The sequence below is a fragment of the Flavobacterium succinicans genome (assembly GCF_001662485.1).
In the GTDB taxonomy this organism is placed as follows: domain Bacteria; phylum Bacteroidota; class Bacteroidia; order Flavobacteriales; family Flavobacteriaceae; genus Flavobacterium; species Flavobacterium succinicans_A.
In genome coordinates this window covers 173,014-230,684 of sequence record NZ_JMTM01000070.1, presented here as the reverse complement: position 1 = coordinate 230,684, position 57,671 = coordinate 173,014, and the positions used below count along the sequence as shown (strand labels likewise).

Below are 57,671 nucleotides of genomic sequence, written 5' to 3'. Positions count from 1 at the left end.
GATAAATTCACAAATAAATTTACTTTATCACAAGATAAATTAGGGCTAGAACAATCTCTTTCGTAGTTGAATGGTCTAACATCAAAACTCATTGGATTACTAAGGTTTTGAACCGTAGTAGGGCTTTGACTAACCGTCACGGCGCAACCCGAGTCGTTGTTAGCTAAATCTCTAACAGAAATATTTACCTGCTCAGCACCTGGCATATTGGAAAAAGTATAGCTTCTATTACTGGAGGTAAATGACTGCGTACCTGTAGAGCTAGTCACCGAATACAAGAAAGGACCAAGCCCGGTACCGTTCGCAACATTAATAGTCAACGTACCATTAGGCGTATATCCAGGCGCATTATTTCTACAAGTAGGAGCGGTACTACTTGTACTAACATTCATATTAACATAAGACGTTGTCAGTACTACAGGATTACTTGAGAATGGAACTGTTGTAAACGGATTTGACAATGTAACTTTATAACTACCCGCTTGTAATGCACTAAATACAACAGCACCTCCTGTCGTGGGAACAGATTGTTGAATAGGAGTTCCGCTTGGGAGTCTAATTATTTCGGCTGTCCAATCGGTACAATTAGTAGAAGTTGGCACATTAACCGTAATGGAACCATTTGAGAAACAAGTTCCATTTGTTTGTGTAACTGTAAAATTTGCTGTATTACATTGCGCTAAACCCCAAAAGGAAGATAGCAAAGCAAGTACTGTATAAAGCTTAATATATTTCATTAGTAATAGTAATTTTAGTTCGTAAGTAAAATAGCATTTGGTTATATATTCATAAAAAATCAAATTCATTAACAAATTCCTATAAGGATAAAAGAACCCCTCTCCTTTTTCCTTCAGTTCAATAAGGAATACCGGTTTTGCCAAATAAACCAAGTATTTAAACGTAATCTAATGACTACAAAATATCAAAAAAGTTTACAAAACTAATAGATTATTATTCATACGCCATTGGCGATCAAAATTTTAAGAATAAAATCGATAAACTGTGTAGTTCTTTCGATTAAATACAAGTAATCTTCTAAACAAAATGGTCAATCCAAGTTTTCAAAAACAAAAAATCAATACAACTGTATAAACAAACAAGCCAACTATTTCTTTCTTAATAGTTATAATTTTGATCTAATGTTTACCTTTTACCTATTCAAAAGCACCTCTAAAAAAATTAGTTACCTTCAATATTCTAATTCTCAAAAAAGAAACCATTTATATACACCAAAAACCATAGTTGAATTGTTTCTCTAAAATTCAGCATTAGGATTATAAAAAAAAAGAGGAAGTGCAGACACAAAAGCTTTGTAAACACTATATAAACATAGAAAGTATCATGACCAAATAGTTGAGTTTCGTAGCTGTATTTTTTTTATTTTTTTTGTCAAAAGAAAAAAAACAGGCATCATAGTACTTTAAATGATTCTATTTTTTGGAACAAATTCCAAAAAATAGAATGCACAACAAAGTTTTTGTAATTGACTTTATAAATCCATTTTGATAACTGCTGCTTTTAATACCTCCAAAAAAATGCCCTCATGAATAAATTCAGAGGGCATTTTTTTGGTTTTAGAAAAACCTATTAAAGCGCAGTAATAATAAACTGACTTCTTCGGTTCATTTGGTGTTGTTCTTCGGTGCAATTGGATTGGTTGGTTCGCAGCCGCAATCGTTGACGAGTTGCGATTCGCCGTAGCCTTTTCCGGTGAGTCTTGATGTATCGATACCTTTGGAAACTAACTAAGCGATAGTCGATCTTCGTTCGGATAAAGCTAAGTTGTATTTGGCCGTTTGTCTGCAAACGGTATGGGAACGGATGTCGATTTTCATCGTGGGGTTTTGTAGTAATACATCTAAGATTTTGGCCTAGTCCAAAGCCGCTTCTTTACGAATATTGGATTTATCCAAATCAAAATAAATCATTTTGATACCAAAACATTTGCCCAAATCATCGCCTACTGTTGCTTTGCAAATGCTAGCTGTTTTTTCATGATCTAAGGGTATAAATCTGATTTTTATTTGATTTTTTGATTTTTTAACAAAGCCTCATAAGTCATTAATAATGCCTTAGATTTTTCCTTTTGGCCAAGTTTATCCAAGGTTACTGCATATCTCAAGTAAAATTCTGGTTTAATTCTCTTTTCGATAGTAAAGAATTCAAAATAATATTTAGAGGCTTTAGCATAATCATTTTTATAAAAATAGGCATCCGCAAGTTGACTGTATAATTCTGACGAACGGATGCCTTGTTCCACCAGTCTTTCATAGGTTTCTAAGGGGATGATGGTTATACTTTTGTTAGGATCATTTTTTTGAATCTCTATAATTTTCTCCTCTTTTATTTCGTTTACCTCTTGCAATTCTTTTGCTCCTTGTGATTCTTTTGCTTCTTGTAATTCTTTTATTTCTTGTAATTCTTTTATTTCTTGAGGCGCTTTAGCTTTGAAATTCGATTCTTTGTAATTTCTTTTTTTCTTGTACGTTATTATTTCCCTGACCTCTCTGGTATTATTTTTTCCTAAATCATAGGTATAGATCATATTCTTGTTACTTACAACATAAACTACTTTGGTACTACCAAATGCAGTGCGAATCGTCTCTGTAACTTCATACGATATTGATTTAATTTCTTTGTCGGAATCCATTAACTTTTCTGGATTGTTTTGACTATAAAAAATCATTGGAAATAAGAGCGTGATTTTTAAAATCATTTTTGGTTGAAATTTCATCATCTGTTTGAAGTTTAAAAACATCTAGGTGTTACAAATTTATCATTGTTTTTGAAGATTTCATAACGCAAGAAAACTTCATGCGATCCTGAATTGTAATTGTCTAATTTGGTAGTTTCTAAATCATATCCATAACCAATGTATATACCTTCTGTGACTTGAAACCCTACCATGGCACTCATGGCGGCACTCCAACGATAGGCCAATCCGACAGTAAACTTGTCATTGATATAAAAATTCCCTGAAAAATCAACTTGTAAAGGAGCACCTTTAACTAATTTAGTTAAAAAAGCAGGCTTGAATTTTACATTATAAGACAAATCGAATACATACCCACCGATTAAGTAAAAATTCATTTTTTCTTTAAAAACTGCTACTTCGTTATCATCATAACGATTGGTTTGAATAAAATTTGGAACCGATAATCCTATATAAGCTATGTCAGAATGATAGTAAAGTCCAGCTCCTATATTTGGGGTAAAGATATTTCTTAAATTTTGAAATTGTGGATCGCCTTGATTTAAGGGATTCAATATATTAGCATCCAAATTGAATAAATTCGCGGTCACTTTCATCCCAAAAGAAAGTTTAAACTTCTCTGAAGTAGGAAAAGTATAAGATAAATCTGTTGAAATAGTATTTTCATTGGTTGGGCCAATTTTATCATTCACAAATGAAACGCCCAATCCCAAATTACTGTTACTAATAGGGGTGTTAATTGAAGCAGTATTGATGGTTGGTGCCCCCTCTAAACCTACCCACTGGGTACGATGTAGTGCAAAAATACTCATGGCGCCACGGCTACCTGCGTAGGCAGGGTTGATGTTGGCGGTATTGTACATGTACTGCGTGAATTGTGAATCTTGCTGAGCATAACTCACCAGGGCCAGTAGCATGGTAATGAAAGATACAATTTTTGTTTTCATTTGATATTGAATTTAAGCCTGATTTTTGAACGTTTAAATCATGCTTCTATAAGACAATTTATTTAGAGAGATATAAGAATCCCGCTTTTTGATTCACTATCCCTTTGATTGGTTTCTTGTATTTAATCCCATAATAATAGGTGCCGCTTGGCAAGGCATCGGCTTTGTTTATGGTAACTCGGCCTTCGAATAATCCAACAAAAACTTTGGTAGTATTATCATAACAGCTTACCTCAAAAAAAGTTTTCCCTAAACTGAATAAACTTACAAGACATCTATTTGCTTCTTAAATATTTTGAATCTATTTGCATTGCTTACACGTTTACTATATAAAATCTCTCTTGAAAATTTAATTTGATTAACTTTTACATTCTAATTGTCAAAAAAGAAACCATTTAAATACATCAAAAGCCATATCTCGAATATGCCTCTTAAAATTTATGGTATGAAGTAAAAAAGTCTCAGTGTAAACACATAAAAACTTTCCAAATGCCAATAAAACAAAGGGACTATCTTAGTCAAAACTATAAGATTCAGATTGGCAATTATTTTTATTTTTTTATCAAAAGAAAAAATTGAGGCATCATAAAAACGCAATTGATTCTATTTTTTGGAATTTATTCCAAAAAACAGAATCAATTGCGGATTAAACTCATCGTGAAGGTTTAAACTTTAATTGCGTAACGAGTTAGTAGCACTTCCCTATTCTATCACACAAAACATACTAATAGATTGCATAACAAAGCATTCGAATAGCATTTATGAATCTTTTCATACCTACAAAAAATGCCCTCATGAAAAAACTCAGAGGGCATTTTTTGGTTTAAACCTAAAATACGAATTAGAAATCTACTACAACTAAATTCTTCTTCAAAACCAAGAACTTACTCCCATTTTTAAATTCAAAATACAAAAGTAGTAGCTCATTGGTTTATATTTTTTATAGGTTTTCACTGAACGTTGTTTCCTTCTTCAAAAATAGTCCGTGAGCTCTTGCTTTCATTGAATAATTCAGTTTCGCTACGAAGTCTAATGTGGATTCTGGGTTAAAAAAAACCACCAAAGACCTTTGAATATATCAGCAAGTCTTTAGTGGCAAAACGGTACAATAAAAATAGTACTTCAATAGTTATAAATTATCTATTTCCTCTTGAACAATCTCCCAGTCCATAAGTAATTGATCTAATTCTTCTTTCTTTTTATTATATGCAATAAAAAATTTGGCGTCTTCAATATGCTTATCATAATTAGTGGCCAACATTTTATCATCATGCTGAATATCGATTTCCAATTGCTTAATTTGACTCTCGATTTTGCTCAATTTATTGTGCAATGCTTTATGCTTTTTTTGATCTTCATACGAAGATTTAGACTTTGTATTCTCTTTTGATAAGGTCTGCTTTTGAATATCTTTTTTCTCTACTTCACGCATATTTTCGAGATTTCGTTGCTCCAAGAAGTAGTTGATATCGCCTAAATATTCCTTTATTTTTTGATCTTTAAACTCATAAACAATATTAGACATGCCTTGAAGAAAATCACGATCATGCGATACCAATAACAAGGTTCCTCCAAATTTCTGTAAGGCAGCTTTCAAAACATTTTTAGATTTAATATCTAAGTGATTCGTAGGCTCATCCATCAATAGTACGTTTATGGGCTGTAAAAGCAATTTACACAATGCCAATCTATTTCTTTCCCCTCCCGAAAGTACTTTTACTTTTTTCTCTACATCATCGCCTCGAAACAAAAATGAACCTAACATGTCACGCACTTTCATTCTATTAGTATCAGCGGCAGCATCCTCCATAGTTTGCAACAAGGTAATTTCTCCATCTAAGTATTCGGCTTGATTTTGAGCAAAATAGCCTAATTGTACATTATGCCCTAACTTAATTGTTCCTTCATACTCGAATTCATTAACCAAAGCCTTTATAAAAGTGGATTTACCTTGCCCATTTTGACCTACAAAAGCAATTTTACTCCCTCGTTCAACCAAAAGACTGATGTCCTTTAGAATGGTTTTGTCTCCGTATGATTTGGTAACATTTTCAGCTTCAATAACTACTTTACCCGGTTCTTTCGAAACTGGAAAAGAAATATTCATGACCGAATTATCGTCTTCATCTACTTCAATTCGTTCTACTTTATCCAACTTTTTAATTAAAGACTGCGCCATCGATGCTTTGGATGCCTTGGCTCGAAACTTTTCAATTAACTTCTCGGTTTCTTCAATCTTTTTGGCTTGATTTTTTTGAGTGGCTAACTGCTTTTCTCGAATTTCATGTCGTAATTCAAGATATTGAGAATAAGGCTTATTGAAATCATACGCTTTCCCTAAAGAAATTTCAATGGTTCTGTTGGTTACATTATCCAAAAACATCTTATCATGCGAAACAATAACTACAACCCCAGGAAAATTTCTCAAAAAACCTTCTAACCAAATAATACTTTCAATATCCAAGTGGTTAGTGGGCTCATCTAGCAAAAGAATGTCATTAGATTGTAAAAGCAATTTGGCCAATTCAATTCGCATTCTCCAACCTCCAGAAAAAGTCTCGGTTTGGTTATCAAATACTTCACGTTTAAACCCTAAACCCAACAAAATTTTCTCTGTGTCACCTACATAATTATAACCTCCCAACAACTCAAACCGATGGGTATAATCAGATAAATCTTCAATTATTTGGCTGTATTCCTCACTTTCATAATCGGTACGAGTCACCAATTGATGATTAATTTCTTCGAGCTTTTTTTCGACAATTTTTATTTCGGTAAAAGCTTCATAAGCTTCTTCCAAAACGGTTCTTCCGGCTTCAAAATCAATATCTTGTCGCAAAAAACCCATTCTGATTTCTTTTTCTTGAGCAATACTCCCCGAATCTGGCGCAAAATCACGAGCTAAAATTTTAAGCATTGTAGATTTACCCGCTCCATTCTTGCCTACAAGCCCTACTCTATCGCCTGCTCCCAAGCGAAAAGTTACTTCTTCAAACAAATAAGAACCACCAAAAGAAACCGATAAATTGTGTATATTAAGCATAGATTGTGACTAAGGTTACATTGGTAGCAATCTAAAATTGTACCTTTGATAAAAAATTTTTGCAAATGTTAAAAAAAGGATCGAAACTAAATAGCATTTTAACAGGAAGTTGTCCGAAATGCCAAAATGAAAGCATGTACGAGGATAAAAACCCTCTTAATCTAAGTAAAGTACTAAAAATGAATGAAACTTGTAGTCATTGTGGCTTGCGATATCAAATAGAGCCATCATTTTTTTACGGCTCAATGTATGTAAGTTATGCTTTGAATGTTGCGGTGGGCGTAGCTGCTTTTATCATTTCCTATGTTTTCTTTTCAACAAGTATTAAAAATTCATTCTTTGCAATTATTGCAGCCCTACTCATTTTATTTCCTTGGGTTTTGCGTTGGTCAAGAAACATCTACATCAACTTATTTGTAAGTTATGACCCTACTACCAATAAAAAATAGGCTATTTTTTGTTTTTCTTTAAAAATCTTACCCAATTAATTTCAGGTGCCAAAGGTATTTTGTTTTCGATATGATTATATAATGCCTTTGCCATTGCAGGCCCAAGCATTACTCCTCTTGTCCCAAGTCCATTCAAAATATGAAGTTGAGGATACATATCATGTGTACCAACAAGCGGCTTACGGTCTCGTACCGTAGGTCTTACTCCTGCAAAATGTTGGGTTACTTCAAAATCACAATTAATAATTTCATGAATACGTTCCAATAATTCCATACGTCCTTCTTCTGTGGGTAAATCAGTTTTGTCTTTCCAATTATAGGTAGCACCCACTTTGAAAAAACCATCTCCTAATGGCAAAATAAAGACACTCGTATTTACAATAACATCAATTTTTAATTCGGGTGCTTTTATGATGAACAATTCTCCTTTGGTACCATCAAGAGGCAAAAAATTAAAATAGGGATTTTGATGTAACCCAAAACCTTCTGCAAAAACTAGCTGCTTTGCTTTAACACCATTATACTCGATCCCATCAGCAATTAGCGACAAAGAAGAATAGTGAAATTGGTCATTACAATACATTCCTGAATTTCTTAAAAAATCACGGTAGTGTTGTAAAAGAAGCGCAGTATCAACATAACCTGTTTGCAACACTTCACCATAACCATAAGGAGCTTCAATACCGCTGTAATTTGAAAATTTTAAAGTCGTGGATAAAAATGGAGCAAGCGCTTTTTTGTCAGAAGCCAAAAACCAATTATTCTGTTCTTCAATGGAAAAAAACTTCCTATAAATTGGTAATTTATTATCAAATGTAACAGAAAATTTAGCTTTTAATGCATCATAGAATTCGGCCATGTCTTGTAGTTGTGAGCCTGCTTCCCAAACTTCAGAAAAACGTTTAAGAATTACAGGATTGTACAACCCCCCAGCAATGTTTGAAGAATTTTGAGAATCATTATCAAAGACCATAATCTTTTTACCATTCTTCAAAGCCAATTCAGCAAAAGAAATTCCAGCTAAACCAGCACCAACAATTAAATAGTCAACCATGTCAAAAAATTTAAAAATAGAATAAAAACAAAAAACTCTTACCCAAGAGTAAGAGTTTTTTTGATATTGGAACTAATTAAATTAGTAATTCCACATATCTTGTTCAAAATTGCGAATTTTTTCTTTAATTCTTTCAGACTCCAAAAGTTGATTTTGAGAATTATCTTTCATGTATTCTTCGACAGTACGATCTCCGTAAACATTTTCTTCTTTGTAAACCACGCCATTGAATCTTCTTGAATTCAGAATCTGATCAAATGAAATAGGCATAGATGAATTTTTATCATTGAAAGCTTTAGCTTCATGTAAAACTTCTCTTGCCGCTGGGAAAAATACCCAAAACAATTCAATATAATCCTTTTCATCACTATTCATACTGTAAACGTCTGGAGTTACAGGACAAATACCAAGTAAACGATACTTTAATTCACTCTGACGTTTATCAAAATACCAAAAGCCTTTAATCTTATACTGACTAACATCCTGAGCCGTTAGATCTTGTTTTAATACAAACTCTAGCGGAATAGTTTTAGTTGGCCCTACTGTCTCATCAACATAAGTAACTTTTTTCTTTTTACCTGTTCCTGTCACAACTTTTTTCTTAACCACTCTTGATCTATAAGCATCTGGATCTTGATTAATCAACTCACGACCAGCGTCTGTAGTATCGATACGTGATAATGAAGCTTGTATATCTTTCAGTGATTTTTTTGTATTAAAATAACTATCGGCATATACTTCCGTAATTTTTCCTGATTTCAATGCTTTAGTCAAAACATCATACAAAGAACGTCTGTCTGTACCTATGTTAGCAGTATCAATTGGAAAGTATAAAGGAAAATTGATTTTTTCACTTAAATCAATAATTTCCCATGTCGTTTTACCCATCAAGATATCTCTGTCATGAACATAACCGTAAGCCAATGGTTTATCATTATCAGAAATACGCTGAGCAGCCGTTTTAAGTCCAATCTCACTAGGTTTTTTGGCATTCAAAAGATTGGATTGTGAATATCCAGCTGCACTACCTATTACAGTGACAATAGCTATTAAAAAAAATCTTACATTCATCATGGTGTCCTTATAAATATTGGAGTAGTTTTTTTATAAACGTACTATTATTGTATTTCGAAAATTACTGGTGCTGTTCTTGGTAATAAATAACTACCCGCTCCTACTAATTTAGTTTTAATTTCAGAAATCGTTACTTGATCTCCTCTACCCGCTTTTGATAAAGCAGTGATACATTGTGAATTCAAACGGTTCCCAGAAACTACAACGGTAGGCTGACCAGCAATTTTAAAATTGAAACCAACAACATCTAATCCAACCTCAAAATCAAAATCAACTAATTTTGCTCCAATCGTCGCTACTTGAAGGTTTGATTTAGGCCCTTTTACCACACCCATTTCACCTCTAATTGTACCAGCTGGACCAGGAATACCTTTAATTCTATAAACTTTCTTGTCAGAAGCTATTTTGCCATCAGCCATTTTTCCAGTAACATTGATCACTACTTCTGTACCTGTTCCCGGACTCATGTTGTATTTTCCGTTACCAACTTTTGTCAAACCTGGTGCAGAAGCCGTAACATCTTTATCAGAAATACCTGCAAATGAGATAGACATTGGATTCACTACACCGCGATACACTACATTCATTTTATCCGCAGAAATTGTAGCAGAATTAGGTCTAGGAACTACAACATATTTACCCTCAAATTTTAAAGGGATGGTTTTACCGTCTTCCAAGAATGTAAATTGACCGTTAATGTTTTGTTCTCCAACACCTCCAGCTGTAAGAGAAATAACAGCTTGACCATTCTCTAATCTACCTGGACCTTGAAAAGAAGTTGGTTTTGTATTTTCGTCATAACGACCTAAAACTACTTTCCCTTTTACATTTTCACCTTGGAAATAAGCATTCTTTTCTAAAACTACAATTGCTTGGTAGTTACTGTAGGAAGCTGCTTCAACAGCTGCTTTTCCTAAGGCAGAGTTATATACATCTGATTCAGCTTTCTTAACATCATTTTGCCAAGCAGATAATTTTGCTAATGATGCTATTGCAGGAAAACCTTTAAAATTATAGGACAAATACTTAATTTTATTACCTTCTTTATCCTTAACATCTTCTAAACTAAATTTGTTTTCTACTTCACGAACGATAGATGCATATTTCTTATCTGTACCTAAAGCAGCTTTCATATCTGCTTTGTACTTTTCAATTTTTGCAACTATTTCATTACCTTTTTTAGTGTAGCCTTCACCTATGAACCAATTGTCAATATTGTCACCTTTATCCATATCTTCATATGGTAATTTTCCGGTTTCAGCATTTACGGTATATCCTTTAAGGACATCCGTTTTTAAAGTAGCGATATAAGCATCAAATTCTTTCGAAATACTTTCTACTTTATGAGCTGTTGCCGCAGCAGCAATGAAATCACCTTTTGCCTCAGCCGCTTTTGTATCCAAAGACATCAATAGAGATTGATTGGTTTGAGTAGAAGCTGCATTTGCACTTTCAAATTTCTCATTAAAAATACCAAATGCAGAAATGATTTCTTTTCCAACATTCATTGCTAACATTGCGATGAAAACCAGATACATCAGGTTAATCATCTTCTGTCTAGGGGTTAATTTTCCTCCTGCCATTTTTTTTAAATAATTAGTTTAATAAATAATAATTTTAGCCTAAAACTAATTATCCTTTGTTGTTCATTGCAGAAAGCATACCTCCATAAACACTGTTTAATGAAGCAATATTTGCAGTCATTGAAGCCATTTGCTCTTTCAATTTACCAGCATTTTCAGCGATTTCTTTGTTAGCCTCAGCATTTCTTGAAGCACTTTCTAATTGAACTTTGTATAAACTATTTAATGATTCCATTTGAGCAGCAGCCATTGAAAGCTCTTCGCTGTATTTTTTAGTAGACGCAATAGAATCAACTGTTGGAGAAATTGCTTTAGCAGCACCTTCGAAATTTTTGATACTATTACCTAAGCTTGACATCAATTCAGAGTCGATTTTAGCTTCTTTCAACATTGCATCTAATTTTTGAGATAAAATTCCTTGAGCATCAACTTTCTCTTCTTTTTTAACTTGAGATTTAGCTTGGCCGTTAGCCAATTCAGGATAAACTAATGTCCAATCCAATTCGTCTTCTACTGGTTCAAAAGCAGATAAAGCAAATATTAATGCTTCGGTAACCAGACCAACTGATAACATCACAGTTCCAGTTAATGGTCCTATTTCAAAGTGAGTAATTTTGAATAATGCTCCAATAATAACTACTGCCGCTCCCATCCCGTAAGCGAAATTCATTGCTTTTTTACTTAAAATTGCCATAATAAATTGTTTTTAGGTTAATGTAAAATATTTAGATTTGGTTTAATTCTATTTTTTTCTTTTGTTGCCTGTTACTTGAGTTCCCATATAATCTTGAACTGTTCTGAAACCGATAAAGCTTCTAGCTGAATCTGCATATTCAAAATCACGAGTACTCACTTGTAAGAAGTAAGCAACATCTTTCCAAGAACCTCCACGAACAACTTTACGTTTGTTAGACGCATCAGAAACGTTTGGATTCATTGTTGAAACATATTCGAAACCGTTTGGATCATAGGCATCATTTGTCCACTCTGAAACATTACCTGCCATGTTATACAAATTGTATCCATTAGGCTCATAAGATTTTGCTTCAACCGTATACAAGGCATTATCTGCTGCATAATCTCCACGACTTGGTTTAAAGTTGGCCAAGAAACAACCTCTATCATTTTTAGTGTAAGGACCTCCCCATGGGTAAGTTGCGGATTCGAGACCACCTCTTGCAGAATATTCCCATTCTGCTTCAGTAGGCAAACGGAAAGAGTTTACTAAATCACGTCCCTTTTGTTTTGATTTGATATATGTGTTTTTATTTTGAGTTCTCCAAGCACAAAAAGCTTTGGCTTGCGTCCATTTAACCCCAACAACAGGATATTCACCATAAGCTTTATGCCAGAAATAATCATTATGCATTGGCTCATTGTAAGAATAGGCATAATCTTTAATCCAAACTGTAGTATCAGGATACACATTAATTTCTTCAGTTCTGATAAAATCTTTTCTAGAACCTTTAGCTTTAGCTGCTGCTTGTATATCCATCCAAGTGTATTTGAACTTCAATTTATTGACATCAATTGTTCTAAGACCGTTGTAGGATTGGTCTATTGGTAAATACATTGAATCCATAACCTCAGCGTAGTACTCATCTGGATATTTCTTCGTGTCTTTTATTAATTTTACTTTACGATTCAATTTTCTATTTTCTGTACCTACACTATAATAGTTGTCATACATGTATTTGTCGTAAGCAGTCATTTTAGCAGGATCAGCATCATTAAAGGCAAAATCAGCAATACTACCGGCATTTTTTCCTTTTCCTGCAGCACCTTTTTGTCCACTAGCTTCTGCAAGAATCGCTAATTGAACTCTAATTGTAGAATCTTTTACCCATTCTACAAATTGACGGTATTCACTATTCGTAATTTCGGTTTCGTCCATGTAAAATGAACGTACGGTAACTGTTTTAGTAGGCGCATCGTCGATAGCAGCAATATCATCTTCTGATTTACCCATGATAAAAGAACCACCTGGAACTAATGTCATTCCATAAGGTTTTTCTGGGTGCCACTTACCTCCTTTAACTCCTACTAATTCTCCTTTATCGCTTGATTTACCACAGCTTATCAACAGAGTTAAAAATGCCGTAAACACAATGACTTTCTTCATATAAATTTGGGGGTTAACTATTCATTATTTAAAGTGTGTAAACCTATTTATTATTTTTTAAATAAACAATTTTTACAACAAACAAATCTTCTTTTTTTTAAACTACTTTTAAACACTGTTTTTGCGCTGCGCTTTCCACCATCTCTCAGGTAGCTCTTGATTACAAGCTGCTAAGTACTCTTCGTAAGAACAAGGTAACAACGTGTTTCTTTTTAATTTATTGCTTCCATTAGTCAAAAAAGGTATTTCTATCCACCAGCGATCTGTTTTATTGCTTTTATAAAAAACCAATTCTTCTTCTTCTAATGGCACTATGTATTTAAGATAATTATCTTTAGTTCCGAAGGGGTACTCCCCAGATCGAAACTGATATCCCTCCATAAAGTACCACACAATTTGCGCAATAAGAACCGCTTCTTGAACACTATTTGCATGATTAAAAATACCAAACAAAGACACCTTATCACTTATTCCTGCATAGCGAGCCAAAGAACATATCTCTTTTCCATTAAATCCATTCGGCGCGAAAGTATTAAAATTTCCGGAATCCGAAGACTTTACAGCCGTTAAATCTAAACTTACTACATCAGCATCCCTAAAAACGGGCTCTGCGAGCGCAATATTATTTGAAATTTCTCCTAATCTATAGGCATCAAAGTATAATTTCTCTATAATATCGATCTCTTCTTGAGAGTTGTAATAGGTTTGATAACCAATGTTACAATAATTGAATAAATTATTTGGAGAATCAATGACCATTTTGGTCAAATACGAGGTGCTTGACAAACGATCTGTTTCTTTACCAAAATCAAACTTGTTATCTATTGCAACTAAATTAACCATTTGTTCTAACTCATCATAAGCTCTATAAAGCGCATAAGTCAAGTCTTGAGAACCACCAATAACAATTGGAACAATTCCTTTTTTAATTAAACTAGCTACTACTTTTTTAACAGCAAAGTAAGTATCCATAGCTGAATTACCCGGCAAAATATCTCCAAGATCTGCAATTCCCATTTTCCAATTCCCCATAAACAACCCGTAAAGCGATTTACGAACCGGCGTTAAATCTACCATGGACTGCACATGATCTTCGCCTCTATTATCAAGCACACCAATTATTGCAATTTTAATTTCACTTAAATCAGGAAAAGCATCTTGGGTATGCAAAGCCATTACACCACCTAAATGATGAGTGGACAATTCGTTTTTGAAAGCTTCGATTTCGCTATCAATTGGTACTAGAAAATCAAACTCCATTGCTTACTTTTTTTTAGCTACTGCTTTTTTAGCAGGTGTAGATTTCTTTGCTGTTGTTTTTTTTGCGGGAGCTTTTTTGGCTGGTGTTTTCTTTGCAATCATTTCTTGCACTTCGGCTAAAGTCAGTTTAGAGGCATCAACATCTTTACTTAATTCGATTTTTATCTTACCTTTTGTAATAACCGAACGTCCCCAGCGTGCTTTTTCAACTAAAATTCCTTCGTCTTCCCAATTATGAATAACTTTATCAATATTCTTTTGTAATTTATCCTCAATTAAAAACTCAATATCTGCTTGAGACAAATTATCAAAATCAAATTTCTTAGAAACATTGATAAAAATACCATTCCATTTGATAAAAGGACCAAATCTTCCAGTTCCTTTTTGAACACTTTCTCCTTTATAAACCGCAATAGGCGCATCAGCTAAAGCTTTCTCATCAATCAATTCTTGGGCACGTATTAACGAAACATCCAATGGATCTTCACCTCTTGGTAAAGAAATAAAAACTGCTCCATGACGTACATAAGGACCAAATCGTCCGTTACTTACCTCAACTTCTTCTCCTTTATAGGTACCTAAATTTTTTGGCAATAAAAATAAATTCAGCGCCTCTTCTAAGGTAATGCTCCCTATATTTTGTTCATTACGCAAACTGGCGAATTTTTTCTCTTCATCCTCAGCATCCCCAATTTGAGCCATTGGCCCGAATTTACCCAAACGAACAGAAACTGGCTTTCCTGAAGCGGGGTCGGTTCCTAAAATACGTTCTCCACTTTCTCTATCTGCATTGGCCTCTACATCTTTTACATTAGGATGGAATTTATCGTAGAACTCTTGCATCATTTTAGCCCATTCGATGTTGCCCTCAGCAATCTCATCAAAATCTTGCTCAACTTTTGCAGTAAAATTATAATCCAAAATAGAACCAAAATTTTTCACCAAGAAATCGGTTACTATGGTTCCAATATCTGTAGGTACTAATTTTCCTTTATCAGAACCTGTATTTTCTTTTAATACTTTTTCAGCTATTTTTCCTGCTTGAAGCGTAAGTTGTATATAATTACGCTCCTGCCCTTCTAGCGTTCCTTTTTCAACATAATTTCTATTAATAATCGTAGAAATTGTTGGCGCATAAGTAGACGGACGACCAATACCAAGTTCCTCTAATTTCTTCACCAAAGAAGCCTCTGTATACCTTGCAGCAGGTCGTGAATAACGTTCTGTTGCCGTAATGAATGAGTTGGCCAATGGCTCATTAACTTTCAAAGCAGGCAACATCCCTTCTTGTTCTTCCTCGTCATCGTCATGTCCTTCTAAATATACTTTTAGAAAACCTTCAAAAAGCAACACTTCGCCAGAAGCCACAAAAACCTCACTGTGATTATTCGCTTCAATTTTCACATTGGTACGCTCTAATTCGGCATCACTCATTTGAGAAGCCAAAGTTCTTTTCCAAATCAAATCGTACAAACGCGCTTGGTCTCTATCTACATTTACGGTATGCAAAGACATATCTGTTGGACGAATCGCCTCGTGTGCTTCTTGTGCTCCTTTGCTTTTATTGGCAAAAGTTCGTGGCTTAGAAAATTCTTTTCCGTAAGACTTTATGATTTCGGCTTGAGCCGCTTCCATCGCTTCTTTAGACAAATTCACACTGTCCGTTCTCATATAAGTAATCAATCCCGCCTCATACAAACGTTGCGCTAACTGCATCGTGATTCCAACAGGTAAATACAATTTACGAGCCGCTTCTTGTTGTAAAGTTGAAGTGGTAAAAGGTGCAGTAGGTGATTTTTTAGTGGGTTTCGTTTCTAAATCTGAAACCTTATATAAGGAGTTGGTATTTTTATTTAAAAAATCTTGTGCTTCTTGTTTCGTGGCAAAATTTTTAGGCAATTTAGCTTTGACCGTTTTTCCTGCTTCGTTGGTAAACTCGGCAACCACTGAATAACTAGCTGTAGGCGTAAAATTCTGAATTTCTCTTTCACGTTCAACAATCAAACGAACTGAAACAGATTGTACACGTCCTGCAGAAAGCCCTCCTTTGATTTTTCTCCAAAGAACAGGTGACAACTCATACCCCACCAATCGGTCCAAAACACGACGAGCCTGTTGAGCATTCACTAAATTATAGTCAATCTCACGAGGATTATCAATGGCTTTTAGTATTGCATTCTTAGTAATCTCATGAAAAACGATACGCTTGGTTTTTTTGGCATCTAATTTCAATTCTTCCGCCAAGTGCCAAGAAATGGCTTCTCCCTCGCGGTCCTCATCGCTTGCTAACCAAACCATTTCGGCATTCTTAGAAAGTGTTCTTAGTTTACTCACCAAAGCCTTTTTGTCCGAGGAAACTTCATACTTGGGTTTGAATCCATTTTCAACATCTACCCCTATTTCTTTTGAAGGCAAGTCGGCAATATGCCCATAACTTGACTCCACTTGAAACTCACTTCCTAGAAATTTTTCGATTGTTTTGGCCTTTGCAGGTGACTCCACTATTACTAAATTCTTTGCCATATACCGTTTGTTTATGTGGGCAAAAGTATATGATTTTTTTAAATTTTAGGATTATTACACTTTAAAAGTACATTTTATAATTGAATTATGTGTTCTTGAAACTTTCAAATGCACCATTTTTAGAATGATTAATCAATAAAAAAACTCCTTTTTCTCTTAATAAAAAATTGTCGGTTTTCACAAAATTAAATGCAATACTTCCAGTTATTCTTCTACAGAAAAACTCTAAAAACAATGTTAATTCTTAATCTGACATCTTGTCATATTCGTTAATTTTCACTTATATTTGCGCTTTTAACATTCCCATGGAAAAGATTATCGAAGAAAGCAAACAAGGCGAAAGTCTTGTTTTAGAAAATAAGCCCGAAAACACAAAAAAACTCTTTATAGAAAGCTACGGATGCGCTATGAATTTTTCAGACAGCGAAGTAGTAGCTTCTATTTTGTCGAGCAATGGCTATAATACTACTCAAAAACTAGAAGAAGCTGATTTAGTTTTAGTAAATACTTGTTCAATTAGAGACAAAGCCGAACAAACGATTAGAAAGCGTCTTGAAAAATACAATGCCGTAAAACGAATCAATCCAAAAATGAAAGTGGGCGTTTTAGGATGTATGGCTGAACGCTTAAAAAGTCAATTTTTAGAAGAAGAAAAAATTGTAGACTTGGTTGTTGGACCAGATGCATACAAAGATTTACCTAATTTGTTAAACGAAGTAGAAGAAGGTCGTGACGCCATCAATGTTATTCTTTCTAAAGAAGAAACCTATGGCGACATAGCTCCCGTTCGATTAATGAGCAATGGAGTTACTGCCTTAGTTTCTATAACACGTGGTTGCGACAATATGTGTACGTTTTGTGTTGTACCATTTACCCGAGGTCGAGAAAGAAGTCGTGAACCTCAAAGTATAATGAATGAGATCCAAGAATTACAAAACAACGGATTTAAAGAAGTTACTCTTTTAGGACAAAACGTAGACAGTTATTTATGGTATGGTGGCGGATTGAAAAAGGATTTTGTCAATGCTTCTGAAATGCAAAAAGCAACAGCTGTCGATTTTGACCAATTACTCGAAATGGTGGCTGTAGGATTTCCAAAAATGAGAGTTCGTTTCTCGACTTCCAATCCGCAAGACATGCATGAAAGCATTTTGCACGTAATAGCAAAATACCCAAACATTTGTAAACATATCCATTTACCTGTTCAATCCGGTAGTAACCGAATTCTAAAAGAAATGAATCGCTTGCATACTCGAGAAGAATATATGGCATTGATTGACAAAATCAATGCAATTATTCCAAATTGTGCCATTTCTCAAGATATGATTGCTGGTTTCCCAACCGAAACCGAGCAAGACCATCAAGACACATTGAAACTGATGGACTATGTTAAATATAGTTTTGGATACATGTACAGTTACTCTGAACGCCCAGGAACTTTAGCAGGAAGAAAAATGAAAGATGATGTTCCGGAAGAAACAAAAGCAAGAAGATTACAAGAAATTGTAGATTTACAACAAGCCCACGCTCGATACAGAACAGAACAGTACATCGGTCAAACTGTAGAAGTTTTAGTTGAAAAAGTCTCTAAAAAATCGCCAAACGAATTCTCAGGAAGAAATTCACAAAGCATTACCGTAGTTTTTCCAAAAGAAAACTATAAAATTGGTGATTTTGTTAATGTGCTAGTAGAACGAACAACAGGTGCGACTCTTATCGGCAAAGCAATTGGGCTTAGCGAGATGAATTAAGAAAAAGTTTAATAGTTTAAAATGGCTTAAAGTCGTCCCAAAAAACAACTTGAAACCATTAAACACTTAAACCTTTAAACAAAACAATATGGAAACAGTTCAAGCAATAAAACAACGATTTGAAATTATTGGGAATGACCCCAAACTCAATCGCGCCATTGAAAAAGCCATTCAAGTGGCTCCAACAGATATTTCGGTGCTGGTTTCTGGTGAAAGTGGTGTGGGTAAAGAAAATATTCCAAGAATAATTCATTCTCTTTCTCATAGAAAACACGGCAAATACATTGCTGTAAACTGTGGCGCCATCCCTGAAGGGACAATTGATAGCGAGCTTTTTGGCCACGAAAAAGGCGCTTTTACTGGAGCAACGAATACGCGAGAGGGCTATTTTGAAGTTGCCGATGGCGGAACCATTTTTCTAGACGAAGTGGGAGAACTTCCACTAACTACTCAGGTGCGTTTGCTACGTATTCTTGAAAATGGTGAATTTCTAAAAGTGGGTTCGTCTCAAGTACAAAAAACGAACGTTCGAATTGTAGCAGCAACCAATGTCAATCTTTTTGATGCCATTGAAAAAGGAAAATTCAGAGAAGATTTATACTATCGTTTGAGTACGGTAGACATTACTTTACCTCCTCTTCGCGATCGTAAAGACGATATCCATTTATTGTTTAGAAAATTTGCTGCTGATTTTGCTCATAAATATAAAATGCCTCCATTAAAGCTAGACGATAACGCCGTTCATATTTTGCAAAAATTCCGTTGGAGTGGAAACATCAGACAGCTAAGAAACGTTGCAGAGCAAATTTCCGTTTTAGAAACCAATCGCGATATTAATGCGACTACTTTACAATCGTATCTCCCAATGGAGAGCAGTAACTTGCCTTCTGTAATCAAAGACAAGAAAAACGAAAGCGATTTTAACACCGAAAGAGAAATTTTATACAAAGTCCTTTTTGATATGAAAAGTGACTTACATGATTTGAAGAAATTAACTTTAGAATTAATGCAAAACGGAAGTTCTAAAGTACAAGAAACCAACCAGAATTTGATTCAAAAAATCTATGGTTCAAAATCAGACAGCGAAATTGAATTTGAAGAAGAGCCAAGAACAGCAGTAATTACTACTCAGAATATTGATAACAATTATCAAGAACCTGAGGAAAACTATCTTTTTGCCGAAACGATTGAAGAGGAAGAAATCCTCAAACTAGAACAAAAGGAAATTGAGTTGATTAAAAAGTCGTTAGAAAAAAACAAAGGAAAACGAAAGGCTGCCGCCGATGAATTAGGTATTTCAGAACGTACTTTGTATCGAAAAATCAAACAATTTGATTTATAAAAATGAATACAATTTCAAATTACTATATTTGAATACAATTGGAATTGAGAACTAATAAAGGTGTTCGTTACACCACAACTTTATGAGAAAATTATTTTTTTTATTTGCATTCGTTTGCCTTTTTACACTTAATGGCTGTGGAGTATATAATTTTACTGGCTCAGGTAAAATTGATGCTAAAACTTTTCAAGTGAATTTTTTCCAAAACAATGCCGACTTGATCGAACCCGGAATAGATAGAACTTTCACCAATCAATTACAAGATTTAATTCAGAATCAAACCAATTTGAACCTGGTAAAAAATACTGGAGATTTAGTATACGAAGGAGAAATTACCGATTACAGAATCAGTCCAATGACTGCAACGGCCGATCAGCGTGCTGCGCAAAACCGTTTGAAAATCAGAATTAATGTTCGCTTCACGAATAAAAACAAAGAAACCGACAACTTTGAAAAACCATTTGAATTTTTCTATGATTATCCTGCCGATCAACAATTAACAGGTTCGACATTGAGTACTGCTCTAAAAGAAATTTTCGATAGAATTTCACAAGACATTTTTAATGAATCACTAGCCAAGTGGTAATCCATTCCATTTAAACCTATTCTTTGCATAATAATGAACGTTACTGATTATACCTTTTTACTTAACAAGCCAGACACTATCAACAGTGTCTATACTGACGCTCTTGGCAATGTCTTGACTGAATTTCCATACTTCCAAAGTGCAAGAGCCTTACGACTTAAAGGTCTTTTCAACCAAAATAGTTTCAAATACAACTATGCTTTAAAGGTTACAGCTGCGCATACTACAGACCGGTCTATTTTATTCGATTTTATTACTTCAGAACATTTCGACACCCTTCAAAATGATTTGTACGATACAAAAAATCTAGAATTGATGAACATTGAAGTCGTAGGTAGTGAAATTGTTACTCCAAAAACAATTCAGGAACAGCAACAAAAAGCTTTAGAATTATCTATACTCACGTCTATAAAAGAAGCGACTAACAATAACGATACTACTTCTGCAAATGAATCGGAATCGATTATTGAACTCGGAAAACCCATTGACTTTACCCCGAATGAAAAGCACTCCTTTCAGGAATGGTTACAATTATCGAGAACACAGCCTATCGACCGAAGCATAGAGAACAATTCAAAAACCTTCGAAGATAGTATGGAAGAAGAAAGAAAGAAAAAAGCAGCACTGATTGATAAGTTCATAGAGACCAATCCTAAAATTGCACCTATCAAACCAGGTTCAGCTCCAGCTCCGCAATTTGAACTCAATTCTTCTGACAATACCCACTTAATGACCGAAACTTTAGCGAGAGTTTACTTGGAACAAAAAAAATATCAAAAAGCAATTCAAGCCTATGAAATTTTAATTTTGAAATATCCAGAAAAAAGTAGTTTCTTTGCAGACCATATATCAGAAATAAGGAATTTACAAAATAACAATAATTAAACAATGAGCACATTTTCAATTTTTTTAGTTTTAATAACTATAGTTTGTTTTTTACTAATCGTAGTAATTATGGTACAAAACCCTAAAGGTGGCGGATTATCATCCTCAATAGGAGGATCACAAATGTTAGGTGGTGTACAAAAAACAACTGACTTTTTAGACAAAAGTACTTGGACGTTAGCCACAATATTGATTGCTTTGATTTTACTTTCTAGTTTGAGTTTCACAGGTACAATGAGTGATACTGATTCTAAAATCATTGAAAAAACGGAAACTGCTGCTCCAAAAACAGCACCTGCTCAAAATGCGCCAGCAACACCTGCTGCACCAGCTACAAAATAAGAGAAACACGTAGAATATAAAATGCCAGCCTGTCAAAGCTGGCATTTTTTTTAGGAAAAATTGTCAGTTTACAAGGGTTGGCACAATTTCTGAAATCCAAGAATCGATTAAAAAATTAATTCAAAATAAAAAATAAAAACCATGGCATTAAACATTAAACCCCTATCGGATAGAGTTCTTATCGAACCTGTTGCCGCTGAAACAAAAACAGCTTCAGGGATTTTTATTCCTGATACCGCAAAAGAAAAACCTCAAAAAGGAACTGTAATTGCTGTAGGTAACGGAAGTAAAGACCACGCAATGACAGTAAAAGTAGGTGATACCGTCCTTTACGGTAAATATGCGGGTACAGAATTAAAATTAGAAGGAACCGATTATTTGATTATGCGCGAGGATGACATTCTTGCAATAATCTAAAATCCCCTCCCGACCTCCCCAAAGGGGAGGAGATTAGAATAAATAAAAAAATTCACTAACACACACCCATCTCGAATCCCTCCCTTTTGGGGAGGGGTGGGGTGGGGAAAAATTTAAAAAAAATGGCAAAAGATATTAAATTTGATATTGAAGCACGTGACGGTTTAAAACGTGGGGTAGACGCATTAGCTAATGCAGTAAAAGTAACACTTGGCCCAAAAGGACGTAATGTTATTATTGGAAAAGCTTTTGGAGGACCAAATGTAACGAAAGACGGTGTAACGGTAGCCAAAGAAATCGAATTGAAAGACCCATTAGAAAATATGGGAGCTCAAATGGTAAAAGAAGTAGCTTCAAAAACCAACGACTTAGCGGGTGATGGAACTACAACTGCAACTGTTTTAGCGCAAGCCATCGTGAAAGAAGGTTTAAAAAACGTTGCCGCTGGAGCCAATCCAATGGATTTAAAAAGAGGAATCGATAAAGCTGTTGAAGCTATCGTTGCCGACTTAGCCAAACAAGCTAAAGTCGTAGGAAGTGATTCTGAAAAAATCAAACAAATTGCTTCTATTTCTGCCAACAATGACGAAGTAATTGGTGAATTAATCGCTACTGCTTTCGCAAAAGTTGGAAAAGAAGGTGTAATCACTGTTGAGGAAGCCAAAGGAACCGAAACCTTTGTAGATGTAGTTGAAGGAATGCAATTCGATAGAGGCTATTTATCTCCTTACTTCGTAACGAATCCAGAGAAAATGGAAGCTGAATTAGAGAATCCATTCATCCTTTTATACGACAAAAAAGTTTCTTCATTAAAAGAATTATTGCCTGTTTTAGAACCAGTAGCCCAATCAGGAAAACCATTATTAATTATTGCAGAAGATGTTGATGGCGAAGCTTTATCAACATTGGTAGTAAACAAATTACGTGGTGCCTTGAAAATTGCTGCTGTAAAAGCCCCTGGTTTTGGTGATAGAAGAAAAGCTATGCTAGAAGATATCGCAATCTTAACAGGAGGAACTGTAATCTCTGAAGAAAGAGGCTATACACTAGAAAACACTACTATCGATATGTTAGGAACTGCTAACAGAGTAACTATCGACAAAGACAATACTACTATTGTAAATGGTGCTGGAGATACGGAATTGATCAAAAACCGTGTGAACCAAATCAAAGGTCAAATGGAAACTACGACTTCTGATTACGATAAAGAAAAATTACAAGAGCGTTTGGCTAAACTAGCTGGCGGTGTTGCTGTTCTTTATGTAGGTGCTGCTTCTGAAGTAGAAATGAAAGAGAAAAAAGACAGAGTTGACGATGCTTTACACGCTACTCGTGCCGCAGTAGAAGAAGGTATTGTTGCTGGTGGTGGTGTAGCTTTACTAAGAGCAAAAACTGTTCTAAGCACATTAAAAGCAGACAACGCTGACGAAGCAACTGGTATTCAAATCGTATCTCGTGCGGTAGAAGCTCCTTTGAGGACTATTGTAGAAAACGCTGGTCTAGAAGGTTCTGTTGTAGTAGCCAAAGTAGCCGAAGCAACTGGAGATTTTGGCTACAATGCCAAAACCGATGAGTATACAGATATGCTAAAAGCAGGTATTATCGATCCTAAAAAAGTAACTCGTGTAGCTTTAGAAAACGCAGCTTCTGTTTCAGGAATGATCTTAACTACAGAATGTGCTTTGATCGATATTAAAGAAGAAAATGCCGGAGGCGGAATGCCAATGGGAGGCGGAATGCCAGGAATGATGTAATTTCAAGTACGAAGTACGAAATTCAAAATAAAAAAAATCCGAAGTTTCAAAGCTTCGGATTTTTTTTATATAATTCTTGTTAATATTTTAAAAAATATTTTTCTATAAAAATCCTAGCAAACAATGAGATATATCTAATTTTAAACTATAAATACAACTAAAAACCAAGCACATAACAGAAGAACCTGTAATAAAGAATAAAAAATTGGCATATACTTTGATACTTGTAAAACCTACAACCTAAAAGCCAAAATTTATGAAAAATTACTCTACAATTATCACACTCATCTGCATTCTGGTTTTTCAAAATTCTCGATCCCAATCCAATACTTCTTCATCAATTGATAAAGAATATATTAAAAAATCTCTTGAGAATTATTTTAGCTTAGATAGAGAAAACATCCACCTACATCTAAACAAAAATGAATTCTTAACCTCAGAAAAAATCTGGTTTAAAGGCTATATCGCCAATAGAAAACAAACTAATGCAACCATAAAAACAACAAACATACAGGTAGCTTTACTGAATGAAAAAGGAGAAAAAATACAACATTTTCTTTTTTTAGCTAATAACAATAGCTTTTCAGGAAATATTAATTTGAAAGAGAAATACCCTACTGGAAAATACTACCTCCAAGTATATACAAATTGGATGAATAATTTTACCGAAGATGAATCTTCAACCTACCCTATTACTATTACCAACATTGATGAAAAAAATACGATTATAGCTGCTACTAATTCAAATAACGTCAATACTAGCATTTTTCCGGAAGGAGGAACACTAGTCGCGAACACAAAAAACTCCATTGGTATAAATATAAGTAATGGCAATGGAAAAGCAATACCCAATACTCAAGCCTGGCTAATCAGTTCCAAAAAAGAAAAACTAATGCTGCTTTCCTTAAATGAAGATGGAAATGGTCGTTTTGATTTTGTTCCTACAACAGAAGATTATTTCATTTTAGTAGAGAGTGGAAACAAAGTCGTTGAAAAACAGCTACCAAAAGCCAGTACTAGTGGAATAGCACTCACCGTGAATAACTATTTTTATGATAAAAAAACTATTGTGTCAGCCATGACCAATAGTGAAACTATCGAAAAAATTCAAAACAAAGCACTCTATTTAGTCATTCATAAAGACGACAAATCGCACATTCTTGATCTCAAATTATCCGAAAGCAAAATCGAGGACACTTTTGAAATTCCTAACAATATATTATTTAATGGCGTAAACTATTTTCGAATTATTGACGGTACTGGAAAACAATATGCAGAAAGAATGGTCTACAATAACTTGCAGACGATAACGAATACTTTTGATTTTAAGGAGATTACTCAAGATAAAAGCACAACAACCTTAGGGGCCAAAACAACACAAAATAGTTATAACTTAAGTGTGGCGGTTCAACCAGAATATAATAGCCCTGAGGTTCCTGCAAGAAGTATAATCGGCGACTTGTTACTAAACCCATATTTAACAACACCTATGACATTCGAAACGCAATCCATTTCTAATCAAGCTACGCTCAAGGAGAAACACAGCCTTGATTTAGTTTTGCTAAATCAAAACAAGCACAAATACGAATGGAAAAACATAGTAGCAAATCCTCCTAAAAAAATGCATGCCAATGAAAATGGATTAACTATTATTGGGAATATAAATGAGTCATTAAAAAATTACGAAGATTACAAAGTACGCATCTATTCCATTAATAATCTCTTAATGGAATTCGCTGACATCAATAAAAATGGTCACTTTGAATTCAATAATTTATTTTTACCAGATTCGATTCCGGTGCATTTCACTTTTTACAAAAAAAAGAATCTTGAAGAAGTAAATTTAAAATACACCACCAAAACCAAAACAGAAACTAGTCCATTCCGCCATAGCTTTGTACCAAATCAAAATGATACTCCTTTTATAATAATTGCTAACAGCTTATCGCCGCTAATCACAGAAAAAAGAACAGTAAAATTAAAAGAAGTGGTTGCCCAAAAAAGCAGTTTAAAGCACCAATATGAATTAGGTGGATTAACTTATAATAACAACATGAAAGCATATAAAGTAAAACCTTCCGATTTAGGACGTACTGTTCTTTCCTATTTGCAATCAAATGGTTTTATAACGAGTAACTCAATACCAGTAGAAATTTCATCAAATAGGCAAGGAAGAAATTCAGTAGACAATATGCTAATACAACTAATCCCAACAGAAAGCCCCTCAAGCATGCCCTCAGGATCCGTTTTAACAAATAACACTAGAGTTTACTTGGACAACCTTCTATTAACGGACTTAGACAGGCTATTTAACTTTTTTATGGAAGACCTCGATGAAATTTATATCGATAGAAGACCTAATATTATTGAAGGAAGCCTTGGTGTAATCAAACTGTATTCAAAAGTCCCTCAAGATAATAGAAAAAGTATAAACTCAGTGATCATTGCCAATGGATACAACCACTCAAGAGCATTTACTCCCGAAGATACTTTAGTTATTGATGACATGAACTATAAAAATCTTAATTGCATCTTCTGGCAAGATTATATAGAAAGTAGCGCTAATGGAATAGTAAACTTTGACATTCCGAAAACAGCATCCAAAAAAGTGAGACTTATTATTGAGGGAATAAGTAATGATGGGCAGTTAATCTCAACATCCCAGATTGTAAACTTAAATTAAATGTATTGGGCTAGTTATAAATTGCATTAATGCAACTATCTATAACAATAGTAAGAACATCTAGGTCAAAAAAGCCTTGATATACAAACAAAAAATCCGAAGTTTCAAAGCTTCGGATTTTTTGTTTGTATAAAACTACTCAAGGACTAATCACTCTTCACTAATGACTAATCACACCTATTCAGGTCTCTTTTTCAACATTTTCATAAAAACTGGAAAAGTAGAAACCAAAATAATTCCAATTACAATATATTCAATGTGTTTTTTCAAGTCGATACCGTATTCAAGAAAAATACCATACAAATAATGACCCGCAAAAATCAACAAAAATGCCCACAAAAAAGAGCTTAGAATATTAAAGAACATAAACTTCTTTTTATCCATAGAAACAATACCTGCAACTATTGGAGCAAACGTTCTGAAAATTGGCAAAAATCTGGCATAAATAATGGCTTTCCCACCATACTTTTCGAAGAAATCTTTCGATTGCAATAAATACTTTTTCTTGAACCAAAACGTATCTTCTTTCTTGAACAAGTAATACCCACTTTTAGCGCCAAACCAATAGCCCACCATATTACCCAAAACCCCTGCAATTGCAACCATAATAGACAAAAAGGTTACATTGATAAAATCGCTTTCAACAACAAATAAATTTTCGACTAAATCACGACTATAAATTCCCGAAAGAAAAAGGAGACTGTCACCTGGAAGAAAAAAACCTGCAAAAAGTCCTGTTTCGGCAAATACAATAAACAAAACTACATACAACCCTATTTGAACGCCACCAATACTTAATGTGATATAAAACTCAGGATTTAACAATTGGGTCCATTCAAAATTATTCATATTCGGCTTTAAATTTGGATTTATAAAGGGGTGAAATTAGGGATTTTTTAACAAAGGCACAAAATAAACCCTTATTTTAAAGTTTTATTAACGGTTTAAAAAAACACCCAAAACAAAAGTCTTGGGTGTTCTAAAAAATTATTCTTTTCTCTCATACAAACAACACATATGCAATTTATCATAATCTTCTTTGGTTGCCTTAACCTCATCGGTATCATGGCCCACTTTGGCGATAGCCTTTTTTACAGCCAATGGAGAACATTTTTCTTCATTTAATATTAAGGTCAATTGATGACTATCTATATCCCAAACAGCTGATTTTACACCTTCTACGGCTAAAGCCGCTTTTTGAATACGTTTTTGACACAGCCCACAATTCCCGTTTACCTCGGTTACATATTTAGCATTTTTGTTCTTTTTTTCTTGTGCTTGAGCAACAAAACCTACTAAAGCAACTAATACAACTAAAACTATTTTTTTCATGATTTCTATTTATTTAAAGTTTATTTTATTTTAAAACGTAGCCCTGCATAATACATTTGCCCAAAAATTGGCGCATATACAATTGAGGCATCAAAAGTAGGTCCAAATGGAGTTTCCGCTCCAAGTATGGCTTTGCTTTGCTTGTAATTACCAATGTTTTCTCCTCCCACATATATTTCAAAAGTAGAAGAAAACACATGTGTTACTTGAGCATTAATCAAGTTATAAGAAGGCGAAAACTCAGGCAAACGATCTTGAGCAGGATTCGAGGCTGTTACAGGCAATTGTTGTTTGCCTAACCAGTTATAAGTCGCATCAAAACGCCATTGGCTTCCAGATTCACTTCGTCCTGTTTCGTATTCTAAATTCCCAAAAAAACGATGCTTCGCTTGCAAAGGTCTTTGATAAACACCAGACAAATAGTGCGTTTGAATGTCATAATACTTATAAGCAGAACGCAAACTAAAACGATTCGCTAGTTCATAATTGAATTCGATTTGCAAACTCGTCGCATAAGATTTCCCTTTTAGATTATAAAACAAAACTTGTTGTGGCGATTGCATAACATCAACAACCGCTTGATTTTGAAAATCGGTTCTGTAAAGATCAAATCCTGTATCACCGTTGCGTCCAAACAATTGAAATTTTTGATTAAAACTCAAACCATAATTCCAAGCAATTTCTGGATTCAAACCATAGATTTTTCCATCGGTATCCAAAATAGAAAAGGTTCTAGAGCTAGCAAACAACGATTGATTTTCGGCAAAAATATTCGCAGCACGTTTTCCTCTTCCTGCCGAAAAACGAAGCACCGATTTTTCCCAAGGATTATAACGAAGATGCAAACGAGGCGTTACAAAAGTTCCCAATCGATTGTGATTATCGACCCTTCCGCCTAAAACCAAACTAAAATTATCATCGTTATCATACGTATATTCAAAAAAAGCACCTACCGAATTATCTACTCTTCCATAATCTGTCAGCCCCACAAACTCATTGTAATTATCGTACGCAAAGTTGATTCCAGTTGCAAACTTATGTTTGGTATTGTTAATGATAGAGTTGAAAATCAAATTCGAATAAAAACTACTTTGCTTAATATCGTACCCATTCAAACCATAATACGAATTTTGATTGTGTAACGTAAAAGCATTTTGAAAACCAATGCTTTGAAACGGCATATCTTTGAAGACATACCCCACTTTCGTTGCCAAATCCAATCGCTGTGTATTGATTTCAGAACCCCAGCGATTAGTGGTACCACGGTCTGTATCGGGATCAAAATCAACCTCCCCAGCTTGTTTTTTATCATTCATATACCTGAAATTGATAAAACTCACAAGACCTTTTTCGGCATCATAATATTGGTAGCGATTCATCACATTGATTTGCTTTGCCAACGGATTATCCAAAAAACCATCGTTGTTCTGGTCCATCTTAGACACACGAGTGTTACCGTGTACAAACAAACTACTACTCCACTTTTGAGACAATTGCGTGTTAAAATGCGTATTCAACTCAAATCGAGAATCGGTAGAACCGTAGGCATTCAAAAAGAAAGGAATATCGTTGATAGGCTTGATCAATTCGGTGTTTATTTGACCCGAAATGCTCTCATAACCATTCACCACACTTCCCGCGCCTTTGGTAATTTGAATACTTTCGACCCAAGTTCCCGGAGTAAACGACAGTCCATAGGCTTGTGAGGCACCACGAACAGAAGGTACATTTTCCTCAGTAATCATCAAGTACGGACTCGTCAAACCTAACATTTTGATTTGCTTCGTGCCCGTCAAAACATCCGAAAAATTCACATCAATCGATGGATTGGTCTCGAAACTTTCGGCCAAATTACAACAAGCTGCTTTAAGCAACTCTTTGCTGGTTACCAAGGTAGTGTTAGTGGTAACCGTGAAGGATTTTTGCAATCCTTTTCGCTTTTTGGTCACCTTTACTTCTTCTAGATTTTCTTGTGAAAAAACTGGAAAAGCAAGTAAAATGGTGGCTAAAAGCACTATTTTTTTCTGCATTGTTTACTCTGATTTATGCAGTCGTTTCAGCTTATTTTGGGCGTAACCCCATTTAGTCAAGGGGGCAACAAAACCAACGTGCTATTCGCCCCCTTGCCTAAATGCGGTCGGGCTATACGCGCTACTTCGGTAGCCAGCTGCTATCCCTTACGCAAACCTGCACATAAGGACAAAAGTGCTCAAACGACAACTGTTTATAAAATTTTCAAAAAATTAAATAAACAAAAATCAAGCGTAGAAAATGTATTGATGGTATAATTGGTAGAGCGGAGGCGCATTGATAGCGACATAAAAATCGTTGACTACCGCTTTTTGAAAATGAGGTGTTGTTGTAAAAACTGGAACTTGTTGCACAGGCACTAAGAAAGGAGCCGAAATGTCAAACAGTACAATTTTCACGATAGCATTATCCGCCTTTTTCTCAAAATGCACCACTTTATCTTTACAGCAAGAATCTTTTTCGACAACTGCTGTTTTCTCACAACAACCATCAGGCTCTGTCAAAGATAAAAGTTCAGAATGCAAACTTATCGCAGCAATAGAGTCGCCACAATAATGCACATTAAAAGCCATTCCTATATTGGAAACCAATAATAGGAGTGCCAAAAATAAACTAGTGCTCTTCTTTACATTCATGATACAAAACTAATTCTTTTCCCTTTCTAAATTACTAATAAAATGTTATTTATTACTTTTCATTTTTTGATAATAAAACCCAGGAATAAACAGCAAGATAAAAATAGGTTGAATCAAAAACCTACGCACATAAAAAACAAGCAAATAATTTTGATTCTGAAAAGAAAGGAGACAAAACAAGGCCACGATTAGCAAAACAAAAAAAACTACAAATAGCACACCCGAAAACTGAACCATATCTAGGTCTTTAAAAAGAACATATAACAAAGCCAAGGATAACAGAGAATTCAATCCATATCTAAAAAGCAAGCCAAAAAACAATCGAAACGGTTCATACTTTGGTAAGGGCAAATTCGTATACTCGCTTTTAAAAAAAGCCAAAAAAGGATCATAAAACAATTGCGTTTCAAATTCGCGAATGAGTGCCAAAAGAAAAACTACCAGCAACCCAAGAACGATTTTCCTTTTATTTTGAAGTAGATTTTTTAGCATAAGTAGAAAAATAGTTAACCCAAATAAACCAAAGAATAAAAACAACCCCATAAATAAACAGAGGAAAAATCACGCCATGTAAAAGGTGCTCATAAGCCGGAAAATGATACAAAAGAACACTCAGTATAGCAATTCTAATCACGTTGAGTAAATAAATCAACACACTACCTCCAATCAAAAACAACAAAGTCGTTTTAAAACTTCCTGCAAAAGCAATCACGAAAGAAACAAAAAGAATCACAACACTTATCGCATTGCATCCTTCTATTATTCTTGCCACTTCTTTTTGATGCATCAAAATACTGATTTTGGTATTTTGCTGGTACACCACAGCCGAATTAGAATCAAATACTTGCAAGACTTTTTCAACGTGACTAGCCACAAGACGTGTGATGCCATCCAATTGATTATTTTCATATCCAGACAAATACCACTGGTATAAAAAAGTAAGCAAGATAAACGCAACCAAAAAAGTGCCAATGAATTTCAAAAAAGGCTTGTAAAGCGTCCAATAGTTTTTCAAAATTGTTTTTTTTTCAAATTTATGCAATTTATAAGACTCGCATTAAATACTTTTGTGTAAAAACAATTATAAAATGACATTTCAAGAATTACAACCAAAGGTAATTGCCATTACAAAAAACGATACTTCCACAAGAGACGAAAAATTACTAAGCATTTGTAAACTGTTGAACGAATCGGTTGACTACTACAATTGGGTGGGATTTTACTTTGCCAACCACGAGACCAAAACCTTACACTTAGGGCCTTATGTAGGAGCCGAAACAGATCACACGGTTATTCCTTTCGGAAAAGGAATTTGCGGACAAGTAGCCGAATCGAATGCGAACTTTGTAGTTCCTGATGTGGCCGCACAAGACAACTATATTGCGTGCAGCTTTACCGTAAAATCAGAAATTGTGGTGCCGCTATTTGTAAACGGCGTAAATATTGGTCAAATCGATATTGATAGCCACGTCATCGACCCTTTCACTGAAGCCGACGAACGCTTTTTGGAGTTTGTGAATGAGGAAATTGCGAAGTTGTTTTAAGGAATTCATCAATTTATAACTCATAATTCATATTTTTTTTCTACTTTTGCACCCGTCTTGCAATAGCTGTGAGTCATACATAAAAATCATTTAAATAATATTAGCATGTATTTAACTAAAGAAGTAAAAGCGGAAATTTTCGCGAAACACGGAGGAAAAGCAGAAAATACTGGATCTGCAGAAGGACAAATTGCTTTATTCACACACAGAATTAGCCACCTAACTGAGCACTTGAAAAAAAATCGTCACGATTACAACACTGAGCGTTCTTTGGTACTATTAGTAGGTAAAAGAAGAGCTTTGTTGGATTACTTGAAGAAAAAAGAAATCAACAGATACCGTGAGATTATCAAAGTATTGAATATTAGAAAATAATCAATATAAAAAAGAGGTGCGAGAGTGCCTCTTTTTGTTTTTACATTACGCGCATTTTACAAGAAAAAAAGTTTGGTTTTTCATTGGGTTTTAGAAACAACAACTACACACAACAACTACAACACAACTAAAACCCATTTAATAACCATTAAGGAAAAAATTTATGATTCCACAATTATTTGTAGAAAGTATCGATTTAGGTGATGGCAGAAGCATCACAATCGAAACAGGACGTTTAGCCAAACAAGCGGATGGTTCTGTAGTAGTAAGAATGGGCGACACGATGATCCTTGCCACAGCAGTGTCAGCACGTAGCGCCAACCCAGCAGTAGACTTTTTACCTTTGACGGTAGATTATCGTGAAAAATTTGCAGCAGCTGGTCGTTTTCCTGGAGGTTTCTTCAAAAGAGAAGCACGTCCTAGCGATAGCGAAGTATTAACCATGAGATTAGTAGACCGTGTTTTACGTCCGCTTTTCCCAGACGATTATCATGCTGAAACACAAGTTATGATTCAATTAATGTCTCATGACGAAGAAGTTATGCCAGATGCTTTAGCTGGTTTAGCTGCATCAGCTGCCTTAGCGGTTTCAGACATTCCATTTTACAACTTAATTTCAGAAGTACGTGTAGCACGTATCGACGGAAAATTTGTAATCAACCCAAGCAGAGAAGACTTAGCGAAATCTGACATCGACATGATGATTGGTGCTTCTATGGACTCTGTAGCCATGGTTGAAGGTGAAATGAAAGAAATTTCAGAAGCAGAAATGGTAGAAGCTATCAAATTTGCACACGAAGCGATTAAAGTTCAAATTGAAGCACAATATCGTTTACAAGCGGCTTTTGGTAAAAAAGAAACTCGTACTTACGAAGGAGAAAAAGAAAACGAAGAAATTTATAAAAAAGTAAAAGCTGCCGCTTACGATAAAATTTATGCTATCGCAAAAGTAGGTTCTGCTAAACACGAAAGAAGCGCTGCATTTGCTGAAGTAAAAGAAGAAGTAAAAGCTTTATTTACTGAAGAAGAATTAGCTGCTGACGGTGATTTAGTTTCAAAATATTTCTACAAAACCAACAAAGAAGCCGTTCGTAATGTTGTATTAGAATTAGGTGTTCGTTTAGATGGTAGAAAAACCACTGACATCCGACCAATTTGGTGCGAAACAAATTATTTACCAAGAGTTCACGGTTCTTCTTTATTTACTCGTGGAGAAACACAAGCTTTGGCTACCGTGACTTTAGGAACATCTAGAGAAGCGAACCAAATCGATTCTCCATCAGAACAAGGAGAAGAGAAATTCTATTTACACTACAACTTCCCTCCTTTCTCCACTGGTGAAGCAAAACCACTAAGAGGCACTTCAAGAAGAGAAGTAGGCCACGGAAACTTAGCACAACGTGCGTTAAAAAACATGATTCCTGCTGATTGTCCTTACACTATACGTGTGGTTTCTGAAGTATTAGAATCAAATGGTTCTTCTTCTATGGCAACCGTGTGCGCTGGTACAATGGCTTTGATGGATGCTGGCGTTCAAATGGTAAAACCAGTTTCTGGAATTGCTATGGGATTGATTACTGACGGTGAGAAATTTGCGGTATTGTCTGATATTTTAGGTGACGAAGATCACTTAGGAGATATGGACTTTAAAGTAACTGGAACTGCTGACGGAATCACAGCTTGCCAAATGGATATTAAAATAGAAGGTTTACGTTACGATATTATGGAGCAAGCCTTGGCGCAAGCACGTGATGGACGTTTGCATATTTTAGGCAAATTGACTGAAACTATCGCTGCCCCTAGAGCTGACGTTAAAGCACACGCTCCAAAAATCATTACTAGAACCATTCCTGGAAACTATATTGGCGCCTTGATTGGACCTGGTGGAAAAGTAATTCAAGAATTACAAAAAGCTACAGGAACCACCATTGTAATCAACGAAGTAGACGAGCAAGGAGTTATCGAAATTTTAGGAACGGATCCTGCTGGAATCGAGGCAGTATTAGCAAAAATTGCTTCTATTACCTTCAAACCACAAATGGGAGAAGCGTATGAAGTTAAAGTAATCAAAATGCTTGACTTTGGCGCTGTGGTAGAATATACCGCTGCTCCAGGAAACGAAGTGTTACTACACGTTTCTGAATTAGCTTGGGAAAGAACAGAAAACGTTGCCGATGTTGTAAAAATGGGAGATGTTTTCCAAGTAAAATACTTAGGTTTAGACCCAAAAACTCGCAAAGAAAAGGTATCCAAAAAAGCATTAGTACCTAGACCTCCACGCGAAGAGAAAAAAGAATAGCAATTCTCAAATAAAGGTTAATTTTAAAAAGCCCCTTATTCATTATGACTAAGGGGCTTTTTTTGCATAAAAGCCAACCCAATCTCTAGGTTACTGATACATATCACAATAAAATTTAAAAAAAATCAGACAACTTTACATTTAATTCACATAAAAAAAATATCTTTAACCTTATTAACCTTATAAATCATTTACAAACATGGCATTTACAGTTATTCAAAACACAAAAATTAACACAACTCCTTTTACTTTTACAAGCCCCGAAACGGTACAATACCCTGTTTCTCCTTTGGTTTCAGCAAAATTCTACACCCCAGCAGGTGGTGCTTTGACGCTAAAAATTAGAGCTACTTTATACATGAACTCCGAGGACACTGTAGCCCCAACAGTACAAACACCAACAGAAAATGGCAATGTACTAACCATGAATTATGATTACAATTTCTCGGAAGCAACCCCAGAAACTTGCGATGTGTATTATATAGAAGTAGATTATACTTCAGACACTGTTGGAAACATAACAGAAATTGAATCTTTTATGGTAAACTTAGATCCCGAAACTTCTAAGGGCACTGTCATTAAACTATAATTTTTTTAATTAATGACTATGAACAATGTGTAAACGCAAGCATTACATTGCTTCTATATTTTTTTTTCAAATGTTTTTTACACAAATTTCATTATATCCTAATGATTTTTTAAATAAAAATCTTATGAAAAAAGCAATAAAATTCAAGTCGCAGACTAACTTCAATAGAGCCCAGTTTTATTTTTTAAAAAAAAATTGGGACTCTACTTTAGTTTATTCTATGAAACAAATAAATTCAAACTTCAATAAAGAACTTACAGATTATTGCCATTATTTTAGAGCTAACGCTTTCTATTACAAGAATCTTTATAAAGAAAGTAAAAAGGAATTACTTTTAATATCTAATTCTAAAGAAATTTATCCTTTAAAAAAAATAATGCTAGGTAAAAATTCAATTGAACTAGGTTTATTTAATGAAGCTATTTTACATTACAAAGAAATTGAGAGTATATCAAAAAAAGAAAGTAAACTCTATAGCTTAGGCGATATATATGAAGGCATAGGAGTAGCTTATCTTTTTCTAAATGAATATAAAAAATCAGAAAAATATCTTAATAAAAATCTTTTAATACGGGAAAAAGAAGGCAATTTTGAAAGTATCTATTCTAGCCATAATATTATTGCAAATTTATATTACATGCAAGAAAAAAATGAGGAAGCAAATATCTATTTCAAAAAAGCATATCTAGCTGCTCAAAATCTTAATGATTTTGAAAAAAAATCAATTGTAGCAAAAAACTTATCTATAATTGAAGAAGATTTCGGTAATTTAAACAAAGCGCTAATCTATAGGAAAGAATATGAACAATGGAAGGATTCCCTTTACAACCAAAACAAAATTTGGGCTGTAGCGGAATATGAGAAAAAATATGCGGTAGCGCAAAAACAAAAACAAATCTCGGTACTCAAAGTAGAAAATGAATTAAAAAACACGCAACGCAATACCATGTTTTTCTCTACCATAGGTTTACTACTCCTTTTAACAGGTGGTGTGTATATCTATGGTCAAAAGGAGAAAAACACGAAAATTATTTTAAGCCAAAAAGAGAAACTAGACGAGCTCAATGCGACCAAAGACCAACTGTTTTCCATTGTAAGTCACGATTTGCGTTCGTCCGTCAATGCGCTCAAAACCAGCAACACCAAACTCACCAGTTCCCTAGAATCCAAAAACTACGACGAGCTTGACAGACTCCTCCATCAAAACAGCGCGATCGCCAACAGTGCTTACAGTTTACTAGACAATTTGCTGCACTGGGCGTTATTGCAAACCCAACAATTGTATTTCCATAAAGACTCGGTACATTTGTTTTCTATTGTACAACAAATAGAATACAGCTACAAACCTTTGCTGTTAGAAAAAACAATTGCCTTTGAAAACGAAGTATCCAAAAATGGTTTCATCTTCGTAGATCTCGATTCGTTAAAAATAATTTTGCGCAACTTGTTGGACAATGCTATCAAATTCTCTCCAGAGCACAGCAGCATTCGCTTTTATAGCCTAGACACCCCATCCGAGTTCCATCAATTGATTATTGAAGATCAAGGCATCGGGATGCGCCCAGAAACCATAGCCGAGTTATTGCAAGACAACGAACTATTAGCCAAGAAAAGCAATTCAGAAATCATAGGAACAGGACTTGGCATGCAATTATGCAAACAAATGATTAAAAAAAATGGAGGCACGCTCGCCATAGAAAGCGAACTCAACAAAGGCACTAAAATGATTTTATCATTCCCAAAAACTGTATAACATGGACACCATCAACATTCTAATCATTGAAGATACGCTAGAAGAAAGCAACGCTTTGAGCAAAGTACTTTTGGAAAACAACTATAACATTGTTGGGGTAGCAAGAACCTTTAAGGAGGCCTTAACGTTGTTTTATAATGAAAAGATCGACATAGCCATCATAGATGTTTTTTTAGATGGAAAACCCGACGGCATTGCTTTTGCAGAAGCAATTAGTATTGTTCCCAATGCAGTAAAGCCTTTTGTGTTTTTAACCAGTTCGCAAGACCGTCAAATCTTCGAAAGAGCCAAACTTACTAAACCGTTTAGTTTCTTAATGAAACCTTTCAATCCATTAGAAATTTTATATGCTATTGAAATGGCGGTAGAAAAATTTTATGCCCAAAACCAAGTCTTTCAAAGCGAAGAACAAGATACCGTGGTGACCCATGATTATTTGTTCATCAAGAAAAAAAATTCCTTAAAAAAAGTAGCCCTAAAAGACATTCTCTACATAGAAGTAGAGGAACGGTATTGCAACATCATTACCGAGAAAGAAAAATTTGTGATTTTGATTTCACTCACCAAAATTGGCGGTTTACTCAACACTAATCAATTCATCAAAACCCATCGCAATTATTTGGTCAATGTAAGCAAAATCGAAGAAATCATCCTCGCCGACAATTTAATCATCGTCCAAGGCGGACACAAAGTCAACCTGAGCGACACCTACAAAGACTTCATTAAGAAAATGAATGTTTTGTCTTAAAAACAGATACAATCCCAACCAACAAGTCTCCTTTTTTTATACCAATCAAGAACAGTGCTTTTATGACAAAAAAAAGGTGGTTGATGACAATGTCTTTCATACATCTATCCAATCAAATTACTTTTACGCTATAATTAACAAAGCAACTAAAATGAGTATAGCAGCAAAAAACCAATTTGAGATGAAACTTTTGAAACAACTTTTAACTGCCAAACTAAATCCATGGATTGGAATCTTGGTTTCCTTACTAATAATAGTGCCAAGCTTATATCAAATTCTAGATGATGTGACTGTTTTAAGAAAAGAATATCTTTTTTTAGCCCTTGGTTTTCCATTGTATGTCAAATCTTTAAAAAACCTTTTTGACGAAATCCTAAAAACTACTGATGACCTATAAATCAAATACTTAAGCAACCGAAAAAAGAAATTATTTTTCAATCAACCACCCCATCTTTCATAGTAAAGTTGGGGTATTTTATTTTTTCATTGAAAAAAAATGATAATTATGTAACTTTTTTGAAATACCACTCGTATAACATTTGTACACTTAAACCATAAGGAGACAAATACCATGAGACAACTTAAAATCACCAAGCAGGTCACCAATCGTGAAACTGCATCATTAGACAAGTACTTGCAAGAAATAGGAAAGGTAGACTTAATTACTGCCGATGAAGAAGTAGAATTAGCACAAAAAATCAAAGCCGGTGATCAAAGAGCTTTAGAAAAACTCACTAAAGCTAATTTACGTTTCGTAGTATCTGTTGCCAAACAGTATCAAAATCAAGGATTAACGTTACCCGATTTGATCAATGAAGGAAACTTAGGATTGATTAAAGCAGCACAACGTTTTGATGAAACTCGTGGATTCAAATTCATTTCGTATGCGGTATGGTGGATTCGTCAATCGATTCTTCAAGCTTTAGCAGAACAATCACGTATCGTTCGTTTGCCATTAAACAAAATTGGTTCTATCAATAAAATCAACAAAATGTACGCCTTATTAGAGCAATCTAATGAGCGCCCACCTTCTGCAGAAGAAATTGCAAAAGAGCTAGACATGACTGTAAATGACGTTAAAGAGTCTATGAAAAACTCTGGCCGTCACTTATCGATGGACGCACCTTTAGTTGAGGGAGAAGACTCCAACCTTTATGACGTTTTACGTTCAGGAGAATCTCCAAATCCAGACAGAGAATTAATTCACGAATCCTTACGTACGGAAATTGAGCGTTCTTTAGAAACGCTTACTCCAAGAGAAGCAGATGTAGTTCGTTTGTATTTTGGTTTAGGCGATCAACACCCAATGACTTTAGAAGAAATTGGTGAAACATTTGACTTAACTCGTGAGCGTGTTCGTCAAATTAAAGAAAAAGCTATCCGAAGATTGAAACATACTTCTAGAAGTAAAATATTAAAAACCTATTTAGGATAAATTCCAAAAAGTAAATTTCAAATTACATTTTTATTATTTTTGGATTTGGAATTTCAGCATAATTGGAATTTTAAAAGTAACGACAGCCTGATTAACTGTTCGTTTTTTGATTGATGATTGAAAACTCCGGCTGATTACCGGAGTTTTGTTTTTTGCAGGGCAAACAAAACGCCGGTCAGTTCGCTTTCGCTCGGGTATCCGGAGTTTTGTTTTTTGCTGCGTAAGCAAAGCCAAAAAAATCTGTTTTACGACAAGCTTCAATCTGTATCAATTCTTTGCAAACTTTGCGATTAAAAAAATTATCTTTGCCCAAAAAAATAACACAACACAACAATGAGCAAAAACACAATTATAGCACCCTCGGTTCTTGCAGCCGATTTTGCTAACTTACAACGCGATGTAGAGATGATCAACAACAGCCAAGCGGATTGGTTCCATATTGACATCATGGATGGTGTATTTGTACCAAACATTTCGTTTGGAATGCCCGTTTTAGAAGCAATTGCTAAGCATGCTACCAAAACAATTGATGTACACTTAATGATTGTTGATCCTGATCGCTACATCAAAACGTTTGCTGATTTGGGTGCCAATGTATTAACCGTTCATTATGAAGCTTGCAACCACCTTCACCGCACCTTACAAGCCATTAAAGCTGAAGGAATGCTAGCGGGTGTTGCCATCAATCCACACACCTCCATTGATTTACTAGAAGATGTAATTAATGATATTGATTTGGTTTGTATCATGAGTGTAAATCCAGGCTTTGGAGGACAATCTTTCATTGAAAACACCTATACTAAAGTAAGTAGGCTGAAAGATTTAATCATAAAAAAAGGAGCCAACACCATCATTGAAATTGACGGCGGGGTAACCAATAAAAACGCAGCAGCCTTAGTAGAAGCTGGAGCTGATGTTTTGGTAGCTGGAAGTTTTGTTTTCAAAGCAACAAATCCAACAGCAACTATAGCAGATTTGAAACAAATTACTACGCTATAAAAAACTAAAACAAAAGGCTATCTCGTTCTAACAAGATAGCCTTTTCGCTTAGTAATTATCAATCAAAAACTGAATCAAATCGGTTGTAGTAACGATTCCCACAAGCAATTCCCCTTCACATACAGGCAAAGCATGAAAATCATTGTGCGCCAAAATTTTTGCCGCTTCCTTTATTGTCGTTTCTGGCCCTACAGTTGTTACTTTTTTTACCATCACCTGCTCTACAGAAAATAGATTATAAACGGTAGTATCAATCACTTCTTCATCGTCATCAATGGCATCTGCAAAAGAGATGCGCAGTAAATCGGTATAACTCAAAATACCTAAAATCTTATTCCCATTAACAACTGGAATATGTCTAATTTTATGGTGTTTGAATAGCGATTCAGCTTTAGTTAAATCATCAGTCAACTGTAACTTTACTAAATTTTTGGACATTATTTCGGAAACTGGGACATTGCTTTTCATAATCCTAAATTTTAAATATATCCAAATATAAAATAAAAAAAAGGCAAGAAACCTGATGATTATCAGGCAGAAAGTGATTTTTTTTTCATAATATAAATGAACTATAAATTCTTTTATATCTAAATAAAATGATTTTCGTTATAATTGATCATTCGTTTCACATGAAGATATAATTGAGGATGGATCATCTTAAAATCATTAGGTGTTTCAAAGAAATGCTCAAGCAATACCGAAATAAACTCAAACTGATTTTCATAAGCATACAATCTTAAATAGGCTTTTTCATTTATCTCCTGAATCAAATTTGGCGTCTTATAAATGGTAACTATTTCAGCATATTCATCCTGAAAAATCACCGAATTTACATCTCTTTTTTTCAAACAATGAAAATGCAACACATGAGTAAATTCGTGTAAACCCAAATTAACATTATCCGAAGCTACCCCATGACCCAACAAAAAATCTTCCCAAGAAAAAACGACCGTCTTCATCCTCGGGTTAAATTCTCCCTTATGAAAGACTTCATTTAGTGTAGAATAATAAGCAGTGGGGTAAATCAAAATCTTTTGAAACAAGTCACTTAAATAATGTCTCATTCCAAAAGTTAACATCACATATGTTCCAGAAATAAGTATAAACATCTCATTTGTGACTGTAATATCATGACCAATAAATTCATATTTGACCATGAACTTATTTATTCTATGTTCAAAATAACGCTTTTTACTAGAAGACAATCTATTGTAAAATAGAAAATTTTGACTCAAAATTTTTCTTTGTTCTTCAGAAATACTACTTGGAAGTAAATGCCAATGCACCACCAGAGGTTTGTTATAAAAAAACACATAAATGGGTTCGATTACATTAAACAAAAGAAAGCCTAATCCTAAAAGCACCAATAAAAATTGTAGCAAAAATGACTCCATTGATTAAATACTTACATTTATTCCATAAAAAAAGATGAGAAACACAATCATTTCTCATCCTTTTTTTGTGACCACGGCAGGGTTCGAACCTGCAACCCTCAGAGTCGAAATCTGATATTCTATCCAGTTGAACTACGCAGTCAATAGTTATAAAATTAAATTTTAAAATTCCAAACTCCAAAAAAAAGGAATTTGGAATTAAATAAAAATTTTAAATTAAGACAATAGCTTTTTTACTATAGTTGATATTGTTTTGCCATCAGCTTTTCCAGCCAATTCAGCAGAAGCCAATCCCATTACTTTACCCATAGCTGCCATTCCTGATGCATCATTATCTGCAATGATTTTAGCCACTACAGCTTCTACTTCAGCCTCACTCAATTGAGCAGGCAAAAATTTCTCGATAACAGCCGCTTGTAGCAACTCAGGTTCGGCCAAATCCGCTCTTCCTTGTTGTGTATAAATAGCCGCACTATCTTTCCTTTGTTTAACCAAACGCTGTAATAATTTGATTTCTTCTTCTGCAGCAATTTCTTCTTTTGCACCACTCTCGGTTTGTGCTAAAAGTATAGCTGACTTAACTGCTCTTAAGGCTTCTAGAGCCAAAGTATCTTTTGCTCTCATGGCGTTTTTTATTTCGTCCATGATACGTACTGATAAACTCATTATGTAGTATGTTTAATTTGTTTTTTTTTGAATGGAAATTTGCTACTTACATTTTCATCTAAAATGTACAAGTGCAAAAAGCAATGCAAATTTAGGACATTTAACTGGTATTAACAACTCCGGAAAAATTTCCAAATTTTTATAAAAAATCAAAAAAATAGCCTGAAATAGATTTCAGGCTATTTTTTCTTTTATATCAATGCTTAATCTACATTATCATGCAAATAAGAATTATTAGAACGAAATTGCAAATCATTATTACTGTCTGTACTTACAGAAATTCTTGAATTTTGATTCACCGCTTGCGTGTTTGTCAAATCCACTCCAAGACGTTTGTATGCAGGTTCTCGCTCTAATTCATCAATTCTAGTTATGTTATTATGAAACTTATAATTGAATTCTTTTAGTTTTTTTCTTCTCTCTTCCGCTCTAAATCGAAGCGTTTCTTCAATAGTCATATCCATTGGAGAAACTGACTCAGGCACTATTTCATTAGCTTCGACTGGAGTCACTTGTTTCATGGTAATATTGAGCTCTGCAGGAATTTCTTCTTGTTTCGCTTGTGGTTTTGATTGTACAAAATCATTCTCAACTTCCATGTACTCTTCCAATGAATATTTAATAACACCATTATCCGTTAACTCTGTCACAGGGACAAATTGAATTGGTTGAACTACATTAATATTATTGGCATCATTTGACAATTCAAAAATCACCTTTTCTTCTGCAACTGGCGCCGTTGGAGCGACAAAAGTTGGTTTTGAAGTTACTGGTAAATCAAAAGTAAAGGTGGTTTGTTTTTGCTCTTCTGCCATAGTAGCTTGAGGAATTTGAACCTCTTCTTTGGAAGGAAGCGATATGTTAAAATCAAAATCTTCAATCGGAGACACGATTTCAAATGTAACATCTAAATTTTTAATAAACTCAGACATTACAATCAGTTCGTCGTTGTTCATTACCGGTTTTTTCACTTCCAAAACAACTGGCGTTTCTTCCTCGATTTCTTCTTCCAATTCAAACACTACTCGTTCAGCTGTAGCATCTGATGGTGTTTCGTTCAAACTAAATGAGGCCACAGGCGTATTGATCAAATTATGCACACTTCTTTGTTCTTCTTCTAAAGTGTGGATGATTTTCTTAGGCTCTGTATTTACGATTTCATTTTGCTGCTCTACGTCGAAACCAGTTGCAATAATTGTTACAGAAATAGCATCTCCTAATAATTCGTCTTCACCTACTCCCATAATGATATTAGCATTATGGCCTGCTTCATTTTGAATATGATCGTTAATTTCTCCTATTTCATCTATGGTAATTTCGTTGGTTCCTGAAACAATAAGCAACAATACGTTTTTGGCACCTGTAATTTTATTATCGTTTAACAAAGGGGAATCCAATGCGGCAATAATAGCCTCTTTAGCTCTATTTTCGCCAAGAGCCGTTGCAGAACCCATAATTGCTGTCCCGCTATTATACAATACCGTTTTAGCATCTCTTAAATCGATGTTTTGTGTATAGTGATGCGTGATTACTTCTGCAATTCCTCTTGAAGCCGTTGCTAATACTTCATCAGCTTTAGAAAAACCTGCTTTAAAACCTAAATTACCATATACTTCTCTTAATTTGTTGTTATTGATAACAATTAAAGAGTCAACTTGCTTACGCAACTTTTCGATACCAATAATCGCTTGTTCTTGACGAACTTTACCTTCAAACAAGAAAGGTAAAGTAACGATACCAACCGTTAAAATATCTCTTTCTTTGGCTAATTGAGCAATTACTGGCGCTGCACCAGTTCCTGTTCCTCCACCCATACCAGCGGTAATAAAAACCATCTTAGTATTGCTGTCCAACATTTTCTCAATATCACCGATACTTTCTATTGCAGATTGATGTCCAACATCAGGATTAGCACCTGCACCAAGTCCTTCGGTTAAATTTACCCCCAATTGAATTTTGTTGGGTACTGAACTATTTTGCAAAGCTTGTGAATCTGTGTTACAAACTATAAAGTCAACACCATTAATTCCTTGCTTAAACATATGGTTAATAGCATTACTACCACCACCACCTACTCCAATAACTTTTATCACATTTGATTGGTTCTTTGGTAAATCAAATGAAATGCTTCCAAATTCTGAGTTGCTTGTCATTTTATTGGGTTTTTGAAATTCTTATTTATATTATTTGCTCTTTAGGCTGGGACAAAAAGGGCATTTATTTTATTATTTATTCTGCGTTATCTAAAAATTCTTTGATCTTGTCTACATATTTGTCTAGAAAAGATCGTCTTATTTTAGTTTCTGTAGACTCTGCACTTGGCACGTGTCTTTCTTCTTTTACCTCTAAATCTACTACTACCGGTTTTTCGATTTCAGGTAGTGGTGCTGTTTCAACCACGCGTTCTCTATAATAAGGTGTCCTTTCTATTACAGGACTTTTCTCAATTTTGATAGCGCTTTGTGTTTTTTTCTCAATACTGTTCATTACCAAACCTACCGCAGTAGCATACAATGGACTTGAAATTTCTTCATCAGAATTACCTGCCAAATGCTCATTTGGATAACCAATTCTGGTATCGATTCCTGTGATATATTCCACTAATTGCTTAATATGTTTTAATTGGGCGCCTCCACCTGTTAAAACAATTCCTGCGATTAGTTTTTTACGAGGATCTTCGTGACCATATAATTTGATTTCTGCAAAAACTTGTTCAATAATTTCTACGACTCTTGCGTGGATAATTTTAGATAAATTTTTCAAAGAAATCTCTTTAGGTTCCCTACCTCTGATTCCTGGGATAGAAACAATTTCATTGTCTTTATTTTCCCCTGGCCAAGCGGAACCAAATTTTACTTTTAACAATTCGGCTTGTTTTTCTACAATAGAACATCCTTCTTTAATATCATCGGTAATCACATTTCCTCCAAAAGGAATTACCGCTGTATGTCTGATGATACCATCTTTGAAAATAGCCAAATCTGTAGTTCCACCCCCAATATCAATCAGGGCGACTCCTGCTTCTTTTTCTTCTTGGCTCAAAACCGCATCAGAAGAAGCCAAAGGTTCTAAAGTCAAACCAGACAACTCAATTCCTGAACTCTGGATGCATCTTCCTACGTTTCTTATCGATGAAGCTTGACCTACTACGATATGAAAACTACTTTCTAATCTTCCTCCGTACATCCCAACAGGCTCTTTGATATCAGATTGTCCATCAATTTTAAACTCTTGTGGAAGAACGTGTATAATTTCCTCACCAGGTAACATGGCCAACTTATGTACTTGACTAATCAATAAATCAATATCACAATCACCAATTACTTCTTCTGGATTATTTCGGCTGATATAATCGCTGTGTTGAATGCTTCGAATGTGTTGACCCGCAATACCAACAACTACATCTTTAATTTTATAACCTGAATTATTTTCTGCTTCAAAAATAGCTTGTTGAATAGATTGAATGGTTTGAGTAATGTTGTTTACAACACCTCTAGCCACACCTAAGCTTTTGGATTTTCCAACACCCAAAATTTCTAATTTCCCGTATTCATTTTTTTTGCCAATCATGGCAACTATCTTGGTTGTTCCAATATCTAGACCTACCGCAATATTCTCTTTTTCCATTTTCTATTATTTAGTACACACTACTTGTTCCGCAAATCGAAGATCAATCTTTTTGTATTTTGTGATTGAACTGTCTAAAACTACTTTTTGAAAAAACGCTTTATAATTTTTGAATTTCTGTTCCACATTTATCAACTGTCCAAAATCAATTTTAAAATTGTAGTTTCTATTCAGCAACAAAACGCCACCATTTGGCATAACTTGTATTCCAATGATGTTTTTTTTCAAAAAAACATCGTCGTAAATTACACGAAATAACTTGGCAAATTTTTCCTTATTTTTATCGTTTATTTCCCCCGAAACAAGAAGAACTCTCGCTGTATAATTGCTAGACAAAGGCATTTTATTCCCCTTATAATCAATATAAAAAGACACACCCTCATCACTAATTCTTGCAATTGGCGTCTTTTGTTTTACTACAGCTTTAAGAACACCGTCAACACTCACAGACACTTCTGACTTGTCAATCATTGGGTGTGAATCGATGGTTTTCTCGAGTTTATTCAAATCTAAGGCATCTCTAGCAATAGTTTTGGGGTCTGCTCTATTTTCTATCAACAATTTATTAACCGCTTTTTGTTTGACGAATAGTTGATTTTCTCCAACAAAAACAACTTCAGCTTTGGTAATTTTTCGATTCAAATTTCTTTTTCCAGTGAAAGAATATAAAAAAATCACCATGCCAAACATTAACAATAAACGAAGGGATGCCCAATTAAACCGTTTCATCTAGCGCTTTTTTTATTGATGGTACCATTTCACCTAAATCCCCAGCACCAATAGTCACAATAACCGTTGCATTTGAAGATTGAATTGAAGCTATTAATTGGTCTTTTTCTACCAATTTTTTATCACTATTAGTCATTTTATCCATAAGCCATTGAGAAGTTACACCTTCCATTGGCAATTCACGAGCGGGATAAATATCCAGCAATAAGACTTCGTCAAAATTAGATAAGGAAGCTGCAAAATCATCAGCAAAATCTTTAGTTCTACTAAACAAATGCGGTTGAAAAACAGCCAATACTTTTTGATTCGGATACAACTCTCTAACGGCTTGATGCACCGCATTAATTTCTGTAGGGTGATGTGCGTAGTCGTCAATATACACCAAATCCGAACGTTTTATTTGATAAGAAAAACGTCTTCTGATTCCTCTAAATGTCGATAAAGCACTAGCAATTGCTTCAGTTGGGGTGCCGTAAGTTTTAGCCATTGCCAGTGCCATCAACGCATTCATTAAATTATGTCTTCCTGGTAAACCAAAACGTAAATTAGAAATTGTTTCTGTAGGAGTTTGTACATCAAACACATAACTTGCCTCCTCCACTCTTACATTATACGCTTTGAATTGTGCGTCTTGATCAATAGCGCAAACCAATCCTTCTAATGGAAGTCCATGAGCTACAAACAACTTGTTTTTATCTTCAACTTTTTCAGCAAATTCGACAAACGATGCCTCAATAGCCTCACTGGTTCCATAAATATCTAAATGGTCTGCATCCATTGAAGTCACACAAGCAATATTAGGATGCAAATGCAAAAAAGAACGATCGAATTCATCTGCTTCGACCACTGTAACTGTTTTGCCCATGCCGATTAAATTAGAGTTGTAATTTTCGACAATTCCTCCTATAAAGGCTGTAACATCAGCGCCACTTTCAAACAAAATATGCCCTAAAATACTAGAGGTTGTTGTTTTTCCGTGTGTTCCTGCTACGGCAAAACTAAAAGTATCTTTAGTAATAATTCCAAGTACTTCGGCGCGTTTCTTTACTTCATAATTTTGGGCCAAGAAATAATTCCATTCCAAATGCGATATTGGAACTGCTGGGGTGATAATTACCAAAGTATTCTCAGGTTTAAAACTAGCAGGAATTAAAGCTACATTATCTTCAAAATGAATGTCAATTCCACTTTCGACAAGTTCGTTTGTCAACATCGATGGTGTTTTATCGTAGCCGCACACTTGTTTTCCAATATTTTTGAAATAACGAGCCAAAGCACTCATTCCGATGCCTCCAATGCCAACAAAATAGACGTTATGTATTTGATTTAAGTTCATTTTTCGATTTTAAAAATTAACAAAATAGTATCTCTATTTTTTCAATAACTTTTCAATTTCATCAACGATTTGTACCGTCGCTTGAGGCAAAGCCAATTTTTTTATGTTGTCCCCCAAGAGTTGTTGTTTCCCTTCATCTTTTAACAAAGCCTCCAGTACTAAACTAAATTCATCTTCTAAAGCAGCTTCTTTGATCATAATTGCTCCTTTTTTATCTACAATAGCTTGCGCATTTTTAGTTTGATGATCTTCTGCTACATTTGGAGAAGGAATAAAAATCACTGGTTTCCCAACTATACATAATTCAGAAACCGATGAAGCTCCAGCTCTAGAAATAACTACATCGGCTGCCGCATAGACCAAATCCATTCGCTCAATAAAAGCAACTACTTGCACTTGTTCGGAATTGTATTTCGAATAATCATCTAAATACAATTTTCCGCATTGCCAAATAATCTGAACTTTTTGCGACAAAAGACCTTGCAATTCTTTTTCAATTAATTGGTTGATTCTTCTCGCACCTAAACTTCCTCCTAAAACCAAAAGTGTTTTTTTCTTTGGATCTAGCTTAAAAAAAGCTGTAGCTTCTTCTCTTTTACTAGAAACATCAATTAAATCTTGACGAACAGGATTACCTGTTAAAATCATTTTCTCTTTAGGAAAAAATCGTTCTAAATTTTCATAAGCCACACAAATTCTTGCGGCTTTTTTACTTAATAATTTATTGGTTATCCCAGGATACGAATTTTGTTCTTGAATCAACGTAGGAATGCTTAAACTATTTGCCACATTCAAGAGTGGACCACTTGCAAATCCACCTGTACCTATAACTACATCAGGCTTGAAGTTTTTAAGGATTTTTCTAGATTCCCATAAACTGCTTAACAATTTAAATGGGAATAATGCATTTTGAAGCGTCAATTTTCTTTGCAAACCTGCTATCCAAAGTCCTTTTATAGTATAACCCGCTTGAGGAACTTTTTGCATCTCCATTTTGTCTTTGGCTCCTACAAATAGAAACTCCGCTTGAGGAAATCGCTTCTTTAGCTCATTTGCAATAGCAATTGCTGGATAGATATGACCACCAGTACCTCCACCACACAATATGAATTTTAATTTTGACATCTTAAAAAATTTAGAACAAATAAACAATTTACTACTATCAGATACTATCGGTTAAGTACCGCATTCATTGGGTTGGTTTGATCTTCTATAGAATATTCTTCTTCCATTTCTTGAGCATCTGATTCGAGTTGGGCATCAATCAGTTTTTGCAATGCCTCTTCTCGAATTTGTTTCTCTTTTAATTCTTGAGCAATTTCCTCTTCCTTTTTGGTCACACTCAAAATTACACCAAGAGAAAAACAAGTCATCCATATGGAGCTTCCTCCACTACTTATCAAAGGCAAGGTTTGTCCTGTAACTGGCAATAATTCTACCGCAACAGCCATATTAATCATCGCTTGAAAAATCATTGGAAAACCAAGGGCAATTACAATTAATTTACCAAACAAAGTGTTGGCTTTATGGGATGCAATTACAAAACGAAACATTAGTAATAAATACAAACCAAGAACAGATAAACCACCTATCAATCCCCACTCTTCTACTATAATGGCAAAGATAAAATCAGAGGAGGATTGAGGTAGAAAATTTTTCTGTACACTTTTGCCTGGTCCTAAACCATAGAGTCCACCAGAGGCAATAGCGGTTTTAGCTTTTTCGATTTGATAATTGTCTTCGTCAGCCTTATCTGAGGTAAATCGTTCAATACGGTTTTCCCAAGTACCTACTCTACTAAAGAATCTAGACTCTGGAAATGCTTTTGCTATTAGCACAAAAAACATAAGCATTACTATGCCCGAACCAATTATAAAACCAATATATTTTAATGGATATTTTCCAATAAACACTAACATCAATACCATCGAAAAAATTAAGGCGGTGGTAGAAAAGTTAGACGGCAAAATAAAGATTAACGTGACAAAAACAGGCAACCACAATTCGATTAAAGAAGATTTAAAATCTACTGGTGTTTCTCTTTTTTTGGATAAATAACGAGCTACAAATACAAACAAAACAATAGCCGCCATGGTAGATGGCTGAAAGGTAATTTTGATAAAAGGAATTTGAATCCATCGACTCGCATTAGCTCCAGCGATGACCGTTCCTTTGATTAAAGCATACGCCAACATGATCCAAACAACGGGCAATGCCGCTTTTGAAATGGCTCTAAAATACAAGTAAGGAACTTTGTGAACCCAGTAAATAATTAAAAAACCAATACCAATATGAGCGAGATGTTTCAACAAATACCCTAACGTATTTCCTTTGCCCAGACCAATATAAGCCAAATTACTACTGGCACTAAAAACAGGCATAAACGAAAACAAAGCCAATAAAGCCACGAATGACCATATTACTCTATCTCCTTTTAACTTGTTTACTAGTTCCTTCATTATTTAAATTTTAATTTAGTGATTTATGTACTTACAAATTATAAACTGCTTGTTTGAATTGGCGACCACGATCTTCATAGTTTTCGAATAAATCAAAACTTGCGCAAGCTGGCGACAATAGTACAGCATCTCCTTTTTCTGTGTAACGTTGTGCCATTCTAACAGCATCATTCATGGTGTTTACCTCAATTAAATCGTCAACAACATTACCGAAAGCAGCAATAATTTTGGAATTATCAATACCTAAACATATAATTGCTTTTACTTTTTCTCGTACCAAAGACATTAATTCATTGTAATCATTCCCTTTGTCTACGCCTCCAACAATCCATACCGTTGGGACATTCATGCTTTCTAAAGCAAAATAGGTAGCATTAACATTGGTTGCTTTTGAATCATTGATATATTGTACATTTTGAATTTTCAAAACTTTTTCTAATCGATGTTCTACACCTTGAAAATTCGATAAACTTTCACGAATGGTGGCATTTCGAATTTGCATCAACTTTGCTACAGATGTTGCTGCCATTGCGTTCTTCATATTATGTTTTCCTTCTAATGCAATGTACTCGGTCTCCATTGAAAATTCTTCTTGATTCATTTTAACTTCCATAGTATTGTTTTTTAAAAATGCTCCTAAATCCAGTGTTTGAGAAATAGAAAAAGGGAGTAATTGTGCTTTTGTTGTATTATATTTTAACCATTCTTGCGTTGCTTCATCGTCTGCATCATAAATCAAATAATCAGATTCGGTTTGATTCATGGTAATACGAAACTTAGAAGCGATATAATTTTCGTATTTGTATTCGTATCGATCCAAATGATCTGGGCTAATATTCGTTAGAATTGCAATATGTGGCTTGTAATTGATAATTCCATCCAATTGAAAACTGCTTAATTCTAAGACATAAACATCATAATCGTGCTCTGCTACTTGCCAAGCAAAACTCTTTCCAATATTTCCTCCCAAAGCCACATTCAAACCTGCACTTTTGAGCAGATGATAAGTAAGCATAGTGGTAGTCGTTTTCCCATTGCTTCCTGTAATCCCTATAGTAATTGCTTTGGTAAAAGGAGCTGTAAATTCAATTTCAGATACAACAGCTATTCCTTTCTCTACCAATTTCTTTACCATTGGCGCTTTGTCTGGAATACCGGGACTTTTCATCACCACTGTGGCATTTAAAATTAAATCCTCAGTGTGTTGCTCCTCTTCCCATGGAATTTCATATTGATTAAGAACGTCTTTATAATTTTGCTTTATTTTTCCGAAATCAGAAACAAAAACCTCATACCCTTGCTTCTTTCCTAAAATAGCGGTTCCAACACCGCTTTCGCCACCACCTAAAACAACTAGTCTCATGTTATCTTAATTTTAGTGTTACGATAGATAAAATTGCTAACATAATAGCGACAATCCAGAAACGAGTGACTATTTTACTTTCATGATAGCCTTTCTTTTGATAATGATGATGCAAAGGCGACATTAGAAAAATCCTTCTTCCTTCGCCAAATCGTTTTTTGGTATATTTAAAGTAAGCTACTTGCAACACGACTGAAAAATTCTCTACTAAAAAGATTCCACATAACAATGGAATCAACATTTCTTTTCTAACCGCAATGGCCAAAACAGCAATAATTCCTCCGATGGTTAAACTTCCCGTATCTCCCATAAATACTGAAGCAGGATAGGAATTGTACCAAAGAAAACCTATGAGCGCTCCCGCAAAAGCAAAGATAAAAACCGTCATTTCTCCAGAATGCGGGATATACATGATGTTGAGATAATTCGAAAAAATAATGTTACCAGAAACGAATGTGAAAATCCCGAGAGCAAAAACAGACACAGCCGACGTTCCTGCGGCTAAACCATCAATTCCGTCTGTTAAATTGGCACCATTCGAAACCGCCGTAATGATAAAAATCACAACCGGAATAAAGATTAACCAAGCCCATTTTTCGTAACCCTCACCGGTCCAGGCCAACAACTCAGCATAATCAAATTCATTATTCTTAAAAAAAGGAATTGTCGTAGCTGTAGATTTTTCCTCAATTGGCGCAGGAAGAATCACAGTTTGCGTAGCCGATTTAAAAATATCCGTTTTTCCGGTATCTGTTCTAACTGTCACAGCAGGACTAAAATAAAGTACAGAACCTACAATTAATCCTAAACCTACTTGACCAAATACTTTAAAAATCCCTTTTAGACCTTGTTTATCTTTTTTGAAAATTTTGATATAATCATCTACAAAACCAATGATTCCCATCCATAAAGTGGTCACAATAAGCAAAACGATGTATATATTTTGAAGTCTAGCAAATAAAAGAACAGGTACCAACGTCGCAAAAATAATGATAAGACCTCCCATTGTTGGCGTACCTGCTTTTTCATTTTGACCCGCAAGTCCCAACTCACGAACCGTTTCACCTACTTGTTGCCTTCTTAAAAAACCAATAATTCGTTTTCCATAAATCGTAGAAAGCAATAAAGACAACATGAAGGCCAATGCAGATCTAAAAGTGATGTACTGAAAAACTCCTGTTCCAGGAATATCCATTGTTTTGTTTAAATATTCAAATAAGTAGTACAGCATATTTTTTTATTTTAAAATTTAAAATTCTTCTTAAATAATGACTAAGGAATTTTGATCTTTATTATTTTCCTAATTGTTCTAAAGTCTCTTTTACAATTTTCATATCATCAAAATCATGACGAACTCCTTTGATTTCTTGATACGTTTCGTGTCCTTTTCCAGCAATGAGAATAATATCATTGGGTTGAGCCAATTGACAGGCAGTTTTAATAGCTTGTTTTCTATCTGTGATCACTAAAATATTTTTGAAATTTTGTGGTGCCACCCCAGCTTCCATTTCGGCAATAATTGTTTCTGGTTCTTCATCTCTTGGATTATCTGAAGTAAGGATAGCTTTATCGCTTTTTTCGGAAGCAATTCCACCCATAATAGGACGTTTGGCTTTGTCTCTATTTCCTCCACAACCTACTACAGTAATTAATTGCTCATTTTGAGTACGCACATCGTTAATCGTATTCAAAACGTTTTCTAAAGCATCGGGCGTGTGGGCATAATCAACGATAGCCGTAATATTCTGTGCTGAAACGATAAATTGAAACCTGCCCGAAACACTCTCTAACTCAGACAACAAACGAAGTACTTCAAGACTTTCGAGACCAAGTTCGACTGCGGTTCCATATATAGCCAACAAATTGTAAGCATTGAAAGTGCCTATTAACTTTACCCAAACTTCATTATCATTAATTTTTAGTAATAAGCCTGACAATTGATTTTCAAGAATCAAGGCTTTATAATCTGCATACGTTTTAAGAGCATAAGTACGTTTGATCGCCTTGGTATTTTGTAACATCACAACCCCATTTTTATCATCCGCATTTGATAATGCAAAGGCTGTTTTGGGTAAAAAGTCGAAAAAGGATTTTTTTACATCACGGTATTCTGCAAAAGTGGGATGATAATCCAAATGATCGTGAGAAAGATTCGTAAAAACTCCTCCTACGAAATGTAATGCTTCGGTTCTTTTTTGATGAATACCATGAGAACTAACTTCCATAAAACAGTATTCAACACCAGCAGCATTCATTGCGTCCAAATAATAATTGATCGTTAATGAATCTGGAGTGGTATGAGTCGCTTTAAACTCAGTATCATCAACTAAAATTTTGACTGTAGAAATCAAACCTACCTTGAAACCTGCTTTTTTGAACAATTGATATAACAAGGAAGCAATCGTTGTTTTACCGTTAGTTCCTGTTATTCCAACTAATTTTAATTTTTGAGATGGATTATCATAAAAATTAGCCGCCATGTAAGCCAACGCCGCATTAGTATCTTTAACTCGAACATATGTCACTTTTTGATGTAAAACTTCTGGAAAAACATCGCATATAACAGCAGTTGCTCCTAATTCTATTGCTTTCTCGATATAATCATGTCCATCAGAAACTGAACCTCTAATAGCCACGAATACATCATTAGGCTCTATTTTTCTAGAATCAAAATGCAATTGACGAACTGCTTTATCGGTAGCACCATTAAGTGCATCGATGGCTACTTTATACAATATATCTTTTAATGTCTTCATGATAATTCTAATACTATAGTTGCATTTTTAGCTATACTTTCTCCAGCTTGAAGCGATTGTTTCTTTACTTTTCCATTACCAATAGCTTTCACTTTTAATCCTAAATTTTCAAGTAACGCAACGGCATCCATACCTGCCATTCCTCTAACATTCGGAACCGCTTTGAACTTTTTTTCCGCCTTCACATAATAAGAATTGTAATTATTCTCTTGTTTCTGAATTTTTCGATTCAAATTTTTTATCTCATTGGTTGTTGGCGAATCGGTAAATATTTTTTGAGCAATACGTTTAAAAACTGGCCCCGCAACATCAGCTCCGTAATAATTATTATTGGATGTATTGGGTTTATGTACTACTACAATACAAGAATATTTTGGGTGATCTGCAGGAAAATACCCTACGAATGAAGACGCATAGTATTTTTCGGCACCACCTGATTTAGCATAATTTACTTGAGCTGTTCCGGTTTTTCCTGCCATAGAAAAATCTTTGGAGTATAACTTAGAACCCGTTCCTTTTTTGACGACATTTTCCAAAACCGCTTTGAGTTTTTTTATAGTTTCTTGTGAACAAATTCTTGGGTTCAGCACTACTTTGTCATATTTTTTTATGGTTTTGTTCCATTCTTTAATTTCAGAAACAAATAAGGGCTTTACCATCTCTCCATTATTAGCAACCGCATTGTAATAAGCTAAGGTTTGCAAAGGCGTTACCGAAACACCATATCCAAAAGCCATCCAAGGCAATGTCACTCTAGACCATTTGGGATCTGTTGGTTGAGGAATATAAGGTCTGCCTTCGCCATTAAATCCTATCCCTAATTTTTTGTTCATTCCATAGGAATTGATATGATTCACAAACTTTGTTGGATTAGATTTATAATTATTATATACCGCCTGAACCATTACAGTATTAGAAGAAACTTCGAATCCTTTTGCTAAAGAAATTTTTCCATACCCCCCTTTGTGGGAATCACGAACAGATCTTCCAAAATATTTAATTTCACCTCCTTTACTGTCAAAAATAGCACTAGTATCTACTAATTTATCTTCTAACAAAGCCATTAAATCTACCAACTTAAAGGTAGAGCCCGGTTCATGAGATTCTCTAACGGCATAGTTCAATCGCTCAGAATACATGCCTGTTTTTTCATTTCTCCCAAGATTAGAAATCGCTTTTACATACCCCGTTTGTGTTTCCATAACCACTACACAACCATGATCTGCTTGGTATTCTTCTAATTGCTTCAACAAAGCGTGATGCGCAATATCTTGAATAAATACATCAATAGTAGAAATTACATCATAACCATCTTGTGGCTCAACCTGATTGACATCACTGATTGGTTTCCATTGCCCTTTGGCTATTTTTTGCTTTAGGATGCGACCATCTTTGCCGTTTAGATATTTACTATACGCCCCTTCTACCCCAACTGGATTGATATGCCCATTTACATCTCTTCCGATATAACCTATGGTTCTTTCGGCAATTTTACCAATAGGATGTTCACGCACTGTTTCTTGTTCTACAATAATACCACCTTTATAAGGACCTAGATTAAATAATGGAAATCTCTTAATAGCAATATACTCGGTGTAACTCAAATCGCGGGCTACTAGAAAATACCTGCTTTTATTTACTCTTGCTCTTCTTAAATCTCGTTCAAATGTATCCGAAGATCTATTTAAAAGTTTACCCAAAGAATCTGCTAATTGCTTTACATTTTTTTCAAAATCTTCAGTATTTGGAGCAACCGCATCAAATCGAATCTCATAATTAGGTATTGATGTAGCTAGAAGACTTCCGTCGGCAGAATAAATATTTCCTTTATTGGCTGGAATTACAAAGTTTTTAACCGTTCTTTCTTTGGCTAATTTCCTGTAATAGTCACCTTCTACCCATTGAATATTCGTTAGCTTTACAGTGATAGCTACAGCCATAATGAAGAGGAAAAATGCCACTAGATAAATACGATACGATATGTTTTTATCTTCTACTGCCATAGTTTTTCGAATATATTCGGATCTTCTTCTTTTTTAACTTTAATTTTTACTGGTGGAATTGTTGAGGGATAAATTTGTTTAGCCTCCATTTTTTTTGAAACAGTCGATTCCATTTTTAACTTCATCAATTCTGATCTTTTATCTACAAATTCTGAACGAAGTTCTTTGACCTCATTGTTTAGCTCATTGATTTCGAACACTTTTTGTTCAAATCGTTGTGTATTAGCAATCATTAAAATCACAAGTACAACCAAAAAAACAATAAAACGCCAATTTTTAATGGCATCATCATGAATCAAATATTTCGCTTTTAAAATGGCGTAAACTCCTTGTTTCATTGCTATTATTTCTTTTCTGCAATACGCAATTTGGCACTTCGTGCTCTATTATTACTTTTTATTTCCTCGTTAGTAGGCACAATCAATTTTTCGATAGTTTTAAAAGGCACTGAAAAATTGCCAAAAAAATCGCGTTCAGGTTCTCCTTCAAACATGCCGTTTTTCACAAATCGTTTTACTAATCGATCTTCAAGCGAATGATAAGAAATCACACTTAATCTGCCTTCAGGATTTAAAATATCAAGAGATTGCTCTAAAAATTCTTTTAAAACATCCATTTCCTGATTCACTTCAATACGAATCGCTTGATAAATTTGGGCCAACACTTTATTACGCACTTTTTCTGGTAAATATTTAGCCAAAATCACTTTCAATTCATCTGTGGTTTTGATGGAATGCTTCTCTCTAGCTTCTATAATTGTTCTAGATAAAGCTGGCGCATTTTTTAATTCACCATAATCCCAAAAAACTCTTCTCAGATTCGCATCATCATATTCATTGACTACTCTATAGGCGCTCAAATCATTTTTTTGACTCATACGCATGTCTAATTCTGCATCAAAACGAGTAGAAAAACCTCTTTCTGCTACATCAAATTGGTGAGAAGAAACACCTAAATCTGCCAAAATTCCATCGACCCCTTTTACGCCATAAAACCGAAGAAAGCGCTTGATAAATCTGAAATTTTCATTAATCAAAGTAAAACGCTCATCTGGCAAAGCATTAGCCAAT

Annotated in this window: 50 protein-coding genes, 1 tRNA gene and 1 pseudogene (2 of these 52 only partly in view); 18 read left to right on the top strand and 34 right to left on the bottom strand. The window is 34.6% G+C overall.

What is annotated here, in order from left to right; genetic code table 11:
* The 5 genes and pseudogenes from FLB_RS13565 to FLB_RS13550 all read right to left on the bottom strand — a co-directional run.
* Nucleotides 1–737: part of a hypothetical protein coding region (locus FLB_RS13565; RefSeq protein WP_157490618.1), annotated on the bottom strand (this coding region is incomplete at its 3' end). 404 nt of the annotated region lie to the left of the window's left edge; the window shows 737 of its 1,141 annotated nt.
* Between the two features lie 850 nt (nt 738–1,587).
* A pseudogene (locus FLB_RS14180) lies at nt 1,588–1,973 on the bottom strand (OmpA family protein); the annotation flags it as partial.
* A 47-nt stretch (nt 1,974–2,020) separates the two neighbouring features.
* Nucleotides 2,021–2,737, bottom strand: coding sequence for a tetratricopeptide repeat protein (locus FLB_RS13560; RefSeq protein ID WP_157490617.1), 717 nt, complete (start codon nt 2,735–2,737; stop codon nt 2,021–2,023).
* 11 nt (nt 2,738–2,748) lie between these two features.
* Nucleotides 2,749–3,660, bottom strand: a complete 912-nt coding sequence (locus FLB_RS13555) for a type IX secretion system membrane protein PorP/SprF (protein ID WP_064716485.1) — start codon at nt 3,658–3,660, stop codon at nt 2,749–2,751.
* 1,129 nt (nt 3,661–4,789) lie between these two features.
* The gene (locus FLB_RS13550) at nt 4,790–6,703 is read right to left on the bottom strand and encodes an ABC-F family ATP-binding cassette domain-containing protein (protein ID WP_064716484.1); all 1,914 of its coding nucleotides are present in this window, start codon (nt 6,701–6,703) and stop codon (nt 4,790–4,792) included.
* Nucleotides 6,704–6,768: 65 nt separating this feature from the next.
* Between FLB_RS13550 and FLB_RS13545 the strand changes: the two genes are divergently transcribed.
* The gene (locus tag FLB_RS13545; protein WP_064716483.1) at nt 6,769–7,152 is read left to right on the top strand and encodes a DUF983 domain-containing protein; all 384 of its coding nucleotides are present in this window, start codon (nt 6,769–6,771) and stop codon (nt 7,150–7,152) included.
* Nucleotide 7,153: 1 nt separating this feature from the next.
* Here the strand turns inward: FLB_RS13545 and FLB_RS13540 are convergent, their stop codons facing one another.
* The 7 genes from FLB_RS13540 to topA form a co-directional block, all read right to left on the bottom strand.
* The gene (locus FLB_RS13540; protein ID WP_064716482.1) at nt 7,154–8,206 is read right to left on the bottom strand and encodes an NAD(P)/FAD-dependent oxidoreductase; all 1,053 of its coding nucleotides are present in this window, start codon (nt 8,204–8,206) and stop codon (nt 7,154–7,156) included.
* A gap of 81 nt (nt 8,207–8,287) precedes the next feature.
* Entirely contained in the window at nt 8,288–9,277 is a 990-nt protein-coding gene (gene gldN, locus FLB_RS13535) for a gliding motility protein GldN (protein ID WP_064716481.1), read from the bottom strand.
* A 47-nt stretch (nt 9,278–9,324) separates the two neighbouring features.
* A complete protein-coding gene (gldM, locus tag FLB_RS13530) occupies nt 9,325–10,863 on the bottom strand; it encodes a gliding motility protein GldM (RefSeq protein WP_064716480.1) in 1,539 nt (512 codons plus the stop codon).
* 49 nt (nt 10,864–10,912) lie between these two features.
* Nucleotides 10,913–11,557 (bottom strand): gliding motility protein GldL, encoded by a 645-nt coding sequence (gldL, locus tag FLB_RS13525; RefSeq protein WP_064716479.1) that lies wholly within the window; start codon nt 11,555–11,557, stop codon nt 10,913–10,915.
* Between the two features lie 48 nt (nt 11,558–11,605).
* Nucleotides 11,606–12,985: a gliding motility lipoprotein GldK gene (gene gldK / locus FLB_RS13520; protein WP_064716478.1), complete on the bottom strand. Its 1,380-nt coding sequence runs from the start codon at nt 12,983–12,985 to the stop codon at nt 11,606–11,608.
* A gap of 108 nt (nt 12,986–13,093) precedes the next feature.
* Nucleotides 13,094–14,245, bottom strand: a complete 1,152-nt coding sequence (locus tag FLB_RS13515; protein ID WP_064716477.1) for a formimidoylglutamase — start codon at nt 14,243–14,245, stop codon at nt 13,094–13,096.
* A 3-nt stretch (nt 14,246–14,248) separates the two neighbouring features.
* Nucleotides 14,249–16,768 (bottom strand): type I DNA topoisomerase, encoded by a 2,520-nt coding sequence (topA, locus tag FLB_RS13510; protein ID WP_064716476.1) that lies wholly within the window; start codon nt 16,766–16,768, stop codon nt 14,249–14,251.
* Between the two features lie 305 nt (nt 16,769–17,073).
* Between topA and miaB the strand changes: the two genes are divergently transcribed.
* From miaB to FLB_RS13470, 8 genes are all read left to right on the top strand, one after another.
* Nucleotides 17,074–18,519: a tRNA (N6-isopentenyl adenosine(37)-C2)-methylthiotransferase MiaB gene (gene miaB / locus FLB_RS13505; protein ID WP_064716475.1), complete on the top strand. Its 1,446-nt coding sequence runs from the start codon at nt 17,074–17,076 to the stop codon at nt 18,517–18,519.
* Between the two features lie 88 nt (nt 18,520–18,607).
* On the top strand, nt 18,608–19,861 hold the full coding sequence (locus FLB_RS13500; protein WP_064716474.1) for a sigma-54 interaction domain-containing protein: 1,254 nt from the start codon (nt 18,608–18,610) through the stop codon (nt 19,859–19,861).
* An 82-nt stretch (nt 19,862–19,943) separates the two neighbouring features.
* The gene (locus FLB_RS13495) at nt 19,944–20,447 is read left to right on the top strand and encodes an LptE family protein (RefSeq protein WP_064716473.1); all 504 of its coding nucleotides are present in this window, start codon (nt 19,944–19,946) and stop codon (nt 20,445–20,447) included.
* Nucleotides 20,448–20,480: 33 nt separating this feature from the next.
* The gene (locus FLB_RS13490; RefSeq protein WP_064716472.1) at nt 20,481–21,332 is read left to right on the top strand and encodes a tetratricopeptide repeat protein; all 852 of its coding nucleotides are present in this window, start codon (nt 20,481–20,483) and stop codon (nt 21,330–21,332) included.
* A gap of 3 nt (nt 21,333–21,335) precedes the next feature.
* Nucleotides 21,336–21,674, top strand: coding sequence for a preprotein translocase subunit SecG (gene secG / locus FLB_RS13485; RefSeq protein ID WP_064716471.1), 339 nt, complete (start codon nt 21,336–21,338; stop codon nt 21,672–21,674).
* Between the two features lie 141 nt (nt 21,675–21,815).
* Complete coding sequence (gene groES, locus FLB_RS13480) at nt 21,816–22,091, top strand: co-chaperone GroES (RefSeq protein ID WP_064716470.1); 276 nt, start codon at nt 21,816–21,818, stop codon at nt 22,089–22,091.
* A 122-nt stretch (nt 22,092–22,213) separates the two neighbouring features.
* On the top strand, nt 22,214–23,845 hold the full coding sequence (gene groL / locus FLB_RS13475; protein WP_064716469.1) for a chaperonin GroEL: 1,632 nt from the start codon (nt 22,214–22,216) through the stop codon (nt 23,843–23,845).
* A 256-nt stretch (nt 23,846–24,101) separates the two neighbouring features.
* The gene (locus tag FLB_RS13470; RefSeq protein ID WP_064716468.1) at nt 24,102–26,528 is read left to right on the top strand and encodes a hypothetical protein; all 2,427 of its coding nucleotides are present in this window, start codon (nt 24,102–24,104) and stop codon (nt 26,526–26,528) included.
* Between the two features lie 177 nt (nt 26,529–26,705).
* On the opposite strand, the gene FLB_RS13465 is transcribed toward FLB_RS13470, so the two are convergent.
* The 6 genes from FLB_RS13465 to xrtF all read right to left on the bottom strand — a co-directional run bounded on the left by FLB_RS13465 (nt 26,706) and on the right by xrtF (nt 31,541).
* On the bottom strand, nt 26,706–27,377 hold the full coding sequence (locus FLB_RS13465; protein WP_064716467.1) for a DedA family protein: 672 nt from the start codon (nt 27,375–27,377) through the stop codon (nt 26,706–26,708).
* 138 nt (nt 27,378–27,515) lie between these two features.
* Nucleotides 27,516–27,860, bottom strand: coding sequence for a heavy-metal-associated domain-containing protein (locus FLB_RS13460; protein WP_064716466.1), 345 nt, complete (start codon nt 27,858–27,860; stop codon nt 27,516–27,518).
* A 20-nt stretch (nt 27,861–27,880) separates the two neighbouring features.
* Entirely contained in the window at nt 27,881–29,890 is a 2,010-nt protein-coding gene (locus FLB_RS13455; RefSeq protein ID WP_064716465.1) for a TonB-dependent receptor plug domain-containing protein, read from the bottom strand.
* Between the two features lie 228 nt (nt 29,891–30,118).
* On the bottom strand, nt 30,119–30,526 hold the full coding sequence (locus FLB_RS13445) for an HYC_CC_PP family protein (protein ID WP_064716463.1): 408 nt from the start codon (nt 30,524–30,526) through the stop codon (nt 30,119–30,121).
* A 45-nt stretch (nt 30,527–30,571) separates the two neighbouring features.
* Nucleotides 30,572–31,018: an exosortase F system-associated membrane protein gene (locus FLB_RS13440; protein WP_064716462.1), complete on the bottom strand. Its 447-nt coding sequence runs from the start codon at nt 31,016–31,018 to the stop codon at nt 30,572–30,574.
* Entirely contained in the window at nt 30,993–31,541 is a 549-nt protein-coding gene (gene xrtF / locus FLB_RS13435) for an exosortase family protein XrtF (RefSeq protein WP_064716498.1), read from the bottom strand. The genes FLB_RS13440 and xrtF overlap by 26 nt, the downstream gene beginning before the upstream one ends.
* Nucleotides 31,542–31,614: 73 nt before the next feature.
* On the opposite strand from xrtF, the gene FLB_RS13430 reads away from it, so the two are divergent.
* The 9 genes from FLB_RS13430 to rpe all read left to right on the top strand — a co-directional run bounded on the left by FLB_RS13430 (nt 31,615) and on the right by rpe (nt 40,268).
* Nucleotides 31,615–32,070: a GAF domain-containing protein gene (locus FLB_RS13430; protein WP_064716461.1), complete on the top strand. Its 456-nt coding sequence runs from the start codon at nt 31,615–31,617 to the stop codon at nt 32,068–32,070.
* 105 nt (nt 32,071–32,175) lie between these two features.
* Entirely contained in the window at nt 32,176–32,445 is a 270-nt protein-coding gene (rpsO, locus tag FLB_RS13425) for a 30S ribosomal protein S15 (RefSeq protein ID WP_064716460.1), read from the top strand.
* 163 nt (nt 32,446–32,608) lie between these two features.
* Nucleotides 32,609–34,744, top strand: a complete 2,136-nt coding sequence (locus FLB_RS13420) for a polyribonucleotide nucleotidyltransferase (protein ID WP_064716459.1) — start codon at nt 32,609–32,611, stop codon at nt 34,742–34,744.
* Between the two features lie 199 nt (nt 34,745–34,943).
* The gene (locus FLB_RS13415) at nt 34,944–35,333 is read left to right on the top strand and encodes a hypothetical protein (RefSeq protein WP_064716458.1); all 390 of its coding nucleotides are present in this window, start codon (nt 34,944–34,946) and stop codon (nt 35,331–35,333) included.
* A 220-nt stretch (nt 35,334–35,553) separates the two neighbouring features.
* Nucleotides 35,554–37,086 carry a tetratricopeptide repeat-containing sensor histidine kinase gene (locus FLB_RS13410; RefSeq protein ID WP_064716497.1) on the top strand — a complete coding sequence of 511 codons (1,533 nt, stop codon included), beginning with the start codon at nt 35,554–35,556 and terminating at the stop codon, nt 37,084–37,086.
* A 1-nt stretch (nt 37,087) separates the two neighbouring features.
* Nucleotides 37,088–37,834, top strand: coding sequence for a LytR/AlgR family response regulator transcription factor (locus FLB_RS13405; protein ID WP_064716457.1), 747 nt, complete (start codon nt 37,088–37,090; stop codon nt 37,832–37,834).
* A gap of 151 nt (nt 37,835–37,985) precedes the next feature.
* A complete protein-coding gene (locus tag FLB_RS13400; RefSeq protein WP_064716496.1) occupies nt 37,986–38,231 on the top strand; it encodes a hypothetical protein in 246 nt (81 codons plus the stop codon).
* A 174-nt stretch (nt 38,232–38,405) separates the two neighbouring features.
* Nucleotides 38,406–39,269, top strand: a complete 864-nt coding sequence (locus tag FLB_RS13395; protein WP_026707723.1) for an RNA polymerase sigma factor RpoD/SigA — start codon at nt 38,406–38,408, stop codon at nt 39,267–39,269.
* A 333-nt stretch (nt 39,270–39,602) separates the two neighbouring features.
* Nucleotides 39,603–40,268, top strand: coding sequence for a ribulose-phosphate 3-epimerase (gene rpe / locus FLB_RS13390; protein WP_064716456.1), 666 nt, complete (start codon nt 39,603–39,605; stop codon nt 40,266–40,268).
* Nucleotides 40,269–40,316: 48 nt separating this feature from the next.
* On the opposite strand, the gene FLB_RS13385 is transcribed toward rpe, so the two are convergent.
* The 16 genes from FLB_RS13385 to rsmH all read right to left on the bottom strand — a co-directional run.
* A complete protein-coding gene (locus FLB_RS13385; RefSeq protein ID WP_064716455.1) occupies nt 40,317–40,736 on the bottom strand; it encodes a CBS domain-containing protein in 420 nt (139 codons plus the stop codon).
* Nucleotides 40,737–40,855: 119 nt separating this feature from the next.
* Nucleotides 40,856–41,662 (bottom strand): zinc-dependent peptidase, encoded by an 807-nt coding sequence (locus FLB_RS13380; protein WP_064716454.1) that lies wholly within the window; start codon nt 41,660–41,662, stop codon nt 40,856–40,858.
* Nucleotides 41,663–41,730: 68 nt separating this feature from the next.
* A tRNA-Arg gene (locus tag FLB_RS13375) sits at nt 41,731–41,804 on the bottom strand.
* A 74-nt stretch (nt 41,805–41,878) separates the two neighbouring features.
* Nucleotides 41,879–42,328 (bottom strand): GatB/YqeY domain-containing protein, encoded by a 450-nt coding sequence (locus FLB_RS13370; protein WP_064716453.1) that lies wholly within the window; start codon nt 42,326–42,328, stop codon nt 41,879–41,881.
* 203 nt (nt 42,329–42,531) lie between these two features.
* Nucleotides 42,532–44,481, bottom strand: coding sequence for a cell division protein FtsZ (gene ftsZ / locus FLB_RS13365; RefSeq protein ID WP_064716452.1), 1,950 nt, complete (start codon nt 44,479–44,481; stop codon nt 42,532–42,534).
* 76 nt (nt 44,482–44,557) lie between these two features.
* Nucleotides 44,558–45,955 (bottom strand): cell division protein FtsA, encoded by a 1,398-nt coding sequence (ftsA, locus tag FLB_RS13360; protein ID WP_064716451.1) that lies wholly within the window; start codon nt 45,953–45,955, stop codon nt 44,558–44,560.
* A 6-nt stretch (nt 45,956–45,961) separates the two neighbouring features.
* Nucleotides 45,962–46,684: a cell division protein FtsQ/DivIB gene (locus FLB_RS13355; RefSeq protein WP_064716450.1), complete on the bottom strand. Its 723-nt coding sequence runs from the start codon at nt 46,682–46,684 to the stop codon at nt 45,962–45,964.
* On the bottom strand, nt 46,671–48,020 hold the full coding sequence (gene murC, locus FLB_RS13350; protein WP_064716449.1) for a UDP-N-acetylmuramate--L-alanine ligase: 1,350 nt from the start codon (nt 48,018–48,020) through the stop codon (nt 46,671–46,673). The genes FLB_RS13355 and murC overlap by 14 nt, the downstream gene beginning before the upstream one ends.
* Nucleotides 48,021–48,053: 33 nt before the next feature.
* Nucleotides 48,054–49,145, bottom strand: coding sequence for an undecaprenyldiphospho-muramoylpentapeptide beta-N-acetylglucosaminyltransferase (murG, locus tag FLB_RS13345; RefSeq protein ID WP_064716448.1), 1,092 nt, complete (start codon nt 49,143–49,145; stop codon nt 48,054–48,056).
* A 44-nt stretch (nt 49,146–49,189) separates the two neighbouring features.
* Nucleotides 49,190–50,479: an FtsW/RodA/SpoVE family cell cycle protein gene (locus FLB_RS13340; protein WP_064716447.1), complete on the bottom strand. Its 1,290-nt coding sequence runs from the start codon at nt 50,477–50,479 to the stop codon at nt 49,190–49,192.
* Between the two features lie 31 nt (nt 50,480–50,510).
* Nucleotides 50,511–51,842: a UDP-N-acetylmuramoyl-L-alanine--D-glutamate ligase gene (gene murD / locus FLB_RS13335; protein ID WP_064716446.1), complete on the bottom strand. Its 1,332-nt coding sequence runs from the start codon at nt 51,840–51,842 to the stop codon at nt 50,511–50,513.
* Nucleotide 51,843: 1 nt separating this feature from the next.
* Nucleotides 51,844–53,073: a phospho-N-acetylmuramoyl-pentapeptide-transferase gene (mraY, locus tag FLB_RS13330; RefSeq protein WP_064716445.1), complete on the bottom strand. Its 1,230-nt coding sequence runs from the start codon at nt 53,071–53,073 to the stop codon at nt 51,844–51,846.
* 61 nt (nt 53,074–53,134) lie between these two features.
* On the bottom strand, nt 53,135–54,598 hold the full coding sequence (locus FLB_RS13325; protein WP_064716444.1) for a UDP-N-acetylmuramoyl-L-alanyl-D-glutamate--2,6-diaminopimelate ligase: 1,464 nt from the start codon (nt 54,596–54,598) through the stop codon (nt 53,135–53,137).
* On the bottom strand, nt 54,595–56,601 hold the full coding sequence (locus FLB_RS13320) for a penicillin-binding protein (RefSeq protein ID WP_064716443.1): 2,007 nt from the start codon (nt 56,599–56,601) through the stop codon (nt 54,595–54,597). The genes FLB_RS13325 and FLB_RS13320 overlap by 4 nt, the downstream gene beginning before the upstream one ends.
* Nucleotides 56,592–56,939, bottom strand: coding sequence for an FtsL-like putative cell division protein (locus tag FLB_RS13315; RefSeq protein ID WP_064716442.1), 348 nt, complete (start codon nt 56,937–56,939; stop codon nt 56,592–56,594). Before FLB_RS13315 ends, FLB_RS13320 begins: the two co-directional genes overlap by 10 nt.
* A gap of 5 nt (nt 56,940–56,944) precedes the next feature.
* On the bottom strand, nt 56,945–57,671 hold the 3' portion of the coding sequence (rsmH, locus tag FLB_RS13310; protein ID WP_410503417.1) for a 16S rRNA (cytosine(1402)-N(4))-methyltransferase RsmH. Its footprint extends 176 nt past the window's final position; the window shows 727 of its 903 coding nt (coding positions 177–903); its start codon lies off the right edge, out of view — the gene reads right to left on this strand; its stop codon occupies nt 56,945–56,947.

What these genes read in the sequence shown, in the direction of transcription:
- FLB_RS13315 (WP_064716442.1), bottom strand. Translation starts at nt 56,939, where the DNA reads ATGAAACAAGGAGTTTACGCCATTTTAAAAGCGAAATATTTGATTCAT.
- secG (WP_064716471.1), top strand. Translation starts at nt 21,336, where the DNA reads ATGAGCACATTTTCAATTTTTTTAGTTTTAATAACTATAGTTTGTTTT.
- FLB_RS13550 (WP_064716484.1), bottom strand. Translation starts at nt 6,703, where the DNA reads ATGCTTAATATACACAATTTATCGGTTTCTTTTGGTGGTTCTTATTTG.
- FLB_RS13355 (WP_064716450.1), bottom strand. Translation starts at nt 46,684, where the DNA reads ATGAAACGGTTTAATTGGGCATCCCTTCGTTTATTGTTAATGTTTGGC.
- ftsA (WP_064716451.1), bottom strand. Translation starts at nt 45,955, where the DNA reads ATGGAAAAAGAGAATATTGCGGTAGGTCTAGATATTGGAACAACCAAG.
- gldM (WP_064716480.1), bottom strand. Translation starts at nt 10,863, where the DNA reads ATGGCAGGAGGAAAATTAACCCCTAGACAGAAGATGATTAACCTGATG.
- groL (WP_064716469.1), top strand. Translation starts at nt 22,214, where the DNA reads ATGGCAAAAGATATTAAATTTGATATTGAAGCACGTGACGGTTTAAAA.
- FLB_RS13395 (WP_026707723.1), top strand. Translation starts at nt 38,406, where the DNA reads ATGAGACAACTTAAAATCACCAAGCAGGTCACCAATCGTGAAACTGCA.
- FLB_RS13415 (WP_064716458.1), top strand. Translation starts at nt 34,944, where the DNA reads ATGGCATTTACAGTTATTCAAAACACAAAAATTAACACAACTCCTTTT.
- topA (WP_064716476.1), bottom strand. Translation starts at nt 16,768, where the DNA reads ATGGCAAAGAATTTAGTAATAGTGGAGTCACCTGCAAAGGCCAAAACA.
- FLB_RS13470 (WP_064716468.1), top strand. Translation starts at nt 24,102, where the DNA reads ATGAAAAATTACTCTACAATTATCACACTCATCTGCATTCTGGTTTTT.
- FLB_RS13540 (WP_064716482.1), bottom strand. Translation starts at nt 8,206, where the DNA reads ATGGTTGACTATTTAATTGTTGGTGCTGGTTTAGCTGGAATTTCTTTT.
- FLB_RS13410 (WP_064716497.1), top strand. Translation starts at nt 35,554, where the DNA reads ATGAAACAAATAAATTCAAACTTCAATAAAGAACTTACAGATTATTGC.
- FLB_RS13555 (WP_064716485.1), bottom strand. Translation starts at nt 3,660, where the DNA reads ATGAAAACAAAAATTGTATCTTTCATTACCATGCTACTGGCCCTGGTG.
- FLB_RS13420 (WP_064716459.1), top strand. Translation starts at nt 32,609, where the DNA reads ATGATTCCACAATTATTTGTAGAAAGTATCGATTTAGGTGATGGCAGA.
- FLB_RS13400 (WP_064716496.1), top strand. Translation starts at nt 37,986, where the DNA reads ATGAGTATAGCAGCAAAAAACCAATTTGAGATGAAACTTTTGAAACAA.
- FLB_RS13340 (WP_064716447.1), bottom strand. Translation starts at nt 50,479, where the DNA reads ATGAAGGAACTAGTAAACAAGTTAAAAGGAGATAGAGTAATATGGTCA.
- FLB_RS13440 (WP_064716462.1), bottom strand. Translation starts at nt 31,018, where the DNA reads ATGCTAAAAAATCTACTTCAAAATAAAAGGAAAATCGTTCTTGGGTTG.
- FLB_RS13455 (WP_064716465.1), bottom strand. Translation starts at nt 29,890, where the DNA reads ATGCAGAAAAAAATAGTGCTTTTAGCCACCATTTTACTTGCTTTTCCA.
- FLB_RS13465 (WP_064716467.1), bottom strand. Translation starts at nt 27,377, where the DNA reads ATGAATAATTTTGAATGGACCCAATTGTTAAATCCTGAGTTTTATATC.
- murG (WP_064716448.1), bottom strand. Translation starts at nt 49,145, where the DNA reads ATGTCAAAATTAAAATTCATATTGTGTGGTGGAGGTACTGGTGGTCAT.
- FLB_RS13445 (WP_064716463.1), bottom strand. Translation starts at nt 30,526, where the DNA reads ATGAATGTAAAGAAGAGCACTAGTTTATTTTTGGCACTCCTATTATTG.
- FLB_RS13515 (WP_064716477.1), bottom strand. Translation starts at nt 14,245, where the DNA reads ATGGAGTTTGATTTTCTAGTACCAATTGATAGCGAAATCGAAGCTTTC.
- FLB_RS13325 (WP_064716444.1), bottom strand. Translation starts at nt 54,598, where the DNA reads ATGAAGACATTAAAAGATATATTGTATAAAGTAGCCATCGATGCACTT.
- mraY (WP_064716445.1), bottom strand. Translation starts at nt 53,073, where the DNA reads ATGCTGTACTACTTATTTGAATATTTAAACAAAACAATGGATATTCCT.
- FLB_RS13320 (WP_064716443.1), bottom strand. Translation starts at nt 56,601, where the DNA reads ATGGCAGTAGAAGATAAAAACATATCGTATCGTATTTATCTAGTGGCA.
- gldL (WP_064716479.1), bottom strand. Translation starts at nt 11,557, where the DNA reads ATGGCAATTTTAAGTAAAAAAGCAATGAATTTCGCTTACGGGATGGGA.
- FLB_RS13430 (WP_064716461.1), top strand. Translation starts at nt 31,615, where the DNA reads ATGACATTTCAAGAATTACAACCAAAGGTAATTGCCATTACAAAAAAC.
- FLB_RS13460 (WP_064716466.1), bottom strand. Translation starts at nt 27,860, where the DNA reads ATGAAAAAAATAGTTTTAGTTGTATTAGTTGCTTTAGTAGGTTTTGTT.
- FLB_RS13380 (WP_064716454.1), bottom strand. Translation starts at nt 41,662, where the DNA reads ATGGAGTCATTTTTGCTACAATTTTTATTGGTGCTTTTAGGATTAGGC.
- gldK (WP_064716478.1), bottom strand. Translation starts at nt 12,985, where the DNA reads ATGAAGAAAGTCATTGTGTTTACGGCATTTTTAACTCTGTTGATAAGC.
- FLB_RS13490 (WP_064716472.1), top strand. Translation starts at nt 20,481, where the DNA reads ATGAACGTTACTGATTATACCTTTTTACTTAACAAGCCAGACACTATC.
- ftsZ (WP_064716452.1), bottom strand. Translation starts at nt 44,481, where the DNA reads ATGACAAGCAACTCAGAATTTGGAAGCATTTCATTTGATTTACCAAAG.
- miaB (WP_064716475.1), top strand. Translation starts at nt 17,074, where the DNA reads ATGGAAAAGATTATCGAAGAAAGCAAACAAGGCGAAAGTCTTGTTTTA.
- FLB_RS13495 (WP_064716473.1), top strand. Translation starts at nt 19,944, where the DNA reads ATGAGAAAATTATTTTTTTTATTTGCATTCGTTTGCCTTTTTACACTT.
- FLB_RS13405 (WP_064716457.1), top strand. Translation starts at nt 37,088, where the DNA reads ATGGACACCATCAACATTCTAATCATTGAAGATACGCTAGAAGAAAGC.
- FLB_RS13545 (WP_064716483.1), top strand. Translation starts at nt 6,769, where the DNA reads ATGTTAAAAAAAGGATCGAAACTAAATAGCATTTTAACAGGAAGTTGT.
- FLB_RS13500 (WP_064716474.1), top strand. Translation starts at nt 18,608, where the DNA reads ATGGAAACAGTTCAAGCAATAAAACAACGATTTGAAATTATTGGGAAT.
- rpsO (WP_064716460.1), top strand. Translation starts at nt 32,176, where the DNA reads ATGTATTTAACTAAAGAAGTAAAAGCGGAAATTTTCGCGAAACACGGA.
- murD (WP_064716446.1), bottom strand. Translation starts at nt 51,842, where the DNA reads ATGAGACTAGTTGTTTTAGGTGGTGGCGAAAGCGGTGTTGGAACCGCT.
- FLB_RS13560 (WP_157490617.1), bottom strand. Translation starts at nt 2,737, where the DNA reads ATGATGAAATTTCAACCAAAAATGATTTTAAAAATCACGCTCTTATTT.
- murC (WP_064716449.1), bottom strand. Translation starts at nt 48,020, where the DNA reads ATGAACTTAAATCAAATACATAACGTCTATTTTGTTGGCATTGGAGGC.
- FLB_RS13385 (WP_064716455.1), bottom strand. Translation starts at nt 40,736, where the DNA reads ATGAAAAGCAATGTCCCAGTTTCCGAAATAATGTCCAAAAATTTAGTA.
- rpe (WP_064716456.1), top strand. Translation starts at nt 39,603, where the DNA reads ATGAGCAAAAACACAATTATAGCACCCTCGGTTCTTGCAGCCGATTTT.
- FLB_RS13370 (WP_064716453.1), bottom strand. Translation starts at nt 42,328, where the DNA reads ATGAGTTTATCAGTACGTATCATGGACGAAATAAAAAACGCCATGAGA.
- gldN (WP_064716481.1), bottom strand. Translation starts at nt 9,277, where the DNA reads ATGAATGTAAGATTTTTTTTAATAGCTATTGTCACTGTAATAGGTAGT.
- groES (WP_064716470.1), top strand. Translation starts at nt 21,816, where the DNA reads ATGGCATTAAACATTAAACCCCTATCGGATAGAGTTCTTATCGAACCT.